This is a genomic window from Micrococcus sp. PSi08 (assembly GCF_054960655.1).
Window position 1 is genome coordinate 1 of record NZ_JBHNYP010000025.1, and the last position, 41556, is coordinate 41556.

Sequence of the window (41556 nt, forward strand, 5' to 3'; positions counted from 1 at the left end):
GGCAGGGGCCGGGCGGCGGCGCGTCGTCGGCGTCCGGGGCGCACTAGGGTGGAGCGCATGTCCGCGACCCCCCTCGGCTTCTGGAAGCTGCCCGCACGTCCCGACGGCGCCGCCCGTCACCTCGCCGTCATCACCGGGGGCGAGGCGCAGCAGACCATGCTCTTCCTCCAGGACGGGCAATGGTCCATCCTCGCCCTCTTCCAGGACGAGCTGGCCGGCAAGGCCGCCGCCCGCACCCTGGACGCGCTCCTGCAGTCCGTCACCTGTCTGCGCATGGGCGGCCGTGACGTCCTCGACGGTGCCGACACCCCGCGGCCCGGTATCGAGTGGGCCGGCTACGACCGCGAGTTCGAGGAGGCCGACGTGGCCGAGCAGCGCGACGTCGAGCCGCGCGGCCGGATCTGGATCCTCCCCGCCACGGACGGCGCCTCCGTCGGCCTCAAGCTTCCCGGGCACCGCCGGTACGACGACGCCGTCGCCCAGTTCGCCGACGTCGACGCGGCGCGTGCCGCCGTCGCGGCGATCGACGAGCTCCTGGGCGTCGGCCCGCGCGGCTGAGCCGGCCGGCGTTCGTCGGCCCGGGGTCGTGACCGTTCGCCTCCCAGGGTTCACCTGCTGTTCACCCGGCTGCGCTGCCGGGCCCGGCTTCCTCGTCCGCCGCCCACCCATAATGGTGTGAAGAGCACAGGCCGCGGCCCGCCTCCGTCGTACCGAGGAGGGGACGGGCGGGCACGGTGACGCACCCAGTGAAGGAGACGGTCCATGGAGCTGCTGCAGCCCGACGCCCCCCGCGAGAACCTGCGCGAGTTCATCGACAAGCTGCGCGACGGCGGCTACACCGTCTCGGACGGCCACACCAACGATCCCGACCTGATCGATCCGCAGGGCCGTGCCGTAGAGACGTGGAAAGAGGACTACCCGTACGAGACGCGCATGACGCGCGAGGAGTACGAGCTGGAGAAGTACCGCCTGCAGATCGAACTGCTCAAGCTGCAGTACTGGGGCGAGGACACCGGCCAGCGCCACATCATCGTCTTCGAGGGCCGCGACGCCGCCGGCAAGGGCGGCACCATCAAGCGCTTCACCGAGCACATGAACCCCCGCACCGCCCGCGTCGTGGCCCTCAACAAGCCCTCGGACCGCGAGCTCGGCCAGTGGTACTTCCAGCGCTACATCCAGCACTTCCCCACGGCGGGCGAGATCGTGCTGTTCGACCGCTCGTGGTACAACCGCGCCGGCGTCGAGCGGGTCATGGGCTTCGCCACGGACGAGCAGTACCGCCGCTTCATGAACCAGGTGCCGCTGTTCGAGAAGATGCTCGTGGACGACGGCATCCACCTCACCAAGTTCTGGTTCTCCGTCACGCAGACCGAGCAGCGCACGCGCTTCGCGATCCGCCAGATCGACCCGGTCCGCCAGTGGAAGCTCTCGCCCATGGACCTCGAGTCCCTGGACCGCTGGGAGGCGTACACGGAGGCCAAGGAGGCCATGTTCCTCCACACGGACACGGACCACGCCCCGTGGATCTCCATCCGCTCCAACGACAAGAAGCGGGCCCGCCTCAACGCGATGCGCTACTTCCTGTCCCAGTTCGAGTACGAGGGCAAGGACCACGAGGTCGTCGGCACCCCGGACCCGCTGATCGTCCGCCGCGGCCGCGACGCCGTGGGGGACTGACCGCGGTCGACGTAGGCTGGGGGGCGGGTCCGTGTCCGGCACGGCCCGTCCCACCGTCCGAGCCACAGGAGGCCACCCGCGATGACCGAGCAGACCACCACCGTCCCCGTCGGCGCCGCCGACATCGGCGTCACGGGCCTGGCGGTGATGGGCGCGAACCTCGCCCGCAACTTCGCCCGCCACGGCTACACGGTGGCCCTGCACAACCGCAGCCGGGCCCGCACGGACCAGCTCGTGGCCGAGCACGGCGACGAGGGCGCGTTCGTCGCGACGGAGACGCTCGCCGAGCTCGTGCAGTCCCTCGCCGTGCCGCGCCGGGTGCTCATCATGGTCAAGGCGGGCGCCCCCGTGGACGCCGTCATCGACCAACTCGTCCCCCTGCTGGACGAGGGCGACATCGTCATCGACGCCGGCAACTCCCATTACGAGGACACCCGCCGCCGCGAGGCCGCCCTCGCCGAGAAGGGCCTGCACTTCGTGGGCGTCGGCGTCTCCGGCGGCGAGGAGGGCGCCCTGCACGGTCCGGCGATCATGCCCGGCGGTCCGGAGAAGTCCTACGAGGCCCTCGGCCCGATGCTCGAGAAGATCGCCGCGCAGTTCGAGGGGGAGCCGTGCTGCGCCTGGGTCGGCACGGACGGCGCCGGCCACTACGTGAAGATGGTCCACAACGGCATCGAGTACGCGGACATGCAGGTCATCGGCGAGGCCTACGACCTGCTGCGCCGCGTGGGCGGCCTCGAGCCCGCCGAGCAGGCCGAGGTGTTCACGGCGTGGAACCAGACCGACCTGGCCTCCTACCTCATCGAGATCACGGCCGAGGTGCTCGCCCAGGTGGACGCGGCCACGGGCCGCCCCCTCGTGGACGTGATCGTGGACGAGGCCGGGCAGAAGGGCACCGGCCGCTGGACCGCGATCTCGGGTCTCGACGTCGGCTCCCCGGTGGCCGCGATCGCCGAGTCCGTCTTCGCCCGCTCGCTGTCCTCCCAGCGCGCGGTGCGCGAGGCCGCCCGTGAGACCCTCGCGGCCGGCATCGACGAGGACGCGCAGCGCGCCCCGCAGGACACGGACGCGTTCGTGGAGGACGTGCGCCAGGCGCTGTTCGCCTCCAAGCTCGTGGCCTACGCGCAGGGCATGGACATGCTCGCCGCCGCCGCCGAGGAGTACGGCTGGTCGCTGGACCTGGGCACCATCGCCTCCCTGTGGCGGGACGGCTGCATCATCCGCGCCGACCTGCTCGACGTGATCATGCAGGCCTTCGGCGGCCGCGACACCTCCCGCCACCCGGCGCCGGGCACCCGCGCCCCCGGCCAGCCGCTCAACCTGCTCTTCGCTCCCGAGTTCGCCCAGGCGATCGCCGAGGCCCTGCCGGCCTGGCGCCGCGTGGTCGGCACCGCCGTCGCCGCGGGCGTGCCGGTCCCGGTGTTCTCCTCGGCCCTGGCGTACTACGACGGCCTGCGGGCCGACCGCCTCCCGGCCGCCCTCGTGCAGGGCCAGCGCGACTACTTCGGCGCCCACACCTACCTGCGCGTCGACCGCGAAGGCTCGTTCCACACGCTGTGGTCCGGCGACCGCACCGAGGTCGACGGCGAGGGCGTGCCCGTGGTCATGCCGCAGCCGACCGAGGGCGACCCCACGCAGGACTGACCCGGCGTGGACCCGGCCCTCAGATCCAGAGGGCCGGGTCCACGTACTCCGCGGGGTCCACGAGCGGCTTGCCCTCGGCCGGGCCCTTGCGCGGGCGGACGGTGGCCGGCACGCCGGTGGCGATCGCGTCGGCGGGGGTGTCCTTCACGACGACGGCGTTGGCGCCCACCGCCGTCCCCTCCCCGAGCTCGACGGGTCCGAGGATCTTGGCGCCGGCCCCCACCACGACGCCGTCGCGCAGCGTGGGGTGCCGCTTCACCTTGGCCAGGGAGCGGCCGCCGAGGGTGACCCCGTGGTACAGCATCACGTCGTCGCCGATCTCCGCGGTCTCGCCGATCACGACGCCCATGCCGTGGTCGATGAAGAACCGACGACCGATCGACGCGCCGGGGTGGATCTCGATGCCCGTGGCCGCGCGCGTGACCTGCGAGAGCACGCGGGCGGGCATCTTCAACCGGTCGTGCCGCCACATCCGGTGCGCGACGCGGTACGCCCACACGGCGTGCAGACCCGAGTAGACGAGGGCCACCTCGAGGTCACCGCGCGCCGCCGGGTCATGGCTGCGGACGGTCGCGATGTCTTCCTTGATGCGGGAGAACAGTCCCACGGGCGGCCCCTTCGGGTCGGTGCGGTCGGTGAGCGGGCGGCGGTCAGCCGCGGATGTCCTCGAAGAGGGCGGTGGAGATGTAGCGCTCGCCGAAGTCACACACGATGGCGACGATCAGCTTGCCCTCGGACTCGGGCTTGGCGGCCTCCTTGAGGGCGGCCGAGATGATCGCGCCGGTGGAGATGCCGCCGAGGATGCCCTCCTCGGTCCCGAGCCGACGGGCGGTCTCGATGGACTCCTCGAAGGTGGCCGGGTAGACCTCGTCGTAGAGGTCCGTGTCGAGGATCTCCGGCACGAAGTTCGCACCGATGCCCTGGATCTTGTGAGGGCCGGCCTGGCCGCCGGAGAGGATGGGGGAGTCGGCCGGCTCGGCGGCGATGAGCTTCACGTCCGGCTTCTGCTCGCGCAGGTACCGGCCCGCGCCCGTGATGGTGCCGCCGGTGCCGACGCCGGCGATGAACACATCCACGGCGCCCTCGGACGCGTCCCAGATCTCCGGGCCGGTGCCCCTGTAGTGGGCCTGGATGTTGGCCTGGTTCGCGAACTGCTGGGCCCAGATGGAGTTCGGGGTGCTGCGGACGATCTCCTGGGCGCGCTCGAGGGCGCCGCGCATGCCGTCTGCACCGGGGGTCAGCACGATCTCGGCGCCGAACGCCTTGAGCATCACGCGGCGCTCGGTGGACATGGTCTCAGGCATGGTCAGGATCACGCGGTAGCCGCGCGCCGCGCCGACCATGGCCAGGGCGATGCCGGTGTTGCCCGAGGTGCCCTCCACGATGGTGCCGCCGGGGGTCAGCTCGCCGGCCGCCTCCGCGGCGTCCACGATGGCGGTGCCGATGCGGTCCTTCACCGAGTTGGCCGGGTTGTAGAACTCGACCTTCACGGCGACGTCGCCGGGCAGGTCCTTCGCGAGGCGGTTCAGCCGGACCAGGGGCGTGCCGCCGACCGCCTGGGTGATGTCGTCAAGGATGCGGGCCATGGTGATACCTCCGGTGGTGGTGCGCCTCGGGGCGCGGGCGATCGAGTGGGTGTTCCTGCGTCAGGCTATCGAGCCGCGGCGCCGCTCAGGCGTCCACGAGCCACGCGGAGTAGTTCCGGCGCACCTTCGCGAGCTTCGGATCGATGACCACACGGCAGTATCCGTTGGAACGGCGCCGCGCATAGAAGTCCTGGTGAATGTCCTCGGCCGGGTGCCACGCGGACGCCGGCTCGACGCGTGTGACGATGGGGCTGTCATAGTTCGCCTGCGCCCGGGCGATCTCGTCCGCGAAGAACCGGGCCTCGGCCTCGTCGTGGGCGAAGACGGCCGAGCGGTACTGGGTGCCGACGTCGGCCCCCTGGCGGTTCAACGACGTGGGGTCGTGGCCGGTGAAGAACAGGTCCATGATCACCTCGGGCGGCACGACGGCGGCGTCGAAGCGCACACGGACCGCTTCGGCATGGCCGGTGGTCCCGGTGCACACGGACTCGTAGCTCGGGGCGGGGTCGTCGCCTCCGGTGTAGCCGGACTCGACGGCGAGCACGCCCCGCACGCGACGGTAGACGGCGTCGAGGCACCAGAAGCAGCCGCCGGCGAGCGTCAGCTCGCGGACGTCGGCGGGCGCGCCGGAGGCGCCGAGGGGCTCGGTACGGGGGAAGTCGGTCATGGCAGGCACAGCAACGCGGCCCGCGCTTTTCATTCCCGACGACGCCGCCCCGTGCCGTCACCCAGGGCCGCCGGGTCGTGCGTGCCCGGGCCGGGTGGGCCATCATGGCCGGTATGACCGTGTCCCGTCCCGCCGTCCCCACCTCGCCGGAGCATGCCCTGGCCCCGCCGACGCTCGGGCAGGTCCTCGAGGTCGTCCAGGGGCTGTGGCCGCGGGAGCTGGCGGAGCAGTGGGACGCCGTCGGGCCGGTGGCCGGGCGCCCGGAGGCGCCGGTGCGGACCGTCCTGTGGGCGCTGGACCCCGTGCAGGCCGTGGCCGACGAGGCCGTCGCCCGTGGGGCCGACCTCGTGGTCACCCACCACCCGCTCCTGCTGCGCGGGACCTCGTCCGTCGCCGCCGTCGGGCATGCCGCCGCCAAGGGCCGCCTGCTGCACACCCTGATCGAGCACCGCGTCGCCCTGCTCGCCGCGCACACCAACGCCGACGCCGTCGTGGGCGGCGTCTCGGACGTGTTGGCCCGTGCCGTCGGCATCACCGGAGCGCTCTCACCCCTGACGACCTCCACCGTCGGCACCGGGGCCGAAGGCATCGGCCGGGTGGGCGACCTGCCCGAGGAGACCGACCTGGCCGCCTTCGCCCGCGCCGTGCACGCGGCGCTGCCCGCCACGGCCGGCGGCGTGCGCGTGGCGGGCGACCCCGCCCAGCGCATCCGCCGCGTCGCCGTGTGCGGCGGCGCCGGCGACAGCCTCTTCGACGCGGTCCGCGCGTCCGGCGCCGACGTCTACGTGACCGCCGATCTGCGCCACCACCCGGCCTCGGAGGCCCGGGAGACGGCGGCGTCGGGGGAGGGGCGTCCCGCGCTCGTGGACGTCTCGCACTGGGCGAGCGAGTCCCTGTGGCTCGCGCACGGCGCCCGCGCCCTGGAGGCCGCCCTGGGGGAGCGGGGACTGGGCGTCACCACCCTGTTCTCAGACCACCGCAGCGACCCCTGGGACTTCCTGGTCGGGGGAGAGCGGGCCGACGAGGGGAGTCACGCATGAGTGAGGTCACCGCACCGCCGGCCGTCCAGGCCCGGCTGCTGGAGCTCCAGGAGCTCGACACGGCCCTGGACCAGGCCCGCGCCGCCGTCCGTCGGCTCAAGGCGGACCCGGAGCACGCCCGGCTGCGCGCCCGTGCGCAGGAGTTCGAGGAGGCGCTGCCCGGTCTGCAGGACGCCGCCCGCACCGCCGACCGGGCGGGGGCCGAGGCCACCGAGAAGGCCGCCGCCACCCGCGCCCGTCGGGACCGGACCCGGGAGCGGCTCGAAACGGGCCAGGGCGGGTCCAAGGAGCTGCAGGCCATGCAGCACGAGGACGACACGCTCACCGCACTGCTCGACGACCACGAGGCCGCGGCCCTCGAGGCCATGGAGGCAGCCGACGCCGCCGAGTCCCGGCTCGCGCAGGGCCACGCCGCCCTGGAGCGGGCGCGGGCCGAGGTCGAGGCCCGCGCGGCGGAGGTGCGCCGCGAGGGGCAGGCCGTGACCCAGCGCGGCCGGGACCTCATCCAGCGCCGGGCGGCGTTGGCCGCGGAGTTCCCCGCGTCGTTGCTGGCCCTGTACGAGCAGGCGCGGGAGCGCAACGGCGGCATCGGCGCGGCCCGGCTCGTCGGGAACCGGTCCGCGGCCGCGGGCACGGAGCTGTCGCCCGCGGAGGTCGCGCGCATCCGGGCCCTCCCGCCGGCCGCCGTCGCCCGCTGCCCCGAGTCCGGCGCCATCCTCATCCGGGACTGACCCCGGGCCCCGCCCCCGGCGCGATCAGTAGAGTGGGGGGCCGCGTCGGACGGCGCGACCACGGACACGAGGAGGCGCACGGTGAGCGGACGAGTCCTGCAGGTGGAGGCCGACGGCGGGTCGCGGGGCAACCCCGGCGTCGCCGGCTATGGCGCCCTGGTGCGCGACCCGGCCACGGGCGAGATCCTCCGGACCGACGCCGCCCCGCTGGGGAAGGCGTCGAACAACGTGGCCGAGTACTCCGGGCTCGTGGCCGGGCTGCGGATGGCCCGAGACCTCGACCCCGAGGCGCGGGTGCACGTGCTGATGGACTCCAAGCTCGTGGTGGAGCAGATGTCCGGGCGGTGGAAGATCAAGCACGAGGACATGCGGCGCCTCGCGGCCGAGGCCCGGTCCGTGCTGCCCCCCGAGCGCGTCACCTACGAATGGATCCCGCGCAACCGGAACAAGGACGCCGACCGCCTCTCCAACGAGGCCATGGACGCCGGCGCGCGGGGCGGGCAGTGGGACGCCGGCGCCTCAGAGGTGCCCGTTGCGGCTCCCGCGAAGGCGTCCACGACCTCCGCGTCGGCGGTGGCCGAGTCCGGCCTCGAGGCCGACGCGGACGTCCGGGCCGTGGAGGCGGACGGGCCCGACGCCGTCGCCTCGCCGGAGGATGCGACCCCGGTGCCCGCGCCCACGGGACGGCTGCATCACGTGGAGATCTGGGTCGCCGACCTCGCGGCGGCCGAGGCGAGCCTCGGCTGGCTGTTCGGCGAGCTCGGCTACGTGCCCGGCGAGGGGTGGGCCGAGGGCCGGACGTACCAGGGGGCGGGGGAGTACCTCGTGCTCGAGGCCGGGCCCGACGTCGCCGCGGGCGCCCACGAGCGCACCCGCCCGGGCCTGAACCACCTGGCCTTCCGGGCCGGATCGCGCGCCCGCGTGGACGAGCTCACCGCCGCCGCGCGCGACCGGGGGTTCCGCCTGCTCTTCGAGGACCGCCACCCGCACGCCGGGGGAGCGGACCACTACGCCGCCTACCTCGAGACCGCGGACGGCTTCGAGGTGGAGCTGGTGGCCGTCGAGGACTGAGGCCGCGTCCGGGCAGACCGCGCCTCGCCCGGGATCATCCCTCGGGCAGGATCACCCGCAGCGCGCCGGGCTTGCCGCCGGACGGCCGGGCCAGCTCGACCTCCCAGCCGGGGCCGTCCCCGGCCCGCGCGACCACGTCCGCGACGCGGTCCAGCGTCGAGGTCTCCCGCGCCCCCGCCTCCAGGAGCGCGCGGGCCACGAGGCCGCGGGTGTGCTTGGCGAAGTGCGAGACGACGGTCCGCTCGCCGTCGCGCAGCTGGAACACGTCGACCGCGAGGGTCCGCTCCGCCGGTGCCCGCCACTGGGCCGCGTAGCCTCCGGAGCGGCAGTCGACGACGGGCCCGCCGTCCCGTGCGGCGAGCGCGTCGAGGGCGGGGGTCAGGACGGGGCGCCAGTGCGCGGCCAGCCCGGGCAGCCCGGGCAGCTTCGCGCTGACGGGCAGCCGGAAGGCGGGGATCCGGTCCGCCAGCGCGGTGGCGCCGAACAGCGCGGAGAAGACCAGCACGGACAAGCGGGCGCGGCGCTTCGCCGCCGCCGACAGCGAGGCGTGGTCGAGCGCGTCGAAGAGCACGCCCGTGAACACCCGGTGACCGGGCGCGGCGGGGGCGACGGCCAGGCGCGTGTTCGCCTCGACCTCGCCGGCGAGCGACGCTCCGACGCCGAGGGTCGTCAGGGCATCCGGGGCGGCCGAGACCGCGGCGAGCCGCGTGAGCAGGTCCGCGCGGGCGCCCGTCACCGCGGCGTCGTCGGCCAGGGCGAGGGAGTCGAGGTCGAGCGGGGCCCCGGAGCGGGGTGCGGTCTTGCCCTCGGAGGGCGGCAGCAGGATCAGCACCGGGCCAGCCTAGCCAGGCGCCCCCGGACCGACGCGCGGACGGGCCGGGCCGACGTCGTCGTCCGGACCTGGCACAGTGGTGGGGTCCGCACAGCCGCCCCGCATCCCAGGAGTCGCCCGATGACCGCCATGAACGTGTTCGGCGTGGTGTACCCGTTCGTCCTGCTCGTGATCGCGGCCGCCGTGTGGCTCGGGGTCCGCTCCAGCGGGCGGGAGCGCACGCACGCCTCCGCTCTGGAGCACCGCCTGCGGGAGCGCACCTTCACGGGGCAGGACCGCGTGACGCTCGAATGGCCCCGGGACCGGCGACACCCGAGCCTGGCGAAGGTCGTCTCGATCGGCGAGTCGTACGGGTACCGGCTGCTGGACAAGCGGGAGCGCGAGCACGTGGTGGAGCTCGAGTTCGAGCGGATCCTCGACGACGAGGGGTTCTGACCCCAGCCGGGGGCCGTGAGGCGGGACGGACCGGCTGTAAGCCGGGTTCTGTGCCTCGCGCGCGTTGCCCCGCGCGAGGTGACGGCCATCCATCTGGGCCCGCCATCGCTGACGGGCTCGAGCGGCCAACCCGGACGCTGGGGCGAGCAGCCCTCGTGACGCGTCCTGTTCGGCCTTGCACCGGATGGGGTTTACCGAGCCGGCCCCGTCACCGGGGCCGCTGGTGGTCTCTTACACCACCCTTTCACCCTTACCGCCGCGCACACGGCGCGGAGGCGGTCTTCTCTCTGTGGCACTGGCCCGCGGGTCGCCCCGGGTGGATGTTGTCCACCATCCTGCTCTGCGGTGCCCGGACTTTCCTCGCACCCCCGCAGGGGCACGCGGCCGTCCGCCGATCCGTCCCGACCGACCAGTCTACGCCCCGCCGAGGCCGCGGGGCCGCTGCGGACGCGTCCTCGCCTAGAATGGAGGCGCCCGCCGACAACGAGGTCGGGGGATGGGGCCTGCCCAGGACGGCCCCGCCAGGTTTCAAGGAAGGACTCCCGTGGCAGACACCGCCTCGACCCAGACCCCCGAGTGGAACACGCAGCAGAAGCTCGCGGAGAAGATGGTCCCCCTGCTGGGCACCCTGTACCGCGAGCACAACGTGGTCACCTCGATCTACGGGCGCTCCCTCGTGAACCGCGGCGTGATCGACATCATCAAGGCCCACCGCTACGCCCGCCGCGTGCAGCAGGCTCCGCTGAGCGTCGAGTCCACCTACCCGCTGGTCGAGGCCATGGCTGCGATGGACCTGGGCGCCGCCACCATCGACCTGGCCGAGCTGGCCGCCAAGCAGAAGGCCTCGGGCCAGGACGTCCAGGCCTTCCTGGACGCCGAGCTCGCCGAGGTCAAGGGCAAGGCCGGTGAGGGCCTGGGCGAGACCCAGGACGTCGTGCTCTACGGCTTCGGTCGCATCGGCCGCCTGCTGGCCCGCATCCTCCTCGACCACGCCGGCGGTGGCTCCAAGCTGCGCCTGCGTGCCGTCGTCGTGCGCAAGAACTCGGAGGACGACCTGATCAAGCGCGCCTCCCTGCTGCGCCGCGACTCGATCCACGGCCCGTTCGACGGGACGATCGTGGTGGACGAGGACCGCGGCGTGATCACCGCCAACGGCACCGAGATCCAGGTCATCTACTCGAACGACCCGACCACGGTGGACTACGCCTCCTACGGCATCAAGGACGCGCTGGTCATCGACAACACCGGACGCTGGCGCGACGACGAGGGCCTGTCCCAGCACCTGCAGGCCAAGGGCGCCGCGAAGGTCCTCCTGACCGCCCCGGGCAAGGGCGAGATGAAGAACATCGTGTTCGGCGTGAACTCGGACGACATCACGCCCGAGGACACGATCGTCTCGGCGGCCTCCTGCACCACCAACGGCATCACCCCGGTGCTCAAGGTCATCCAGGACGACTACGGCATCGACCACGGCCACGTGGAGACCGTACACGCCTACACCAACGACCAGAACCTCGTGGACAACTTCCACAAGGGCGCCCGTCGTGGCCGTGCCGCCGGCATGAACATGGTGCTCACCGAGACCGGCGCCGCCAAGGCCGTGGCCAAGGCCCTGCCCGAGCTCAAGGGCAAGCTCTCCGGCAACGCCATCCGCGTCCCCACCCCGGACGTGTCCATGGCCATCCTGAACCTGGAGCTGACCAAGCCCACCTCGGTGGAGGAGCTCAACGCCCGCCTGAAGCAGGAGTCCCTCACCGGCCCCCTGCGCGGCCAGGTCGGCTACGTGGACTCCCCGGAGGTCGTGTCCACCGACTTCGTCGGCTCGGACCGCGCCGGCGTCGTGGACGGCCTGGCGACCCTCGTGAACAACGACGGCAAGAACGCCATCCTCTACGTCTGGTACGACAACGAGTACGGCTACTCGCACCAGGTGATCCGCGTGGTGGAGAAGATGGCGGGCCAGCAGGTCCCCGCCTTCCCGCAGGCCTGACCCGCCGACGACGACGGCCCGTCCCCGCAGAGGGGACGGGCCGTCGTCGTGTGCCGACCGGGCCGGACGTCGGGCCGAGGCTCAGGCCTCGTCGTCCCCGTGCTCGCCGTCAGGGCCGTGCTCGTGGTCCGCGTGGTCGTCGGCGTCGTGGCCGAAGGGGTCCTCATCGGTACCGGGCAGCCACGTCACACCGGGCACGTTCAGACGCTCGGCCCGCTGCGCGCGCTTCCAGCGCCGCTGCCACTTGCCCTCGAGCCGGTTCACGTAGAGGGTGCCGTTGAGGTGGTCGTACTCGTGCTGCATGATGCGCGCGAACCAGCCCTCGGCCTCGAACTCGAACATCTCACCGTCCACGCGCTGGCCGGACAGGCGCACGCGGGTCGGGCGCTGCAGGGGGAAGCCGAGCCCGGGCACCGAGAGGCAGCCCTCGGTGTGCTCGTCCGGGTGCGGGTCCTCCCGCGGGGCCTTGTCCAGGTGGGTCAGCACGGGGTTGATCACGTGGCCCACGTTCGGCGCATCGCCGGAGTCCGGGAACGTCCACGTGAAGATCCGCAGCCCGACCCCGACCTGCGGGGCGGCCAGGCCCACGCCGTGCGCGGCGTCCTGCGTGACGTACATGTCCTCGATCAGCTCGCGGATCTCGTCGTCGATCACCTCCACCTCGGCCGCGCGCCGGTGCAGCACGGGCTCGCCGTAGACGGTGATGGGACGGATGGAGGCCATGGCACTGCGCTTCCCGGCCCGGGCTGCGGGCCTGCGTGGGTAGGGGGACGGGGGAGTCCCCAGCCTACCGCCGGCGACACCACGACGACGGCGGTCATTCCGCGGCAAGGGCCTCCAGCGCCTCCGGGTCCAGCAGCGTCACCCGCGGGCCCTCGATGGCGATCAGGCCGTCGTCGGCGAGGCGGCGCAGCCCGCGGCTGAACGCCTCGGGGGTGGTGCCCAGCAGCGAGGCGACGTCCTTCTTCGGCGCGGCCAGCACCACGACGAGGTCGGCCTCGTCCCGGAGGGCCGGCAGGCCGAGCAGATGTCCGGCGATCCGTGCGGTGACAGGCTGATGCTCCCGGGCCAGCCGTTGTTCAGCCTCGGCCAGGCGGACGGCCAGCGTCCGCATCACGCGTCCCCCGATGCCCGGATGCTCGGCCAGGAGTCGGGCGACCTCGGCGTGGGAGAAGGTGCACAGGCGGGTCGCGGCCACGGCGCGCGCCCCATGCCGGGCCGGCTCGCCCGTGAGGAACTCGTGCTCGCCCACGGAGTCCCCCGGCTCGACCATCCGCACCACACGTTCCCGGCCGGTCGCTGAGCCGAGCGTCAGCGCCAGGCGGCCGCTGTGCACGACGCACAGGCGGTCCGTGCGGTCACCGGCCAGGTGCAGGGCATCGCCGGCCTCGAGCACGAGCGGCCGCGCCAGGGCGGAGACCCGGCGCAGCTGCTCCAGATCCAGCCCGGTGAACAGCGGGACCCGGGCCGCGCACGGCTCTGGTTCATCCACGGGGATGAGGGGCAGGTCGATACGCACGCCATCAGCCTCCCACACGGCGGCTTGACCGCGGTCAAGGCGTACCCGCCGTCCCCTTCGTAGCGTCAGTGACATCCCCGGAGGACGGGGATCGGACCGGGCGCCCGCCCCGTCCGCTCAGCCTCACCGGCGGCCGCGCCGGTGACGACCGACTGGAGTGACCATGACCCCCACCACGCGCACCCTGCTCCGCGCCGAGGGCTTCAGCTGCCCCTCGTGCGTCCGGAAGATCGAGAAGGCCCTCGACGCCCTGCCCGGCGTGACCGGCGCGCAGGTCCACTTCGAGACCCAGCGCATCGAGGTCGACCACGACCCGCAGACCACCACTGCCCAGGACCTCGTCGAGGCCGTCGCCAAGGTCGGCTACACCGCCCGGCTGTCGGCCTTCTGACCCCGCCCGCCCCCGACGAACGGAGCCCGGCATGCCCACCCTCGCCGTCACACGTCCGGGCCGCACCCGTGCCCGGCTCACGTTGTCCCGCCGCTGGCGGCGTCCCGTGGCGGCCGGCCTGCTGATCGCCGTCTCACTCGTGCTGGCGCCCGAGCAGCTGGCCCACGGGACCGGACACCTCGTGGCGGCGGGCCTGATGCTCGCCGCCGCTGTCGTGGCCGGCCTGCCGATCGCGCGCGACGCGATCGCCGCCCTGCGGGTGAAGACCGTCGGCATCGACCTGCTCGTCGCCACCGCCGCGATCGGCGCGTCCCTGCTCGGCAATTTCTGGGAGGCCGCCGCCGTGACCTTCCTCTTCGCCCTCGGCCACGGCCTCGAGGACGCGACCCTGTCTCAGACTCGCTCGGCGCTCGCGGACCTCGTGTCCACGGCGCCCGAGACCGCCGTCGTCGTCGACGCAGACGGGACGCAGCGCACCGTGCCCGCCCACGAGGTGGCCCCCGGCGCGACCGTCCTCGTCAAGGCCGGCGCCCGGGTGCCGGTGGACGGCGTGGTGCTCACCGGGGTCGGCGCCGTGGACGAGGCATCCATCACGGGCGAGTCCATCCCGGCGGAGAAGACCGACGGCGACGCCGTGTACGCGGGCACCGTGGCCACGGCAGGCCTGCTGCAGGTGGAGGCGCGGGGCGTGGGCGCCGACACCACGCTGGCGCGCATCATCCACCGCGTCGAGGCGGCGCAGGAGGCCCGCGCTCGGACCCAGCGGTTCATGGACCGCTTCTCCCGCTGGTACACCCCGGCGATCATGGTGCTGGCCTTCGCGACCGGTCTGATCACGCGGGACGTCCCCCTGGCCCTGACCCTGCTGGTCATCGGCTGCCCGGGCGCCCTCGTGATCTCCATCCCGGTCGCGATCGTGGCGGGGATCGGCCGCGGCGCCAAGGACGGCGTGCTCATCAAGGGAGGGGAGTTCCTCGAGCGCTCCGCGAAGGTCGACGCCGTCGCCGTCGACAAGACCGGCACACTCACCTCGGGCACCCCCGAGCTGACAGACGTCGTCGCGTTCGAGCCCGGGGCCGAGGACGAGGTGCTGCGCTGGGCCGCACGGCTCGAGGCGGCCTCGGACCACCCGTTGGCCGCGCCGGTCGTCGCGGCGGGCCGGGACCGCGGCCTGCTGGACGGCCCGCTGGCCACCGATGTGGACGTCGTCCTCGGCCGCGGGCTCACCGGAGAGGTGGACGGCCGTGTCGTCGCCGTGGGCAACGTGGCGCTGCTGCGCGAGCGCGGCGTGGATCCGGCCGCGACCGACCGGGTCGAGACCGTCGCGGCCGAGCTCGCGGAGGCGGGCCGGACCCCGGTGGCGGTCGTCGTCGACGGCATCCCGCTCGGCGTCCTCGCCATCGCAGACACCCTCCGGTCCGAGGCCGCGGGCATGATCCGGGCGCTGCACGGGATCGGCGTCCGCGAGGTCGTGATGCTGACCGGCGACCAGCCCGGCGTCGCGCAGGCCGTGGCCCGGCAGGTGGGCGTCGACGACGTACGGGCGGGCCTGCTGCCTCAGGACAAGCTCGAGGCGATCGAGGCCCTGCAGGCCGAGGGCCGCGTCGTCGCGATGGTCGGTGACGGCGTCAACGACGCCCCGGCCCTGGCGACGGCGGACATCGGCGTGGCCATGGGCGCGGCCGGCTCCGGTGTGGCCATCGAGACCGCGGACATCGCCCTGATGGGCGACCGGCTCGAGCGGCTGCCGCAGGCGCTCGATCTGGCCCGGCGCACGGTGCGGGTGATGCGGCAGAACATCGCGATCTCCCTCGTGACCGTCGTGGCCCTGCTGGCCGGCGTCTTCGCCGGCGGCGTCACGATGGCCGTCGGCATGCTCGTGCACGAGGCGTCCGTGCTGCTGGTCATCGTGAACGCGATGCGCCTGCTGCGGCGCCCGGGTCAGCCCAGGTCCACGACCTCGAACTCGAGCAGGTCGGCGCCCGTGGCGACCGGCGCCGGGCGGCCGCCCTGCTCGGCGGCGTGAGCGGCGGGCATGCGCCCGTCCCGCCAGCGCTGGAAGTCCTCCTCCGACGCCCACGTCGTGACCACGAAGTAGCGGTCCTCGCCCGCGGTGGGCCGGAGCAGCTGGAAGCCCTCGAAGCCCGGCTCCTGGTCCACCGCGTGCTTGCGGGCGGCGAACCGCTTCTCGAGTTCCGGGCCGGCGCCCTCGGGGACGCTGATGGCGTTGATCTTCACGACGGACATGGGCTGGCCTCCTCGTCGGCGGGGGTGCGGCGTCGGGTCGACGCCCTCACCGGCCGACTCTACGCCCGGCAGCGGACCGGGGATCCGTCGAGCGGTTGATGCCCGGCGGCGTCGTCCCCGTCGCGCTCGCGGTCGCGGCGCTCGCCCTCGCGCTGTTCGAAGGGTTGGAGCGACACCGCGAGAAGGTGCGCCGCTCGGCCTGGACGTGATGGGGGCGGGCCTGGTCCTGGCCGCGATGGCCGCAGGCGCGTTCCTCTCGGACGCCGCGGCCCGTCACCTGGCGGCCCGGTTCGGCGCCCCGGGCACCGTGCTGATCGGGCTGGGCCTGGAGGTGGCCGGGGTCGTGGCGCTCGCCCTGCTCCTGGGCCCGGACACCTCGGGTTGGCTCGTCGCCGTGCCCCTCGTCGTGTACGGCCTCGGGCTCGGCCTGGCCTCGGCGCAGCTGACGGACATGGTGCTCCAGGACATCCCCGTGCAGATCTCGGGTCAGGGCGCCGCGACGCAGAGCACGGTCCGGCAGATCGGCTCAGCGCTGGGCACCGCGTTCGCCGGGGCCACCCTGTCCATCGCCCTCGCCGCCACGCTGCCCGCGGCCCTGGACGACGCCGGCCTCACCGGTCCGGCGGCCGACTCGCTCGCCGCGGCCACGCGGGACTCGGCTGGCACCACGATCCCGCAGCTGCGGGCGCAGGGGGAGCGCGGCCCGCTCGGGGAGCACACGAAGAAGCCCCCGGAACCAGTAAGGATTCCGGGGGCTTCGAGTGGGGTGAGCGACGGGGATTGAACCCGCGACCTTCTGGACCACAACCAGACGCTCTGCCGACTGAGCTACGCCCACCATGTCTGCTTCACACGGACGGATCCGCGCGGCGCAGCGGGGTCCACAGTACACGAGATCCCGCGCAGCGCCGAATCGGGGCAGTGGGGCCGGGAGTGCCTGCTCAGGCCTGCGCCCCGGACACCACCTCCGCGATGGCGCGGGCCTCCTCCGTGGTGGGGCCGGGGGCGGGGGCCATGACGGCGGCCCGGTAGTAGCGCAGCTCGGTGATGGAGTCCTTGATGTCCCCGAGGGCGCGGTGGCCGCCGGTCTTGGCGGGGGCCTGGTAGTAGGCGCGCGGGTACCAGCGCCGGGCCAGCTCCTTCACGGTGGACACGTCCACGATCCGGTAGTGCAGGTGGTCGACGACGGCGGGCATGTAGCGGGCGAGGAACAGCTTGTCCTGGCCCACCGTGTTGCCGGCCAGCAGGCCCTTGCCGGCGGGCACGCGGGCGGCGATGTACTCGAGGACGCGCGCGGCGGCGTCGTCGAGCTCGAGGCCCTCCGCGAGCTCCGGCAGGAGGCCCGAGGTGGTGTGCATGTCCCGGACGAACGGGTCCATCTGCTCGAGGGCGGCCGCGGAGGGACGGATCACCAGGTCGATGCCCTCGTCCAGGATGTTCAGCTCGGCGTCCGTGATGAGCACCGCCACCTCGACGAGCTCGTCGACCTGGGGGTGCAGGCCGGTCATCTCGCAGTCGATCCAGACCAGGGGGGCGCTCTCCGGCGCGGGGGTGCTCGTCTCGCTCATGCCCCCAGGCTACTCGCGTGTCACGATGGTAGATTCGAGCGAGCCGCGCCCTCGCGCGCCCACGCAGGACCGCACGGAAGGACCCGTCGCATGAGCGTGTCGACCCCGCGTCCGTCCGGGTCCACGGCCCACCGGCCGGAGTACGTCGGCGTCGGCGGCCTCCGCGCGGACCCCCAGGTCGCCGGCGCGGACTGGTGGCCCATCCTGGTGGGGACCCTCGGCTCCCTCCTCCTGGTGGTGGGCTCGTACTCCGTCGGCTGGCTGGCCTCGGCCTCCCCGATCAACCGCTGGCAGTGGCTGATCCCGTGGCGCACCCAGGAGACCGGCGTGCTGGCCGGCACGGTGCTCCTCACCCTCGGCTGCTGGGTGATGTTCTGGGCCTGGCTGCGGCTGGGCCAGACGATCCGCCCCTTCGGCCGCGGCGCTTTGCGCACGGTCAACCTCGCCACCGTCCTGTGGTGCCTGCCCCAGGTCGTGGCACTGCCGATCTTCAGCCGGGACATCTTCGCCTACGTGGGGCAGGGCCGTCTCATGGTGGCGGGGCAGGACCCCTACGTGGACACGATCTCCTCGCTGTCCAACTGGTTCCAGCTCGGAGCGGACGCGACCTGGGCGGACTCCGAGACCCCGTACGGTCCGATCTTCCTGTGGATCGAGCAGGCCGTCGTCGCGATCTCGGGGGACATGAACCCGGACCTGGCGATCTTCCTGTTCCGCCTGGTGGCGGTGGCCGGCGTCGCGCTGATCATGGTCTTCGTGCCGCTGCTCGCCCGCCGGCTGGGCGTCAACGATGCGTGGGCGCAGTGGATCAGCGCCGCCAACCCGCTCTTCACCATCAGCTTCGTCGCGTCCGGGCACAACGACGCCCTCATGGTCGGCCTCGCCCTGGCCGGCACGTGGTGCGCGCTGCGCGCCGGACATCCGCTCCGCCCCCAGCGACCCGGGCAGTCCGTCGCGTGGGGGGTGGCCGGCGTCGTGCTGGTCACCCTGTCCCTGGGCATCAAGCCCATCACCCTCGTGCTGCTCCCGTTCATCGGCCTGCTGTGGGCCGGCCCGACGGCCCGATGGCCGCGCCGGTTCGCCTTCTGGGCCCTCACCGCCGGGATCTCCTTCGGCCTCATGGCCCTGGTGGGCGTGCTCAACGGCTTCGGCTTCGGCTGGGTGGCCGTGATGGTCGGCACGGGCACGGGCACCGTGCCGTGGGGGCCGATCGGCATGCTGTCCCTCATCACGGTGGGGGCGAGCGAGCTCCTCGGGCAGGGGGCGGACGTGCAGGCCGTCGAGGGGGTGTACAAGACCGCCGGACGCGTGCTCTCGGTGCTCATCGTGCTGGCCCTGATGTTCCTCGGCCGCCAGGACCGCGTGATGACGCGCATGACCTGGGCGTTCACCGCGCTGGTGATCCTCTCGCCCATCATCCAGCCCTGGTACCTGTTGTGGCTGCTCCCGTTCTTCGCCGTGATCGGCATCCGGGACAACTGGCAGATCAAGTGGGTCGTGTTCACGGTCGGCTACTTCCTGGCGTTCGGCGCGTCGGACCAGCTCTTCACCTGGCAGTTCCTGGACATCGCGGACCAGGTCAAGGCCGTGTCCCTGATCGTCTCCGCCGTGTGTCTGCTGTGGATCCTCGTCGTGGACCGCCGCACCAGCCGGTTCGTGAAGGACCACTGGCACGTGCGCCCCGCCGTGCGCGCCGGCCTGGCCCGGCTTCGTGGCGCCCCTCGACCCGTGGAGCCGGGGGAGTGAGGCCCGCCGCCCCCGCGACGACCGGCGCCCGAGGGCCCCGTCCGAGCCGCGTGGCGGCGCAGCCCGAGCCGGAGGCGGCCGTCCGCCGGGGCACGTGGGCGTCCGTGCTCATCACGGTGGGCTCCTGGGGCGTGGGGTGGCTGCCGATGACGCCCGACTCGGTGTTCTCCGGCACCACCCTGCTCAACCCGCTGCGGGTCTACCTTCCCGGCGTGCTGCTCAGCACCGTGCTGCTGGCCGCCGGCTCGCTGCTCCTCGTCCGATCCTGGCTCGAGCTGGGGCGCGCGCTGCGGGGCCGCTGGGAGGAGCACGGCCGCCTGGTGGCCCGGGCCGCCTGGTGGTGGTCCGCCCCGCTGATGCTCGCGCTGCCGATCTTCTCCCGCGATGTGTTCTCCTACCTCCAGCAGGGCCGGCTCCTCGCGTCGGGTCTCGACCCGTATTCCCAGGGCGTGTCCGCCCTGCCCGGCTGGTTCATGCAGGGAGCGGACTCCATCTGGGCCGAGTCCCCGTCCCCCTACGGGCCGCTGTTCCTGCTGTTCGCCGAGACGACGTGGCGGGCCACGGGCGGCAACATCGAGCTCTCCGTCACGGCGTTCCGGCTCCTGGCGCTCGCGGGCCTGGCGCTGTGCCTGTGGGCGGTGCCGCGGCTGGCCGCCGTCGCGGGCCGATGCGGGGTGTGGGCCACGTGGGTGGCCGTGGCGAACCCACTGTTCCTGCTCTACATGATCGCCGGCGCCCACAACGACGCGCTGATGTCGGGGCTGATGCTCGCGGGCATCCTGCTCATGGTCCGCCCGCCCCGCCGCCGCGTGCATGCGCTGTGGGGGATCGTGCTGATCGCCCTGTCCGTTGCGATCAAGCCCCTGACAGCTTTGGTGCTGCCCTTCGTGGCCCTGCTCCTGCCCACCGGCTGGGCCCGGTTCCGCGCGGCCGATCCGCGCCTGCGCCGGCGGGACCGGCTCGGCCCGTGGTTCACGACGGCGGTGATCTCCCTGGCCGTCCTCACGATCCTCGGCGCCGGCTCCGGCCTCTGGTTCGGCTGGGTCCCGGCCATGCTCACGAGCGGGGACGCGGCGTTCCCGTATGCCCCCGTGGGCCTGCTCGGCCTGCTGCTCGGCGCGGTCGTCGAAGCCGTGACGCCCCTGGGGGCGCGCGACGTGGCCGCGGCCTTCTACACCGCGATGACGGTGTCGGCCCTCGGCTTCACGGCCTGGCTGGCCCTGCGCCGCCGGCCCCTGGACCCGGTGTTCAGCGCGGCGGCCGTGCTCGTGGTGGCCGTCGCCACCGCCCCGATCGTCCAGCCGTGGTACCTGCTCTGGGTCCTGCCGCTGCTGGCGTGCGCCCTCCGCCCGCTGCCGTGGGGCGCCGACCATCCCCGCTGGCTCGGGTGGGTCACCGCGCTCGCGGTCCTGTTGCTCACCGGCGTCGGCGTGGTGGACCAGCTCTCCGTGGCGCAGTGGCTGCCGGTCCTGGCCGTCCGCGTGTTCACCCTGGTCCTGATGCTCGCGGGGATCGGATGGATCATCCACCGCGATCCCGTCACCGCGCCCCTGTTCCCCGGGCGGCGGCGTCCTCCCCTGGAGGTGGTCGAGCCGCGGGCCGCGGCGGCGTCGCCGACGCCTCCGGAGGCGGGCGTGCCGCCGGACGCGCCGCCCGACGGGCCGCCGTCGACCGCCGCGCACCCCGCCTCCTCGTCCACCCGCATCCCCCAGGAGAGACCGTGACCTCCCACCCCCGCAGTCCCGCCCCGTCCCGTCCGAGCGGCCGCTGGGTCGGCCTGCTCGTCGGCCTGACCGTGGTGGCCGCCGCCGTCGGCGTGCTGACCAAGCAGTGGTGCCGCGTGAACGGCTGGGCGGCCCCCGGCGTGCACGCGCACATGTGCTATTCGGACTTCGCCCAGCTGTTCCCCACGCGTGGCCTCTCCGACGGCCACTTCCCCTTCTCCACGCCGCTGCCACCCGAGCAGTGGATGGAGTACCCGGCGTTGCTGGCCGTGGTCGCGGGTGTGACCATGTGGCTCGTGCCCGCCTCCGGCGACCTGCACGAGCGCACCGTGACCTACTTCGACGTGAACGCGATCGGCGTGGTGCTGTGCTGGATCGTGCTGGTCGTCGCGACCGCGTACACCGCGCGCGGTCGCTCCCGGGACGCCCTGCTCGTGGCCCTGGCCCCGGGGATCATCCTGACCTCGATGCTCAACTGGGACCTGTGGGCCGTGATGCTGGCCGCCCTGGCCCTGTGGGCGTGGACGGCGGGCCGTCCGACCCTCGCCGGCCTGCTCATCGGGCTCGGCACCGCCACGAAGCTCTACCCGCTGTTCTTCTTCGGCGCGATCTTCGTGCTGGCGCTGCGCACGGGCCGCTGGGCCGGGTTCGTGAAGGCGGCCCTGGCCGGGGCCGCGGCCTGGCTCGCGGTGAACCTCCCGTTCATGCTGACGGCGTTCGACCAGTGGTCGCGCTTCTACACGTTCTCGGGGGACCGCGCGGTCTCCTTCTCCTCGACCTGGCTGGCGCTGGCCTGGACAGGATGGTCCGGGGAGACGTTCACGACGCTTCAGAACGGCCTGTTCCTGGTGTGCTGCGTGGGGATCGCCTACCTCGCCCTCGCGGCGCGGCACCGTCCGCGCATGGCCCAGCTGTGCTTCCTGATCGTGGCGTCCTTCATCCTGTGGGGGAAGGTGTACTCGCCGCAGTTCGTGATGTGGCTGATCCCGCTCGTGGTCCTCGCGACGCCGCGGTGGCGCGCGTTCTGGATCTGGCAGGCCGTGGAGGTCTACCACTGGGGCGGGGTGTGGATGGAGTCGGCGCGCATCACCTCCGACGGGGCGTTCGCCGGCGGCGCCTGGTGGATCACCGCCTGGTATGCCTCGGGGATCGTGGCGCACATCGTCGCCCTCGTGTGGCTCATGACCACGGTGGTCAAGGACATCCTGGACCCCGTCCGCGACCCGGTGCGCCGCACCGCACTCGACCAGGGGGCCCCCGAGATCGCCCCGGGGGTGGCCGAGGACCCGCACGCCGGCGTCTTCACCGGTGCCCGTGACCGACTGCTCCTGCCCCCGGCCGGACTCGGCCTGCAGCCACTCGGCGAGTCCGCGGGCCGCTGACGGCGGAGCGGGTCCGCCGGCGCCGTGGGGTTCCGCTCAGCGGTGCTCGAGGTACGTCGTGCAGGTGGGCGAGACCGCGCGGTCCGGGTGGTGCAGGACGACGACGTCGCCCGCGGACCAGACCCGCTCGAAGCCGAGCCGCTCGGCGCGGGCCAGCGCCTGCTCCGGGGTGAGGGGGTCCCAGCCGCCGAGCTCGGGCACCGAGGTGTCCACGATCATCCACGTGGCCAGCTCGTCGCCGATGTCCCCGTGCAGCCCGACGTGGGTGCGGGCCGTCAGGTGCGGCACGGCGTTGTCGGCGGCCTCGACGCACACCCCGTCCGGGATCAGCCCGACCGCGTGGTCGAGGTCGCGGGCGTGCTGCGTCATCGTCATGTCGCCGGCGATCGTGCGGTGCAGCGGGTACACCTGCGGGAAGAACGCGGTGCCGATCAGACCGGCGGCCAGTGCCGCGGAGACGAGGACGGCGGGCAGCCGGCGCAGCGTGTCCCGGCGTCCGGCCAGCCGGTGGGCCGCCTCGAGCGCGGCCATGAGCAGCAGCGGGGCGAGGATCGCGTCGTACTGGTACACGGGGGCCCACACGTTGAGGCGGTCGTTGAACAGCCGCGAGAGCAGGATCGGCAGGGCCATCAGCGTGAGCGGGCTCAGGACCGGCAGGAACAGCAGCGGGACGAAGTGCAGGAGCCAGAGGGCCACCTTCAGCGGGTGGTCGAACAGCACCGCGACGGCGTTCCACGGCTGGGTCAGCAGGAACAGGACCGAACTGCGCATGTCCGGGCCCAGGGCGGTGAACTGCCAGTAGCCGAACGCGCCGGTGGGGGAGTAGTGGGGGATCACCACGGACGTGGCGAACCAGTAGCCGAGCACGCCCAGCACGGCGGTGACCGCGGCCTGCGGCCAGAAGCGACGGATCGCCATCACCAGGGCCACGGCCAGCAGGGTCACGCCCATGTCCTCTCGGACCGTGAGCAGCAGCGCCGCCAGGCCGGTGGCGAGCCACGCCCGCTGCCCGTCCAGGGCCCACACGAGCCAGGCGAGGATCGGCACGCCGAGGGTGACCTCGTGGAAGTCCCAGTTCACCATCGCCTGGAAGGGCCAGGAGAGCAGCAGGGCGGCGACGGCGGCCAGGGCCACCCCGTGTCCCGCGCGACGACGGGCGAACAGGTACACCGGCACGGCGGACGCGGCGAGGGCCAGCGCCATGACCACGCCGAGCATGCGGGGGTCCGGCCATACCCAGTAGAAGGGCGCCAGCAGCGCGAGGATCGGGTGGAAGTGGTCGCCGAGGATGTGGAAGTCCACGCCCTTGACGGAGCTGAGGGGGGCGTTGAACAGCGCGTACTGCCGCACCACCTGGTCGAAGATGCCCAGGTCGTAGCCCTTGGCCTCGTAGGTGGCGTACCGGAGGAAGGAGTGCGTCACGTACAGGGCCGCGGCCGCGACGAGCAGGGCGGCCAGCTGGACGCCCTCGCGACGGGTCACACGGACCTCGGGGACGGCGGGTCGCGGGGCGCGGAGCCAGGAGCGCAGACGGTCCAGGACGGTCTCCTTCGGGCGGTCGTCGGGCGTGCTCGGACGGCTCCGCCCCTGGTCTGGGTGCCCCAGGAGGGATTCGAACCCCCGACCGGCGGATTAGAAGGCCGCTGCTCTGTCCAGCTGAGCTACTGGGGCTGGGCCGTGTCAGTCTAACGGCCGCCGGCCGCGGCGCCGTCGGCTCCTGCACAGTCGCCCGGGGACCTCCGCGCGTCCCCAGACCGGCCCCGATCCTGCCGGGGTGCCCCGCGGTGGGGTTGTCTGGCCATGGCGGATCAGCCGATGCGCCGACGACTCGCCCCGGCGCCCACCGGGGCCCAGCCCAGGAGGCACACCATGCAGGACCTCATCACCGTGCGCGGCTTCGTGGCCACGGACCCCGCCACCCGCCACACCGCATCGGGGGCCGCCGTGACCGGCTTCCGCCTGGCCACCACCGAGCGGCGCTTCGACCGCGAGACCGCCGAGTGGGTGGACGCCCACACCAACTGGTACAGCATCTCGGCGTTCGGCCAGCTCGGCTCGAACACCGCCCAGTCCGTGAAGAAGGGCAACCCCGTGATCGTCACCGGTCGACTCCGGGTCCGCGACTGGTCCTCGGGCGAGCGCTCCGGCACGTCCGTGGACGTGGTGGCGGACGCCGTCGGGCTGGACCTGGGCTTCGGCTCGGCGGCGTTCCAGCGCAGCCAGCGCGCGGCCGTGCCGCGCCCCGAGTCGGCCCCGCGCGACGACGACGCGTCGGGCGGGCGGGCCGGCGCGGTCGGCGACGGGTTCAGCGCGGGCCTGCCGGACGGGTTCCAGGGTGGCGACGCCCCGGCCTCGCCCGGCCCGGACGAGTCGGACGCGGGCGCCCCCGGGCGCGAGCCGGCGGCGGCCGGCGTCGCCTGACCACGGGGCGGCACGGAGCACGGAGGGGGAGCGGGCTCGGTGGTCGCGGGATCGGCACGATGAGTGGAATCCCGCGGCCACCGACTAGCCTGGGCCGCATGGCGGAATTCATCTACACGATGGTCAAGGCCCGCAAGAAGGTGGGCGACAAACTGATCCTGGACGACGTCACCATGTCGTTCTACCCCGGGGCGAAGATCGGCATGGTCGGCCCCAACGGCGCCGGCAAGTCGACGATCCTGAAGATCATGGCCGGGCTGGACGAGCCCTCGAACGGCGAGGCGCGGCTCTCTCCCGGCTACTCGGTGGGCATCCTGATGCAGGAGCCCAAGCTGGACGAGTCCAAGACGGTGCTCGAGAACGTCCAGGAGGGCGTCGGCGAGATCTACGGCAAGATCCAGCGCTACAACCAGATCTCCGAGGAGATGGCGAACCCGGACGCGGACTTCGACGCCCTCATGGAGGAGATGGGCGAGCTGCAGTCCGCCATCGACGCCGCGGACGCGTGGGACATCGACTCCCAGCTCGAGCAGGCGATGGACGCCCTGCGCACGCCCCCGGGGGACGAGCCGGTCACGAACCTCTCCGGCGGCGAGAAGCGGCGCGTCGCACTGTGCAAGCTGCTGCTGGAGAAGCCCGACCTGCTCCTGCTCGACGAGCCCACCAACCACCTGGACGCCGAGTCCGTGCTGTGGCTCGAGCAGCACCTGGCCTCCTACCCGGGCGCCGTCATCGCCGTCACCCACGACCGGTACTTCCTCGACCACGTCGCGGAGTGGATCGCGGAGGTCGACCGCGGCCGCCTCTACCCGTACGAGGGCAACTACTCCACCTACCTGGAGACCAAGCGTGCCCGCCTCGAGGTGCAGGGCAAGAAGGACGCCAAGCTCGCCAAGCGCCTGGCCGAGGAGCTCGACTGGGTCCGCTCCAACACGAAGGGCCGTCAGGCGAAGTCCAAGGCCCGCCTGGCCCGCTACGAGGAGATGGCGGCCGAGGCCGAGAAAACCCGCAAGCTGGACTTCGAGGAGATCCAGATCCCGCCGGGCCCGCGCCTGGGCACCGTCGTGATCGAGGCCAAGGATCTGAAGAAGGGCTTCGGGGACCGCGTCCTCATCGACGGCCTGTCCTTCTCCCTGCCCCGCAACGGCATCGTCGGCGTGATCGGCCCGAACGGCGTCGGCAAGACCACCCTGTTCAAGACCATCGTCGGCCTCGAGCCCCTGGACGGCGGCGAGCTGAAGATCGGCGAGACCGTGAAGATCTCGTACGTGGATCAGTCCCGCTCCAACATCGACCCCGAGAAGTCGCTGTGGGAGGTCGTCTCGGACGGCCTGGACTACATCAAGGTCGGCAACGTCGAGATGCCCTCGCGCGCCTACGTGTCCGCGTTCGGATTCAAGGGCCCGGACCAGCAGAAGAAGGCCGGCGTGCTCTCCGGCGGTGAGCGCAACCGCCTGAACCTGGCCCTGACCCTCAAGGAGGGCGGCAACCTGCTGCTCCTCGACGAGCCCACCAACGACCTCGACGTGGAGACCCTGACCTCCCTCGAGAACGCGCTGCTCGAGTTCCCGGGCTGCGCGGTGGTCGTCTCCCACGACCGCTGGTTCCTGGACCGCGTGGCCACCCACATGCTGGCCTACGAGGGCACCGCGGAGGACCCGGCCAACTGGTACTGGTACGAGGGCAACTTCGAGTCCTACGAGGCCAACAAGGTCGATCGGCTCGGCCCCGAGGCCGCCCGCCCGCACCGCGTGACGCATCGCAAGCTCACGCGCGACTGAACCGACGCGCCCCCGGGCGCCGCGCCGACGACGGCCCGCCGCGATCACGCGATCGCGACGGGCCGTCGTCGTGCCGGGGCGGGGTCAGCGCCGCCAGCTGCGGCGCAGCACCGTCCGCAGGGCCATGCGCTGGGCCGCGCCCCGGGCCCGCGCCCGCCGGGCGGCGGCCCCCTCGGGCAGGCGGATCATGCCCTCCTGGGCGACCGTGGCCACGAGCGTCCCGTCCTCGGTGAACACGGCGCCCGTGCCGAGGCCGCGCGCGCCCTGGGCGCTGGGGGAGTCTTGGACGTAGAGCAGCCACTGGTCGACGCGGGCGGGCCGGTGGAACCACATCGCGTGGTCGAGGGAGGCCGCGGACATGCCGGGCTGGATCCAGGCCACGCCGTGCTGCCGCAGGATCGGCTCGAGGAGCGTGTAGTCCGAGGCGTAGGTGAGCGCCGCCAGGTGCAGCGCGGGGTCGTCCGCCAGGGGCGTGAAGGTCTTCATCCACACCATGTTGCGGTTCTCGGTCTCCGCGGCCGGGTCCACATAGATGGCCGGGGTGACGTGGCGGATGTCGAACGGTCGGGACCAGGCCCACTCCTGGGCCACGGGGTGGTTGATGCCGCCCAGCACGTCCGCCGTCGTGGGCAGGTCCTCGGGCCGGGGCACTCCCTCCGGCATGGCCACCTGGTGGTCCAGCGCGCTGCCGGCGGGCTCCTGGAAGGAGCAGGTCAGGGCGAGGATGGCCTTCTCGTTCTGGGAGGCCAGCACCCGGCGGACGGAGAAGGAGCGGCCGTCCCGCAGCGTCTCGACGGTGAACGTGATGGGCTGCAGCGCGTCCCCGGGGCGGATGAAGTAGCCGTGGAGCGAGTGGGCGGGGCGGGCGGCCGGCACCGTGCGGGAGGCGGCCGCCAGAGCCTGGGCGAGCACCTGGCCGCCGAACACCCGGCCGTGCGTCTGGCGGGGGGTCGTGCCCGTGAAGCGGACCTGACCCGTCACCGGGTCCGGCGCGGCCGGCGTCAGCTCCAGGATCCCGCGCAGCACGTCGGTGGGGTCCTTCGGGGCCGAGGCCGGGCGGGCCGGTGCGCGACCGGGGCGGGGACGGGGATGGCGCTGCGGCACGAACGGCTCCTTCGACGTGGATGGACCCCGCGACGGCGGGGCGGCCCGGGACGCGACGGACCTGGGACAATGCTTGCATGACCGAGCACTCCGCCGCCGCACCAGTCCTCCGCTTCGTCGACGACCGCGCTGTGCGGGACCTCGAGCAGCTGGCCACCCGCGCCCGTCGCGTCGCCGACACGGGGATGCGCCTGCACGTCGTGCCTGAGGCAGGGCGCTCCCGCACCCCGATGCTCGCCCAGTGGGTCTCCGTGCTGCAGCCGGCCGGGCTCGGAGACGGGGTGCCCGTCGTCCTGGGGCTGCGCACCGTGCCCCTGGCGACCGCCGACGGCGTGGCGGACCTGGACGCCGTCGTCGCCCTGGGCTCCGTCACCGAGCGCACCGCCCGGATGCGCGGCCAGGACCCCGTCGACCTGGCGTTCGCCGTGCCGCCGGGCCGCGAGCACGTCACCTGGACCGCGCTGACCCCGCCCCGCGGCGGCTGGACGCCCGTGGCCGAGGTCGCCGACGAGGAGCTGGCCGAAGTGGCCACGCGCGGCGCCGACGCCGTGCGGGACGCCCTGCCCGAGAACCCGGGGGAGGCGCTGGTCCGCAAGATCCGGGCGCAGATGTGGGGACCCCTGCTCGGGGGCGACGCTCTGCAGTTCCCGGCCGGCATGGCCTTCGGCGCGCACGCGCTGGGCTTCCTGCGGCCCGGCGGCCGCGCCCGGCTCAGCACGGCGGGGCCGTGGACGCGCCTGGACACCCCCGGCGGCTTCGTACTGGGCCGCCCCGCCATGGCGGTGTGAGCCCGCGCCCCATGTCGGGGCGCGGACCGCGGGCCGGTCAGGCCGAGTTCTGCAGGGAGTGGGCGGCCCGCTCCAGGTAGTCCCAGAGTTCGGCCTCGTGCAGCGGTGACAGCTCCAGCGTGTCCACGGCGGCGCGCATGTGGCGCAGCCACGCGTCGCGCGCGGCCGGGTCGATCCGATACGAGGCGTGGCGCATGCGCAGGCGGGGGTGGCCGCGCTCCTCGGAGTACGTCCGCGGTCCGCCCCAGTACTGCTCCAGGAACATCAGCAGCCGGCGCTGGGCGCCCTCGAAGTCGTCCTGCGGATACATCGGGGCGAGGATCTCGTCTTCGCGCACGCGGGCGTAGAACTCGGCGGTCAGCCGGTCGAAGGTCGGGCGGCCGCCGACGGCGTCGTAGAAGCTGGTGGCCTGACCGGGCGCGGCCGGGGTCCCCGGGGTCGCACCGGCGGGGCCCGCCGCGGCGTCGCGGGCGCGCACCTGCTCCACCGGGGCGGGCGTGCCCTCCTGCATCACCGGCTCGACCTCGGTGGGCCGCTCCGCCAGGCCCGTCACACGGGACGGGCCCTTGGCGACGCGCGGCCGCAGCACCGCCAGGGGGGCGCCCAGGCGCGCGGAGTGGTCCGGCAGCGTCGGCGTGCCGGTGGGCAGGGCCTCGGGGCGGACCGGCTCGACGGTGACCGGGGCCGAGAGCGAGTTCGCGATGAAGCACAGCCGGTGCGCCTCGGCGTGGAGGGCCTCGGCCCGCTCCCGGTCGGCCTCGTCCTGCAGCGTGACCTCGGGCCGCAGCGTGATCGCGATGAACCGTCCGGCGCCGTCGCCGTCCACCTCGAGCTCGCCCTCGACCCCGCACGTCATCCCCGTGACCACGACCCCGGAGGTCGCCGCGACATGGAGGTACGAGAGCACGTGGCACTCGGCGAGCGCGCCGAGCAGGAGGGTCTCCGGGTTCCACTTCGAGTCGTCGCCGCGGAAGGGGCGGGCGGCCGAGGCCTGGATCTCGCCGACGGCGGCGTCCTGGATCACCACGGAGCGGTCGTAGTCGCGGACGCCGGAGGTGCCCGAGCCGCGGTCGCCCGTCCACTCGGTGCGCAGGGAGAAGGTGTGCTTCATGGGTTCCAGCCTAGCCAGCCCGCGCCTCGACGGCGGCGGGGGCGGTGCTGGAGGGCATCTTCCGTGGAATGCCCACCAGCCCCCGCCCGGTTCAGGCCCCGGCGTGGACCTGATGCACGTGCGCCGTCGCGTGCTCGCGCGCGGCCAGGGCGCGGATCGTCTCGTCCCGGCCCTCGGCGAGGACGCGGGACAGCCCCGCGCGGGTGTCGGCCAGCCGCTCGGACAGGGCGGTGGCGCGGTCGGCGATCTCCGGGGTGACCTGGGCGGTCGGGTAGCCCAGCGTCGCGGCGGTCTCGGCCATCTCGTGAGAACGGGAGTCCCACATCGCCTCGACGCCCTCGAAGTAGGCGTCCGCGAAGGGCGCGATCAGCGCGGCGTCATGGACCCGGGCGAACCCGATCAGGGCCTGGCGCTGCTCCGTGTTGGACAGTTCGCCGGCCATCACCCGGTCCCAGACCGCGCGCTTCGCCTCGGCCGTCGGCACGGCGGCCCGGGCCTGGATCGCGGCGAGCGCGCCCGTGGCGGTCGCGTCGGCGCGCTCGGCCTCGGCGATCTCGGCCTCCCCGGCGCGGCCGGCCGCCACCAGCGCGGTGAGCAGCTCCCAGCGCAGGTCCGTGGTGAGGTCCAGCCCGGGCACGGTGCGGGTGCCGTCGACGAGGGCGGACAGGCGGTCCAGCTGCGCCGTGGTGCGCGCGTGCAGGGCGAACGCCTTGACGAACTGCAGCTGGTTGTCCGAGCCGTCCTCGGCCTCCGCGACGAGGCCCCACAGACGGTCGGCCGCCGCGACCCGCACGGCCTCGGCCTGGTCCTCGGGCAGGTACAGGCCGATCGCCGTCGCGAGCTGGCGCAGCAGCGTCTGCACCACGGAGGAGTCCCGCTCGTGGCCGACGTTGGCGAGGACGAGGTCGACGAACCAGGCGGCGGAGGCCTCGCCGTCGCGCACGGTGTCCCAGGCCGCCCCCCACAGCAGCGTGCGCGCCAGGGAGCCGTCCACATCCTTCAGACGGGTGGACGCGGCCTCCCACGAGGCGTCGTCGAGGCGCAGCTTGGCGTAGGCCAGGTCGTCGTCGTTGGGCAGGATCACGGCGGGACGACGGCGGGCGGCGGCCTCGACGACCTCGGTCACCTCCCCGGCCACGTCGAGCTCGAAGCGCTCGGTGCGGATCAGGCGGCCGGTGGCCTCGTCCACGTCGTAGAAGCCCACGGCCAGACGGTGGGGGCGGAGCACGTCGTCGCCGGGCGCCGACGGTGAGCCGTCCGGGGCGCTCTGGCGCAGACGCAGCGCGGTGATGGTGCCGGCCTCATCCGTCTCCACCTCGGTGCGCAGCGTGTTCACGCCCGAGGTCTCGAGCCACACGCGGGTCCATTCGGACAGGTCGCGGCCGGACGCGGCCTCGAGCTCGGTCATGAGGTCCGGCAGCTCCGTGTTCTGCCACGCGTGCTTGGCGATGTACGCGCGGACGCCGACCATGAAGTTCTCCTGGCCCACCCAGGCCACGAGCTGGCGGAGCACCGAGGCGCCCTTGGCGTAGGTGATGCCGTCGAAGTTGACGAGCACGTCGTCGAGGTCGCGGATCCGGGCCTTGATGGGGTGCGTGGAGGAGAGCTGGTCCTGGCGGTAGGCCCAGTTCTTCTCCATGGAGGAGAAGGTGGTCCAGGCGCCGGTGTACTGCGTGTTCTCAGCGGCGGCGAGCGTGGACATGAACTCGGCGAACGACTCGTTGAGCCACAGGTCGTTCCACCAGCGCATGGTGACCAGGTCGCCGAACCACATGTGGGCGAGCTCGTGGAGGATCGTGATGGCGCGGCGCTCGATCAGCGCCTCCGGCACGGTCCCGCGGAAGACGTACGACTCGAGGAAGGTCACACAACCGGCGTTCTCCATCGCGCCGGCGTTGAACTCGGGCACGAACAGCTGGTCGTACTTCTCGAACGGGTAGGCGTGGCCGTACTGGGCCTCGAAGAACTCGAATCCCTGGCGGGTGAGCTCGAAGACGTTCTCCGCATCCAGGTGCTCCACCAGCGACGCGCGGCAGTAGACGCCGAGGGGGATCGTGCGGCCGTCGGCGCTGGTCAGCTCCGAGTGCACGGAGGCGTACGGGCCGGCGACGAGCGCGGTGATGTAGGAGGGGATGCGCGGGGTGGGCTTGAACTCCCAGACCGCGGCGTCCACCCCCTGCGGGTTCTCCTCGTTCGCCACGACGCCGAGGGTGCGGCGGGAGGCCTCCGGCTGGTTGGACACCACGGCCCAGTGCGCCGGCGCGGTCACCGTGAAGCGGAACGCGGCCTTGAGGTCGGGCTGCTCGAACACCGCGAACATGCGGCGGGAGTCCGGCACCTCGAACTGGGTGTAGAGGTAGACCTCCTGGTCCACGGGGTCCACGAACCGGTGCAGGCCCTCGCCGGTGTTGCTGTAGTCCCCGAGCCCGTCGACCACGAGGGTGTTCTGCGCCGCCAGCGGGCCGATCCGCAGTCGGGCGCCGTCGAAGTCCGCCACGTCCAGGGCCTCGCCGTTGAGGGTCACCGTGGGAGCCTGCTCCGCCACGAAGTCGATCCACGTGTGGGTGCCCACCGCGTCCTGCGTGGCCGCGAACGTCACGGTGGTGGCCGTGTGGAAGTGCTCCGCTCCGCGGGTGAGGTCCAGGCTCACCTCGTACGCGTCCACGGTGAGGGCGGCCGCGCGCGCGGCGGCCTCTTCGCGGGTGATGTTCATGGCGGCGGCGGTGGTCACGGTCGGACTCCTCCTGGGGTCGGGTGGATGCGGCACGGCCGGGCGCCTGTGATGGGGGCCATGGCACGGTGCTCCCCAGTGTGCCACCTGGCCCGGGCGTCGTGGACGGCCGCGGAAGGGCGGGCCGGCCGGCGTGCTCAGCCCCCGATCTCGGCCAGTCGGGTCGCCGCCGCACGCAGCACCTCAGCCACCTCGGGCACGCGTGCCGGTGGCATCCGCTGCTCGGCCGCCGAGGCGGTGAGGGACACCTGGGGGATGCCTCCCGTCCGCGCCGGGACGCCACAGGCGACTCCGGCCACCCCGGGCACGACCGGCACACCGCCGCACCACCCCTGCTCGTCCATCTGACGCAGCAGGGTGTCCAGCAGGTCGTGCAGGGCCCCGTCATCCGTCAGGTTCCAGCGGCGGGGAGGCCGGGCGACGACCGCGTCCACCTCCGCTCGCCGGCGCTCGGGCGGCAGGGCGGCCAGGAGCGCGATGCCGGCGTACCCGGCGGCAAGCCGCTTGACCTCGCCGACCTCCACGGTGAAGACGCGCACGGGGGAGTCGCCGTCGCATCGCAGGAGGTAGGCCACTCCGCCCGCAGCCCGTGCCGCCAGGTAGACCGTGTCCCCCAGCTCGTCCGCGGCGGCCTGGACCACGGCCCGGCTGGCCTCGCGTTCGATCAGGCACCGCGGCGTCACCGGTTCGAACCCGACCGGGCCCCACCGATCACCGAGCGCATAGGCGGCCCCGCGCCGGGTCACGGCACCCTCCTCCGCCAGGTCGGCCAGCAGTCGATGGGCGGTGGGCTGGGGCAGGCCCGTCCGCTGGACGAGCTGGCTCAGCCGCAGGCCGGCGGGTCCGGCCTCGTGCAGCAGGCGCATCACGAGGGCGGCGCGGGGCAGGACGCCGGTGGGTGGGGTCAGAGGGGTCACCGGTCCATCGTGCCGCAGCTCCGGCGTCGGAGCCAGTTCCATCTGATGGACTCAATGATTGCCGCCCCTGCTTGCATTATGAGAAATGAACACGCCATGCTGGGACATGTAGGGTGCGTCGCATCGCGGGTGTCGGGTCCAATAGTCCACATATTGGTATCCAGGAGGAGCCCCATGCCACTGACCGCATCGACCGTCACGCGCACCGTCAGCGTGGACGGTGCTTCCGTCACCTGCCACGACTCGGTGACGCCCGGGGAGCTCGACCGGCCTCTCGTGCTGGTCCACGGCACGGGCGGGACGACCGCCTCGCACTTCGGCCACCTGTTCCCGATGATGGCCACGCGGACGCGCGTCATCGCCGTCGACTGGGCGCCGACGGCCGACCCCGCCGCAGACCTGACCGTCGACCTGCTGGTCGGCCAGGTGCGGGCTGTCGTCGACGAGCTCCTCGGCCCCGACGCCGCGTTCGACCTGCTGGGCTACTCACTCGGCGCCGTCGTGGCCGGGCAGCTGGCCGCCGACCTCGGTCGCCGTGTGGAGAACCTCGTGCTCGTGGCCGGCTGGGCGACGACGGATGTCCACCAGCGCCTGCGCAACGAGGTCTGGCGGCACCTGTACGCCACGAGCCCTGATGCCCTGGCCCGTTACACGGCCTTCTGCGGCCTGTCCCCGCTGGCCCTGCGCTCCCTGACCCCGGCCATGCTCGACGGGGCGCTCGCCTCCCTGACCGCGGACGAGTTCACCGCCCGGCAGATGGACCTGAACGCCCGCGTGGACGTCGCCGACCGTCTCTCCGCCGTCACCGCGCGGACACTGATCGTCTCCTGTGCCGAGGACATCATGGTCCCGCCCCATCACCAGTACGAGCTGCTCGGCATCATCGACGACGCGCGGCTGACGACCATGACGAGCGGCCACGCCTTCTTCCTCGAGCGCCCGGCCGAACTCATGCAGATCGTCGACCTGTACCTGCGCGAGCCCGACCGCCACCCGGCCGGCGCGATCATCCCCGAGACCCACGCCTGAGAGAGGGGCCAGCCATGACCACCGCCATGACCACCACCACCGACGTGCGCCCCGCACCGCGCGACGAGTCCGCCGAGATCCTCATCATCGGCTCCGGATTCGCCGGCCTCGGCATGGGCGCCCAGCTGCGGCGTCACGGCCGCGAGGACTTCCTCATCCTGGACCGCGCCCAGCAGGTCGGCGGGACCTGGAGGGACAACACCTACCCGGGTGCCGCGTGCGACGTCCCGAGCCACCTCTACAGCTTCTCCTTCGCGCCGAACCCGCAGTGGTCGGGCTTCTACACACCGGGTCCGGAGATCCAGGACTACCTCGTGCGCTTCTCCGAGGACGAGGGCCTCACCCCGCACCTGCGTCTCGGGGCGGACATGCTCGAAGCGCACTGGGACCCCGAGACGGAGCGGTGGACGGTGCGGACGCCGCGCGGGACCTACACGGGACGCTGGCTCATCATGGGCACCGGGCACCTCGCCGACCCCCGCCTGCCGGACGTCCCGGGTCTCGACGCCTTCGAGGGCGAGGTCATCCATTCCGCCCGCTGGGACCACACGGTGGACCTGAAGGGCAAGCGTGTCGCCGTCGTCGGCACCGGCGCCTCCGCGATCCAGGTCATCCCCGAGCTGGCGGCGACGGCGGCCGAGCTCGTCGTCTTCCAGCGCACCCCCGCGTGGGTCACCCCGCGCGTGGTCAAGCCGTACTCCGCGGCCGTGCGCCGCATGTTCGAGCGCGCCCCGCACACCATGCAGCGCGAGCGCGACGACATCTTCTGGTTCGCCGAGTCGAACTATGCCCAGCGCCGCGGTGTGCCGGCCGCACTGGACCAGGTCCGGGCCCAGGCCCTCGGGCACCTGGCCGCCGCGGTCTCTGACCCCGAGCTCCGCGAGCGCCTCACGCCGCGGTACCTGCCGGGCTGCAAGCGTGTGCTCGTCTCCAACGACTACTACCCGGCCATGGCCCGGGACAACGTCACCCTGGAGGACAGCGCGCTGGACCGCGTCGAGGGGAGCCGGCTGTTCGGCGTGAGCGGTCACGGGTACGAGGTCGACGTCGTCGTCCTCTGCACCGGCTTCGAGGCGGCCCAGCCGCCGTTCGCCGAGCGCGTCCACGACGGTGAGGGCCGTTCCCTGGCCGATCACTGGAGCAGCGGCATGGCGGCGTTCGACTCCACGGCCGTGGCGGGATTTCCGAATCTGTTCGCCATCAACGGGCCGAACACCTCGCTGGGGCACAACTCGATCGTCTACATCATCGAGTCGCAGATCGCGTACATCGTGGAGGCCCTGGACCGGGTGGAGCACGAGGGAATTAGGACGATGGTCCCCGAGACACTCGCCCAGGAGGAGTACGTGGACCGTCTCCAGGAGCGGGCCGCCACCTCGGTGTGGCTCGTGGACGGCGGCTGCCACTCCTGGTACGTCGACCCCCGCTCGGGCAAGTTGACGCTGATCTGGCCCGACTACGCCTACGACTTCCGCGCCCGCAACGGCCACTTCACCGGGGAGGGCTTCCTCTCCTCGGCGAGTGGGGAGCCCGAGCCCATGCCGGTGCGCGAGCCCGAGCGATCGGTCGCGCTGATCTGAGCCGGCCCGCCCCGGGGCAGGGGGTCGGGTGGGGCCGTCAGTAGACTGACCCCACCCGACCGTCGTCCTTCTGGAGGAGTCTGCGCATGCGCGTCCACATCGCCACCGACCACGCCGGCATGGAGCTGTCCGCCCACCTGGTGGAGCACCTCACCGCCGCTGGCTACGAGATGGTGGACCACGGACCCACCGAGTACGACGCGCAGGACGACTACCCGGGCTTCTGCATCAACGCCGCCCGCGCCGTCGTCGCCGACCGCGAGCAGGGACTGGACTCGCTCGGCATCGTGCTGGGCGGCTCCGGCAACGGCGAGCAGATCGCCGCCAACAAGGTGGCCGGCGTCCGAGCCGCCCTGGCCTGGAACCTGGACACGGCGCGGCTGGCCCGCGCGCACAACGACGCGAACGTCGTGGCCGTCGGCGGTCGACAGCACTCGCTCGAGGAGGCCACCGAGCTCATCGAGGCGTTCCTGGCCGAACCGTTCTCCCAGGACGAGCGCCACGTGCGCCGCATCGGGAAGATCGCGCACTACGAGACCACCGGAGAGGTGCTGATGTGAGTGCCTGAGGGCCACTCCGTCCACCGTCTCGCGCGCCAGTTCACCGACGTCTTCGGCGGCCGCCGGATCCGCGCCACGAGTCCGCAGGGCCGCTTCGCCGAGGGGGCCGCCCTGCTCGACGGCCAGGTCCTGAAGCGCGCCCGGGCCCACGGCAAGCACTTCTTCGCCGACGTCTCCGGCGGCCACGTGCTCCACGTCCACCTGGGCATGTACGGGGCGTGGACCTTCGGCGGGGATCAGGACTTCGCGGCCGCGTCCTCGATCGGCGCACCCCGCCGGATCGGCGAGCGGGAGGTCCACGACGACGGCGCCCCGGCCGCCGAGCCCGCTCGCGACGCCGACGGCTGGGTCCAGCCCCCGCCGCCGGCCGCCACGGTCCGGCTGCGACTGCGCGCCGAGCACGGCTGGGCCGACCTGATCGGCGCGAGCCGGTGCCGCGCGCTCACTCCGGCCGAGGCTGCCGACGTCGTCGCCGGCCTGGGCCCGGATCCGCTGAGCGACGACGATCCCGCGCCGTTCTACGACCTCGCCCGGCGGACACGGCGGCCGATCGGCGTCGTGCTGATGGACCAGGCGGCCGTCAGCGGGATCGGCAACATCTTCCGGGCCGAGGCGCTGTTCCGCGCCGGCATCGACCCGTGGCGGCCGGCCCGGGAGGTCTCCGCGTCGGACCTGGCATTCCTCTGGGCGGACAACGCCGCGCTCATGCGGGAGGGCGTGCGGCTCGGGCGGATCGTCACCACGCGGCCCGAGCACCGGCCGGGGATCCCTGCCGAATCGGCCTGGCCCGAGCACGCGAACTACGTGTACCAGCGGCAGGGCCTGGCCTGCCTCGTGTGCGGGCGCGAGACGATCGTGGTGGAGGAGATGGCGGCCCGGAAGCTCTACCGGTGCCTCACCTGTCAGAGCTGAGGGGCCTGTAGCAGGCCCGACCGGGCACAGCGGTCAAGGCACCGGCGCGGACGACGACGCACCCGAGAAAGCCATGAGCCGGGCCATCGTGTGCACACGATGACCCGGCTCATGAGGTCCGGAGGGGATGACGGGAATCGAACCCGCGTAGCCAGTTTGGAAGACTGGGGCTCTACCATTGAGCTACATCCCCGCGGGGCCGCGCTCGGCGCGGACCAGCGGCTGACACCGTATCACGGCGGGCCCGCGTCGGCCGTGGGGGAAGAGGCATGATGCACGGCTCCCGTCCCGCCCTCCGCAGGGCCGCGTCCGCCCTCGCCGGCCGTCGTCCCCTGTCCCTGCGCGGCGCCACCGTCCTCGTGACGGGCGGCGCGTCCGGCATCGGTCGACTGATCGCCCTGGGGGCCGCCCGCCGCGGCGCGGGCCGCGTCGTCGTCTGGGACCTCGACCTGCAGGGGGCTGAGGCCGTCGCCGCCGAGATCCGGTCTCAGGGCGCGGACGCCCAGGCCGAGCGCGTGGACGTGACGGACGCGGCCGCCGTCGAGGCCGCCGCCGCCCGCGCCGGAGAGGTGGACGTCGCCGTGAACAACGCGGGCGTCGTGACGGGCGTGCGCCTCGAGGACGCCACGGAGGAGGGCATCCGCCGCACCTTCGAGGTGAACGCACTCGCGCCGTACTGGCTGACCCGGGCGGTCCTGCCCGGAATGCGGGCCCGGGACCGCGGGGCCGTGGTCACGGTGGCCTCGGCCGCGGGGTTGGTCGGCGTCGCGCGCCAGACGGACTATTCCGCCACCAAGCACGCCGCGGTCGGCTTCGCCGAGTCCCTCGCCGCGGAGCTGCGCAAGGACGGCAGCCGCGTCACCTCCCTCGCCGTCTGCCCCTTCTACATCGACACCGGGATGTTCGCGGGCGTGCGCAGCCGGGTGCCCTGGCTGCTGCCCGTGCTGGATCCGCGCCACGTGGCGCAGGAGGTGCTGGACGCCGTCGAGGCCGGCCGCACCCGCCTGCTGCTGCCGCGCGCCGTCGGTCTGATCGCGCCCCTGCGCGCCCTGCCGGCGCCCGTCTTCGACCGCGCGATGGACGTCCTCGGGGTCAACGCCACGATGGACGGCTTCACGGGCCGGCGGTCGCGGCTTTTCGCGGGGCGCGAGACGGCGCGCTAGGATTCCACAGTCTGCCCTCGGGCAGTCCCTCGGGTGTCCGGCGAGCCTCCACCGCGTGAGCCCGCCGGCGTCGGGGACGACGGCGGGGTGTAGCTCAGCTTGGTAGAGCGCGCGCTTTGGGAGCGTGAGGCCGCAGGTTCAAATCCTGTCACCCCGACTCGACGTCAAGACCATCCACCACCACCAACAGGAGTCATCCGTGGTCAAGTCCACCGCAGAGAACCTCAGCCCGACCCGCGTCAAGCTGACCGTCGAGGTGCCGTTCGAGGAGGTGAAGCCCGCCCTGGACAAGGCGTTCAAGGACATCGCCAACCAGGTCCAGATCCCGGGCTTCCGCAAGGGCAAGATCCCGGCGCGCCTGATCGAGCAGCGCTTCGGCCGCGAGATCGTCGTGGACCAGGCCGTCAACGAGGGCCTGAACACCTGGTTCTCCGCCGCCATCGCCGAGGCCGAGGTCACGCCGATCTCCCGCCCCGAGGTCGACGTGACCGCCACCCCGGACGCGGAGAACGCCGAGGGCCCGGTGGCCTTCACCGCCGAGTTCGACGTGCGCCCGACCATCGAGCTGCCCGACTACAAGGGCCTCAAGGTGACGGTGGAGCCCGCCCAGGCCACCGAGGAGGACGAGCAGAAGGCCCTCGACGCCCTGCGCTCGCGCTTCGGCTCCCTCAAGGATGTGGACCGCCCGGCCGCCCAGGACGACTTCGTCACGATGAACCTGACCGCCACGGTCGACGGCGAGCAGGTCGACCAGGCCGAGGGCCTGTCCTACCAGGTGGGCGCCGGCACCATGCTCGAGGGCATCGACGAGGCCCTCGACGGCCTGTCCGCCGGCGAGGACGCCACCTTCGAGACCACGCTCAACGGCGGCGAGCACGACGGCGAGACCGCCGTGGTCAAGCTGGAGCTGACGGCCGTCAAGGAGCGCGAGCTGCCCGAGGCCGACGACGAGTTCGCCCAGCTGGCCTCCGAGTTCGACACCATCGCCGAGCTCAAGGAGGACCTGAAGAAGCAGGCCGCCGAGGAGGCCGTGAACCGCCAGGGCGTCGAGGCCCGCGACAAGGTCCTCGAGGAGCTGGCCAAGCTCGTCGAGGTCCCGGTGCCGGACGGCGTCATCGCCGAGCAGGTCGAGCAGCACTTCTCCGCCGGCGGCCACACCGCGGGCGACGACCACGACACCGCCGAGCACCGTGCCGAGCTCGAGCAGAACACCCGCGAGGCGTTCGCCAACGAGGTCATCCTGGACGAGGTCGCCGAGGCCGAGGAGGTCACGGTCGACCAGGGTGAGCTGATCGAGTACATCATCGCCACCTCCTCCGAGTACGGCATGGACCCGAACCAGTTCGCCATGATGCTCGACCAGGGCGGGCAGATCCCGATGATCATGGGCGAGGTCCGCCGCCGCAAGGCCCTGGCCAAGGTCCTCGAGTACGCCGAGGTCACCGACACCGACGGCAAGGCCGTGGACCTGACGGCGTTCGTGACCCCGGGCGGCCAGGAGGCCCTCGACGCTGAGGCCGAGGGCGCCGAGGCCGAGGGCGCCGACGAGGCGGAGGAGAAGCCCGCCGAGAAGGCCCCGGCCAAGAAGAAGTCGACGGCCAAGAAGGCCCCGGCCGAGCAGGCCGACGACGCCGAGGCGGCCGAGCAGGCCTGATCCCGGCCGGTGGGGACGCACCCCCGCCGAGCCACGACGACGGCGCCCCCGCCCACGCCGGTGGGGGCGCCGTCGTCGTCCCGGGGCCCCGGTGGGCGGCCCCGGGCGGGGTCCGCGACAACCTGCGCCAACAGCGAAACGCCGACGGCGTCCCGCGCGCTGGCCCGGACGCCCGGCTAGTGTCGGACTCGATCAGGGACCCGTCCGTCCGCGCGAGCGGCCGCCGTTCGGGGGGCCCGTGGACATCTCGACAGGAAGGCGGAAGTGATGACCGACATCACCCCCAGCATGCGTTCGGTGGACCCGGCGCAGCGCGAGGATTTCCTCTACACCCAGCTGCTGAAGTCGCGCATCGTCTGGCTGGGCGAGGACGTCCGTGACGACAACGCCAACGCGATCTGCTCCCAGCTGCTCCTGCTCTCGGCCGAGGACACGGAGAAGGACATCTACCTGTACATCAACTCCCCGGGCGGCTCCGTCACCGCGGGCATGGCGATCTACGACACGATGCAGTACATCCCCAACGACGTCGTGACGGTGGCCACCGGCCTCGCCGCGTCCATGGGCCAGTTCCTGCTCGCCTCGGGCACCAAGGGCAAGCGCTACGCCACCCCCCACGCCCGCGTGCTGATGCACCAGCCCTCCGGCGGCATCGGCGGCACCGAGTCGGACATCCGCATCCAGGCCCAGCTGATCCTGCACATGAAGCAGGTGATGGCGGAGCTGACCGCCGAGCAGACCGGCCAGTCCGTGGAGACCATCCTCGAGGACAACGCGCGTGACAAGTGGTTCACCGCGCAGGAGGCCCTCGAGTACGGCTTCATCGACCACATCGCCGACCGTGCCGCGTCCGTGACCGGCGGCGGCGGCGTCCGGGGCTGAGCCCGGCCCGGACCGTCCCGACCCTCTCCAGGAGACCAAGAATGACCCAGTTCCCCGCCGGGCTCCCCACCGGGATGCCCTCCCTGCCCACGCCGGACGCGCGCTACATCCTCCCGCAGTTCGAGGAGCGCACCCCCTACGGCTTCAAGCGCCAGGACCCCTACGCCAAGCTCTTCGAGGACCGCATCGTCTTCCTCGGCGCGCAGGTGGACGACGCGTCGGCCGACGACGTGATGGCCCAGCTGCTCGTGCTCGAGGCGATGGACTCCGAGCGTGACATCACCCTGTACATCAACTCGCCGGGCGGCTCGTTCACGGCCATGACGGCGATCTACGACACCATGCAGTTCATCCGCCCCGAGGTGCAGACCGTGTGCCTGGGCCAGGCCGCCTCCGCCGCGGCCGTGCTGCTGGCCGCGGGCGCCCCCGGCAAGCGTCTGGCGCTGCCCAACGCGCGCGTGCTGATCCACCAGCCGGCGATGCAGGGCGACCGCGGCACCGCCACGGACCTGGAGATCCACGCCCAGGAGATCAACCGGATGCGCGTGTGGATGGAGGAGACGCTGGCCTCCCTCACCAACCGCACGCCCGAGGAGGTCTCGCAGGACATCGACCGGGACAAGTTCCTCTCGGCCGAGCAGGCCCTCGAGTACGGCCTTGTGGACGAGGTCCT

Annotated in this window: 38 protein-coding genes, 4 tRNA genes, 1 other RNA gene and 1 pseudogene; 26 read left to right on the forward strand and 18 right to left on the reverse strand. The window is 73.0% G+C overall.

What is annotated here, in order from left to right:
• Positions 1–57 precede the first annotated feature (57 nt).
• The 3 genes from ACFI33_RS09315 (at position 58) to gndA (ending at position 3321) form a co-directional block, all read left to right on the forward strand.
• Positions 58–558: a hypothetical protein gene (locus ACFI33_RS09315; RefSeq protein ID WP_036312781.1), complete on the forward strand. Its 501-nt coding sequence runs from the start codon at positions 58–60 to the stop codon at positions 556–558.
• Between the two features lie 204 nt (positions 559–762).
• Positions 763–1677: a polyphosphate kinase 2 gene (ppk2, locus tag ACFI33_RS09320; protein WP_036340172.1), complete on the forward strand. Its 915-nt coding sequence runs from the start codon at positions 763–765 to the stop codon at positions 1675–1677.
• Positions 1678–1758: 81 nt separating this feature from the next.
• Positions 1759–3321 carry an NADP-dependent phosphogluconate dehydrogenase gene (gene gndA / locus ACFI33_RS09325; protein ID WP_044659128.1) on the forward strand — a complete coding sequence of 521 codons (1563 nt, stop codon included), beginning with the start codon at positions 1759–1761 and terminating at the stop codon, positions 3319–3321.
• A 19-nt stretch (positions 3322–3340) separates the two neighbouring features.
• On the opposite strand, the gene epsC is transcribed toward gndA, so the two are convergent.
• The 3 genes from epsC to msrA form a co-directional block, all read right to left on the reverse strand.
• Positions 3341–3928 (reverse strand): serine O-acetyltransferase EpsC, encoded by a 588-nt coding sequence (gene epsC / locus ACFI33_RS09330; RefSeq protein ID WP_044659127.1) that lies wholly within the window; start codon positions 3926–3928, stop codon positions 3341–3343.
• A gap of 43 nt (positions 3929–3971) precedes the next feature.
• On the reverse strand, positions 3972–4907 hold the full coding sequence (cysK, locus tag ACFI33_RS09335) for a cysteine synthase A (RefSeq protein ID WP_462623966.1): 936 nt from the start codon (positions 4905–4907) through the stop codon (positions 3972–3974).
• Between the two features lie 85 nt (positions 4908–4992).
• Positions 4993–5574 (reverse strand): peptide-methionine (S)-S-oxide reductase MsrA, encoded by a 582-nt coding sequence (gene msrA / locus ACFI33_RS09340; RefSeq protein WP_044659125.1) that lies wholly within the window; start codon positions 5572–5574, stop codon positions 4993–4995.
• Between the two features lie 113 nt (positions 5575–5687).
• Between msrA and ACFI33_RS09345 the strand changes: the two genes are divergently transcribed.
• The 3 genes from ACFI33_RS09345 (at position 5688) to ACFI33_RS09355 (ending at position 8416) form a co-directional block, all read left to right on the forward strand.
• Entirely contained in the window at positions 5688–6614 is a 927-nt protein-coding gene (locus ACFI33_RS09345; protein WP_462623967.1) for a Nif3-like dinuclear metal center hexameric protein, read from the forward strand.
• Positions 6611–7345 (forward strand): zinc ribbon domain-containing protein, encoded by a 735-nt coding sequence (locus ACFI33_RS09350; RefSeq protein ID WP_144820207.1) that lies wholly within the window; start codon positions 6611–6613, stop codon positions 7343–7345. The genes ACFI33_RS09345 and ACFI33_RS09350 overlap by 4 nt, the downstream gene beginning before the upstream one ends.
• 81 nt (positions 7346–7426) lie before the next feature.
• Positions 7427–8416, forward strand: a complete 990-nt coding sequence (locus ACFI33_RS09355; protein WP_145950768.1) for a reverse transcriptase-like protein — start codon at positions 7427–7429, stop codon at positions 8414–8416.
• A gap of 34 nt (positions 8417–8450) precedes the next feature.
• Here ACFI33_RS09355 and ACFI33_RS09360 read toward each other — a convergent pair whose 3' ends face one another.
• Complete coding sequence (locus ACFI33_RS09360; protein ID WP_061873166.1) at positions 8451–9248, reverse strand: YaaA family protein; 798 nt, start codon at positions 9246–9248, stop codon at positions 8451–8453.
• Between the two features lie 120 nt (positions 9249–9368).
• On the opposite strand from ACFI33_RS09360, the gene ACFI33_RS09365 reads away from it, so the two are divergent.
• A complete protein-coding gene (locus tag ACFI33_RS09365) occupies positions 9369–9683 on the forward strand; it encodes a hypothetical protein (RefSeq protein WP_061867832.1) in 315 nt (104 codons plus the stop codon).
• Between the two features lie 21 nt (positions 9684–9704).
• Here ACFI33_RS09365 and rnpB read toward each other — a convergent pair.
• Positions 9705–10083: RNase P RNA component class A (gene rnpB, locus ACFI33_RS09370), an RNA gene on the reverse strand.
• Between the two features lie 144 nt (positions 10084–10227).
• On the opposite strand from rnpB, the gene ACFI33_RS09375 reads away from it, so the two are divergent.
• A complete protein-coding gene (locus ACFI33_RS09375; protein WP_069941176.1) occupies positions 10228–11673 on the forward strand; it encodes a glyceraldehyde-3-phosphate dehydrogenase in 1446 nt (481 codons plus the stop codon).
• An 81-nt stretch (positions 11674–11754) separates the two neighbouring features.
• Here the strand turns inward: ACFI33_RS09375 and def are convergent, their stop codons facing one another.
• Together def and ACFI33_RS09385 are read right to left on the reverse strand one after the other, a co-directional pair.
• Complete coding sequence (gene def, locus ACFI33_RS09380; RefSeq protein ID WP_069941175.1) at positions 11755–12396, reverse strand: peptide deformylase; 642 nt, start codon at positions 12394–12396, stop codon at positions 11755–11757.
• Between the two features lie 94 nt (positions 12397–12490).
• Positions 12491–13192 (reverse strand): Crp/Fnr family transcriptional regulator, encoded by a 702-nt coding sequence (locus tag ACFI33_RS09385; RefSeq protein WP_227717897.1) that lies wholly within the window; start codon positions 13190–13192, stop codon positions 12491–12493.
• Between the two features lie 163 nt (positions 13193–13355).
• Between ACFI33_RS09385 and ACFI33_RS09390 the strand changes: the two genes are divergently transcribed.
• Both ACFI33_RS09390 and ACFI33_RS09395 read left to right on the forward strand, forming a co-directional pair.
• Positions 13356–13583, forward strand: coding sequence for a heavy-metal-associated domain-containing protein (locus ACFI33_RS09390; protein ID WP_069941174.1), 228 nt, complete (start codon positions 13356–13358; stop codon positions 13581–13583).
• A gap of 31 nt (positions 13584–13614) precedes the next feature.
• Complete coding sequence (locus tag ACFI33_RS09395; RefSeq protein ID WP_228070473.1) at positions 13615–15609, forward strand: heavy metal translocating P-type ATPase; 1995 nt, start codon at positions 13615–13617, stop codon at positions 15607–15609.
• Here ACFI33_RS09395 and ACFI33_RS09400 read toward each other — a convergent pair.
• Positions 15525–15830: an antibiotic biosynthesis monooxygenase family protein gene (locus ACFI33_RS09400; protein WP_010078879.1), complete on the reverse strand. Its 306-nt coding sequence runs from the start codon at positions 15828–15830 to the stop codon at positions 15525–15527. The two genes, ACFI33_RS09395 and ACFI33_RS09400, sit on opposite strands and share 85 nt — an antisense overlap.
• Positions 15831–16038: 208 nt before the next feature.
• Here ACFI33_RS09400 and ACFI33_RS09405 point away from each other — a divergent pair, with 208 nt between their 5' ends.
• Positions 16039–16614: an MFS transporter gene (locus tag ACFI33_RS09405; RefSeq protein WP_369814512.1), complete on the forward strand. Its 576-nt coding sequence runs from the start codon at positions 16039–16041 to the stop codon at positions 16612–16614.
• Here the strand turns inward: ACFI33_RS09405 and ACFI33_RS09410 are convergent.
• Positions 16593–16668 (reverse strand) — tRNA-His (locus ACFI33_RS09410). The two genes, ACFI33_RS09405 and ACFI33_RS09410, sit on opposite strands and share 22 nt — an antisense overlap.
• A gap of 103 nt (positions 16669–16771) precedes the next feature.
• Entirely contained in the window at positions 16772–17398 is a 627-nt protein-coding gene (gene orn, locus ACFI33_RS09415; RefSeq protein ID WP_002857127.1) for an oligoribonuclease, read from the reverse strand.
• 90 nt (positions 17399–17488) lie between these two features.
• On the opposite strand from orn, the gene mptB (ACFI33_RS09420) reads away from it, so the two are divergent.
• From mptB (ACFI33_RS09420) to ACFI33_RS09430, 3 genes are read left to right on the forward strand one after another with little or no spacing between them, the layout of a single operon-like run.
• Positions 17489–19144, forward strand: a complete 1656-nt coding sequence (mptB, locus tag ACFI33_RS09420) for a polyprenol phosphomannose-dependent alpha 1,6 mannosyltransferase MptB (protein WP_069941173.1) — start codon at positions 17489–17491, stop codon at positions 19142–19144.
• 50 nt (positions 19145–19194) lie between these two features.
• Positions 19195–20868, forward strand: a complete 1674-nt coding sequence (gene mptB, locus ACFI33_RS09425; RefSeq protein ID WP_223247532.1) for a polyprenol phosphomannose-dependent alpha 1,6 mannosyltransferase MptB — start codon at positions 19195–19197, stop codon at positions 20866–20868.
• Positions 20865–22250: a glycosyltransferase family 87 protein gene (locus tag ACFI33_RS09430; protein ID WP_462623968.1), complete on the forward strand. Its 1386-nt coding sequence runs from the start codon at positions 20865–20867 to the stop codon at positions 22248–22250. Before mptB (ACFI33_RS09425) ends, ACFI33_RS09430 begins: the two co-directional genes overlap by 4 nt.
• 36 nt (positions 22251–22286) lie before the next feature.
• Here the strand turns inward: ACFI33_RS09430 and ACFI33_RS09435 are convergent, their stop codons facing one another.
• Complete coding sequence (locus ACFI33_RS09435; RefSeq protein WP_061867776.1) at positions 22287–23732, reverse strand: DUF2079 domain-containing protein; 1446 nt, start codon at positions 23730–23732, stop codon at positions 22287–22289.
• A 115-nt stretch (positions 23733–23847) separates the two neighbouring features.
• Positions 23848–23921: transfer RNA gene (locus tag ACFI33_RS09440), tRNA-Arg, on the reverse strand.
• Between the two features lie 198 nt (positions 23922–24119).
• On the opposite strand from ACFI33_RS09440, the gene ACFI33_RS09445 reads away from it, so the two are divergent.
• Both ACFI33_RS09445 and ettA read left to right on the forward strand, forming a co-directional pair.
• Entirely contained in the window at positions 24120–24671 is a 552-nt protein-coding gene (locus ACFI33_RS09445) for a single-stranded DNA-binding protein (RefSeq protein ID WP_036381125.1), read from the forward strand.
• Positions 24672–24769: 98 nt separating this feature from the next.
• A complete protein-coding gene (gene ettA / locus ACFI33_RS09450) occupies positions 24770–26452 on the forward strand; it encodes an energy-dependent translational throttle protein EttA (protein WP_036316848.1) in 1683 nt (560 codons plus the stop codon).
• 84 nt (positions 26453–26536) lie between these two features.
• Here ettA and ACFI33_RS09455 read toward each other — a convergent pair whose 3' ends face one another.
• A complete protein-coding gene (locus tag ACFI33_RS09455) occupies positions 26537–27556 on the reverse strand; it encodes an acyl-CoA thioesterase (RefSeq protein WP_102708293.1) in 1020 nt (339 codons plus the stop codon).
• 77 nt (positions 27557–27633) lie between these two features.
• Here ACFI33_RS09455 and ACFI33_RS09460 point away from each other — a divergent pair, with 77 nt between their 5' ends.
• Positions 27634–28344: a hypothetical protein gene (locus ACFI33_RS09460; RefSeq protein WP_070709569.1), complete on the forward strand. Its 711-nt coding sequence runs from the start codon at positions 27634–27636 to the stop codon at positions 28342–28344.
• A gap of 37 nt (positions 28345–28381) precedes the next feature.
• On the opposite strand, the gene ACFI33_RS09465 is transcribed toward ACFI33_RS09460, so the two are convergent.
• The 4 genes and pseudogenes from ACFI33_RS09465 to ACFI33_RS09480 form a co-directional block, all read right to left on the reverse strand.
• On the reverse strand, positions 28382–28855 hold the full coding sequence (locus tag ACFI33_RS09465; RefSeq protein WP_158184944.1) for a globin: 474 nt from the start codon (positions 28853–28855) through the stop codon (positions 28382–28384).
• 168 nt (positions 28856–29023) lie between these two features.
• Positions 29024–29455 (reverse strand): annotated as a pseudogene (locus ACFI33_RS09470) (OsmC family protein); the annotation flags it as partial.
• Between the two features lie 91 nt (positions 29456–29546).
• On the reverse strand, positions 29547–32168 hold the full coding sequence (gene pepN, locus ACFI33_RS09475) for an aminopeptidase N (protein WP_051995310.1): 2622 nt from the start codon (positions 32166–32168) through the stop codon (positions 29547–29549).
• A 155-nt stretch (positions 32169–32323) separates the two neighbouring features.
• Entirely contained in the window at positions 32324–33103 is a 780-nt protein-coding gene (locus tag ACFI33_RS09480) for an IclR family transcriptional regulator (protein WP_462623969.1), read from the reverse strand.
• 174 nt (positions 33104–33277) lie between these two features.
• Between ACFI33_RS09480 and ACFI33_RS09485 the strand changes: the two genes are divergently transcribed.
• From ACFI33_RS09485 to ACFI33_RS09500, 4 genes are all read left to right on the forward strand, one after another.
• The gene (locus ACFI33_RS09485) at positions 33278–34132 is read left to right on the forward strand and encodes an alpha/beta fold hydrolase (RefSeq protein ID WP_049146105.1); all 855 of its coding nucleotides are present in this window, start codon (positions 33278–33280) and stop codon (positions 34130–34132) included.
• 14 nt (positions 34133–34146) lie between these two features.
• The gene (locus ACFI33_RS09490) at positions 34147–35712 is read left to right on the forward strand and encodes a flavin-containing monooxygenase (RefSeq protein WP_222121322.1); all 1566 of its coding nucleotides are present in this window, start codon (positions 34147–34149) and stop codon (positions 35710–35712) included.
• An 86-nt stretch (positions 35713–35798) separates the two neighbouring features.
• Positions 35799–36272, forward strand: a complete 474-nt coding sequence (locus ACFI33_RS09495; protein ID WP_044659097.1) for a ribose-5-phosphate isomerase — start codon at positions 35799–35801, stop codon at positions 36270–36272.
• The gene (locus tag ACFI33_RS09500; RefSeq protein WP_041104798.1) at positions 36273–37184 is read left to right on the forward strand and encodes an Fpg/Nei family DNA glycosylase; all 912 of its coding nucleotides are present in this window, start codon (positions 36273–36275) and stop codon (positions 37182–37184) included.
• 122 nt (positions 37185–37306) lie between these two features.
• Here ACFI33_RS09500 and ACFI33_RS09505 read toward each other — a convergent pair.
• Positions 37307–37377 (reverse strand) — tRNA-Gly (locus ACFI33_RS09505).
• Positions 37378–37453: 76 nt separating this feature from the next.
• Here ACFI33_RS09505 and ACFI33_RS09510 point away from each other — a divergent pair.
• The 5 genes from ACFI33_RS09510 to ACFI33_RS09530 form a co-directional block, all read left to right on the forward strand.
• Positions 37454–38347, forward strand: coding sequence for an SDR family oxidoreductase (locus ACFI33_RS09510; RefSeq protein ID WP_036316872.1), 894 nt, complete (start codon positions 37454–37456; stop codon positions 38345–38347).
• A gap of 83 nt (positions 38348–38430) precedes the next feature.
• Positions 38431–38504, forward strand: a tRNA-Pro gene (locus tag ACFI33_RS09515).
• 42 nt (positions 38505–38546) lie between these two features.
• A complete protein-coding gene (tig, locus tag ACFI33_RS09520; protein WP_036316981.1) occupies positions 38547–40001 on the forward strand; it encodes a trigger factor in 1455 nt (484 codons plus the stop codon).
• A 267-nt stretch (positions 40002–40268) separates the two neighbouring features.
• Positions 40269–40883, forward strand: coding sequence for a ClpP family protease (locus ACFI33_RS09525; RefSeq protein WP_152743804.1), 615 nt, complete (start codon positions 40269–40271; stop codon positions 40881–40883).
• Positions 40884–40924: 41 nt separating this feature from the next.
• Positions 40925–41556, forward strand: a 632-nt coding sequence (locus ACFI33_RS09530; protein WP_462623971.1) for an ATP-dependent Clp protease proteolytic subunit, incomplete at its 3' end; no start/stop codon positions are given.

Coding starts and splice junctions, on each gene's coding strand:
- ACFI33_RS09315 (WP_036312781.1), top strand. CDS start 58: ATGTCCGCGACCCCCCTCGGCTTCTGGAAGCTGCCCGCACGTCCCGAC.
- ppk2 (WP_036340172.1), top strand. CDS start 763: ATGGAGCTGCTGCAGCCCGACGCCCCCCGCGAGAACCTGCGCGAGTTC.
- gndA (WP_044659128.1), top strand. CDS start 1,759: ATGACCGAGCAGACCACCACCGTCCCCGTCGGCGCCGCCGACATCGGC.
- cysK (WP_462623966.1), bottom strand. CDS start 4,907: ATGGCCCGCATCCTTGACGACATCACCCAGGCGGTCGGCGGCACGCCC.
- msrA (WP_044659125.1), bottom strand. CDS start 5,574: ATGACCGACTTCCCCCGTACCGAGCCCCTCGGCGCCTCCGGCGCGCCC.
- ACFI33_RS09345 (WP_462623967.1), top strand. CDS start 5,688: ATGACCGTGTCCCGTCCCGCCGTCCCCACCTCGCCGGAGCATGCCCTG.
- ACFI33_RS09350 (WP_144820207.1), top strand. CDS start 6,611: ATGAGTGAGGTCACCGCACCGCCGGCCGTCCAGGCCCGGCTGCTGGAG.
- ACFI33_RS09365 (WP_061867832.1), top strand. CDS start 9,369: ATGACCGCCATGAACGTGTTCGGCGTGGTGTACCCGTTCGTCCTGCTC.
- def (WP_069941175.1), bottom strand. CDS start 12,396: ATGGCCTCCATCCGTCCCATCACCGTCTACGGCGAGCCCGTGCTGCAC.
- ACFI33_RS09390 (WP_069941174.1), top strand. CDS start 13,356: ATGACCCCCACCACGCGCACCCTGCTCCGCGCCGAGGGCTTCAGCTGC.
- ACFI33_RS09395 (WP_228070473.1), top strand. CDS start 13,615: ATGCCCACCCTCGCCGTCACACGTCCGGGCCGCACCCGTGCCCGGCTC.
- ACFI33_RS09400 (WP_010078879.1), bottom strand. CDS start 15,830: ATGTCCGTCGTGAAGATCAACGCCATCAGCGTCCCCGAGGGCGCCGGC.
- ACFI33_RS09405 (WP_369814512.1), top strand. CDS start 16,039: ATGGGGGCGGGCCTGGTCCTGGCCGCGATGGCCGCAGGCGCGTTCCTC.
- orn (WP_002857127.1), bottom strand. CDS start 17,398: ATGAGCGAGACGAGCACCCCCGCGCCGGAGAGCGCCCCCCTGGTCTGG.
- mptB (WP_069941173.1), top strand. CDS start 17,489: ATGAGCGTGTCGACCCCGCGTCCGTCCGGGTCCACGGCCCACCGGCCG.
- ACFI33_RS09445 (WP_036381125.1), top strand. CDS start 24,120: ATGCAGGACCTCATCACCGTGCGCGGCTTCGTGGCCACGGACCCCGCC.
- ettA (WP_036316848.1), top strand. CDS start 24,770: ATGGCGGAATTCATCTACACGATGGTCAAGGCCCGCAAGAAGGTGGGC.
- ACFI33_RS09460 (WP_070709569.1), top strand. CDS start 27,634: ATGACCGAGCACTCCGCCGCCGCACCAGTCCTCCGCTTCGTCGACGAC.
- ACFI33_RS09465 (WP_158184944.1), bottom strand. CDS start 28,855: ATGCAGGAGGGCACGCCCGCCCCGGTGGAGCAGGTGCGCGCCCGCGAC.
- pepN (WP_051995310.1), bottom strand. CDS start 32,168: ATGAACATCACCCGCGAAGAGGCCGCCGCGCGCGCGGCCGCCCTCACC.
- ACFI33_RS09485 (WP_049146105.1), top strand. CDS start 33,278: ATGCCACTGACCGCATCGACCGTCACGCGCACCGTCAGCGTGGACGGT.
- ACFI33_RS09490 (WP_222121322.1), top strand. CDS start 34,147: ATGACCACCGCCATGACCACCACCACCGACGTGCGCCCCGCACCGCGC.
- ACFI33_RS09495 (WP_044659097.1), top strand. CDS start 35,799: ATGCGCGTCCACATCGCCACCGACCACGCCGGCATGGAGCTGTCCGCC.
- ACFI33_RS09510 (WP_036316872.1), top strand. CDS start 37,454: ATGATGCACGGCTCCCGTCCCGCCCTCCGCAGGGCCGCGTCCGCCCTC.
- ACFI33_RS09525 (WP_152743804.1), top strand. CDS start 40,269: ATGACCGACATCACCCCCAGCATGCGTTCGGTGGACCCGGCGCAGCGC.